This is a genomic window from Leuconostoc sp. BM2 (assembly GCF_002095565.1).
Lineage (GTDB): Bacteria > Bacillota > Bacilli > Lactobacillales > Lactobacillaceae > Leuconostoc > Leuconostoc falkenbergense.
In genome coordinates, this window is sequence record NZ_MOWQ01000008.1 from 1 (window position 1) to 53,181 (window position 53,181).

At 41.0% G+C, this 53,181-nt stretch carries 62 protein-coding genes, 18 tRNA genes, 1 rRNA gene and 1 pseudogene; 77 read left to right on the plus strand and 5 right to left on the minus strand.

Translation table 11 applies throughout. The features are described from left to right. From rrf to BMG01_RS03990, 20 genes are all read left to right on the plus strand, one after another. Nucleotides 1-102: ribosomal RNA gene (gene rrf, locus BMG01_RS03895) — 5S ribosomal RNA — on the plus strand; the annotation flags it as partial. 35 nt (nucleotides 103-137) lie between these two features. Next, nucleotides 138-228, plus strand: a tRNA-Ser gene (locus tag BMG01_RS03900). A 4-nt stretch (nucleotides 229-232) separates the two neighbouring features. Beyond that, nucleotides 233-305, plus strand: a tRNA-Val gene (locus BMG01_RS03905). 46 nt (nucleotides 306-351) lie between these two features. Beyond that, nucleotides 352-424: transfer RNA gene (locus BMG01_RS03910), tRNA-Thr, on the plus strand. An 8-nt stretch (nucleotides 425-432) separates the two neighbouring features. Next, nucleotides 433-504: transfer RNA gene (locus BMG01_RS03915), tRNA-Gly, on the plus strand. A 5-nt stretch (nucleotides 505-509) separates the two neighbouring features. Further along, a tRNA-Leu gene (locus BMG01_RS03920) sits at nucleotides 510-593 on the plus strand. 5 nt (nucleotides 594-598) lie between these two features. After that, nucleotides 599-672 (plus strand) — tRNA-Arg (locus tag BMG01_RS03925). Between the two features lie 67 nt (nucleotides 673-739). Then, nucleotides 740-813 (plus strand) — tRNA-Pro (locus tag BMG01_RS03930). Nucleotides 814-842: 29 nt separating this feature from the next. Continuing rightward, nucleotides 843-916, plus strand: a tRNA-Met gene (locus BMG01_RS03935). 13 nt (nucleotides 917-929) lie between these two features. Beyond that, nucleotides 930-1,003: transfer RNA gene (locus BMG01_RS03940), tRNA-Ile, on the plus strand. 22 nt (nucleotides 1,004-1,025) lie between these two features. Further along, a tRNA-Ser gene (locus tag BMG01_RS03945) sits at nucleotides 1,026-1,115 on the plus strand. Nucleotides 1,116-1,144: 29 nt separating this feature from the next. Next, nucleotides 1,145-1,218, plus strand: a tRNA-Met gene (locus tag BMG01_RS03950). Between the two features lie 2 nt (nucleotides 1,219-1,220). Next, nucleotides 1,221-1,294: transfer RNA gene (locus BMG01_RS03955), tRNA-Asp, on the plus strand. 20 nt (nucleotides 1,295-1,314) lie between these two features. After that, nucleotides 1,315-1,387: transfer RNA gene (locus tag BMG01_RS03960), tRNA-Phe, on the plus strand. Between the two features lie 30 nt (nucleotides 1,388-1,417). Next, nucleotides 1,418-1,488 (plus strand) — tRNA-Gly (locus BMG01_RS03965). A 26-nt stretch (nucleotides 1,489-1,514) separates the two neighbouring features. After that, nucleotides 1,515-1,588, plus strand: a tRNA-Ile gene (locus tag BMG01_RS03970). A 331-nt stretch (nucleotides 1,589-1,919) separates the two neighbouring features. Further along, on the plus strand, nucleotides 1,920-3,227 hold the full coding sequence (serS, locus tag BMG01_RS03975) for a serine--tRNA ligase (protein ID WP_004911320.1): 1,308 nt from the start codon (nucleotides 1,920-1,922) through the stop codon (nucleotides 3,225-3,227). A gap of 128 nt (nucleotides 3,228-3,355) precedes the next feature. Then, nucleotides 3,356-5,770, plus strand: a complete 2,415-nt coding sequence (gene secA / locus BMG01_RS03980; RefSeq protein WP_004911316.1) for a preprotein translocase subunit SecA — start codon at nucleotides 3,356-3,358, stop codon at nucleotides 5,768-5,770. Between the two features lie 50 nt (nucleotides 5,771-5,820). Further along, nucleotides 5,821-6,939 carry a peptide chain release factor 2 gene (gene prfB / locus BMG01_RS03985; protein ID WP_004911313.1) on the plus strand — a complete coding sequence of 373 codons (1,119 nt, stop codon included), beginning with the start codon at nucleotides 5,821-5,823 and terminating at the stop codon, nucleotides 6,937-6,939. A gap of 148 nt (nucleotides 6,940-7,087) precedes the next feature. Further along, a complete protein-coding gene (locus tag BMG01_RS03990) occupies nucleotides 7,088-9,568 on the plus strand; it encodes an ATP-dependent Clp protease ATP-binding subunit (protein WP_004911311.1) in 2,481 nt (826 codons plus the stop codon). 35 nt (nucleotides 9,569-9,603) lie between these two features. Here the strand turns inward: BMG01_RS03990 and BMG01_RS11400 are convergent, their stop codons facing one another. Further along, entirely contained in the window at nucleotides 9,604-9,966 is a 363-nt protein-coding gene (locus tag BMG01_RS11400; protein ID WP_233127267.1) for a prepilin peptidase, read from the minus strand. Nucleotides 9,967-9,999: 33 nt separating this feature from the next. Next, nucleotides 10,000-10,254, minus strand: a pseudogene (locus tag BMG01_RS11575) (prepilin peptidase); the annotation flags it as partial. Nucleotides 10,255-10,496: 242 nt separating this feature from the next. Here BMG01_RS11575 and rpsL point away from each other — a divergent pair. The 36 genes from rpsL to rplQ all read left to right on the plus strand — a co-directional run bounded on the left by rpsL (nucleotide 10,497) and on the right by rplQ (nucleotide 33,011). Beyond that, a complete protein-coding gene (gene rpsL / locus BMG01_RS04000) occupies nucleotides 10,497-10,910 on the plus strand; it encodes a 30S ribosomal protein S12 (RefSeq protein WP_004911305.1) in 414 nt (137 codons plus the stop codon). Nucleotides 10,911-10,925: 15 nt separating this feature from the next. Continuing rightward, a complete protein-coding gene (gene rpsG / locus BMG01_RS04005) occupies nucleotides 10,926-11,396 on the plus strand; it encodes a 30S ribosomal protein S7 (RefSeq protein ID WP_004899475.1) in 471 nt (156 codons plus the stop codon). Between the two features lie 152 nt (nucleotides 11,397-11,548). After that, nucleotides 11,549-13,660, plus strand: a complete 2,112-nt coding sequence (gene fusA / locus BMG01_RS04010; protein WP_004911302.1) for an elongation factor G — start codon at nucleotides 11,549-11,551, stop codon at nucleotides 13,658-13,660. Nucleotides 13,661-13,740: 80 nt separating this feature from the next. Further along, nucleotides 13,741-14,928, plus strand: a complete 1,188-nt coding sequence (locus BMG01_RS04015; RefSeq protein WP_036067785.1) for an MFS transporter — start codon at nucleotides 13,741-13,743, stop codon at nucleotides 14,926-14,928. Between the two features lie 96 nt (nucleotides 14,929-15,024). Continuing rightward, complete coding sequence (locus BMG01_RS04020; RefSeq protein ID WP_004911295.1) at nucleotides 15,025-16,128, plus strand: ABC transporter ATP-binding protein; 1,104 nt, start codon at nucleotides 15,025-15,027, stop codon at nucleotides 16,126-16,128. Next, nucleotides 16,115-16,936 (plus strand): ABC transporter permease, encoded by an 822-nt coding sequence (locus BMG01_RS04025; RefSeq protein WP_036066502.1) that lies wholly within the window; start codon nucleotides 16,115-16,117, stop codon nucleotides 16,934-16,936. The genes BMG01_RS04020 and BMG01_RS04025 overlap by 14 nt, the downstream gene beginning before the upstream one ends. A gap of 9 nt (nucleotides 16,937-16,945) precedes the next feature. Further along, a complete protein-coding gene (locus BMG01_RS04030; protein WP_004911291.1) occupies nucleotides 16,946-17,773 on the plus strand; it encodes an ABC transporter permease in 828 nt (275 codons plus the stop codon). A gap of 1 nt (nucleotide 17,774) precedes the next feature. Beyond that, on the plus strand, nucleotides 17,775-18,854 hold the full coding sequence (locus BMG01_RS04035; RefSeq protein ID WP_036067783.1) for an ABC transporter substrate-binding protein: 1,080 nt from the start codon (nucleotides 17,775-17,777) through the stop codon (nucleotides 18,852-18,854). A 253-nt stretch (nucleotides 18,855-19,107) separates the two neighbouring features. Next, the gene (rpsJ, locus tag BMG01_RS04040) at nucleotides 19,108-19,416 is read left to right on the plus strand and encodes a 30S ribosomal protein S10 (RefSeq protein WP_002816040.1); all 309 of its coding nucleotides are present in this window, start codon (nucleotides 19,108-19,110) and stop codon (nucleotides 19,414-19,416) included. 76 nt (nucleotides 19,417-19,492) lie between these two features. Further along, a complete protein-coding gene (gene rplC / locus BMG01_RS04045) occupies nucleotides 19,493-20,179 on the plus strand; it encodes a 50S ribosomal protein L3 (RefSeq protein WP_004911284.1) in 687 nt (228 codons plus the stop codon). Nucleotides 20,180-20,211: 32 nt separating this feature from the next. Then, a complete protein-coding gene (gene rplD, locus BMG01_RS04050) occupies nucleotides 20,212-20,835 on the plus strand; it encodes a 50S ribosomal protein L4 (protein ID WP_004911281.1) in 624 nt (207 codons plus the stop codon). Continuing rightward, nucleotides 20,835-21,122, plus strand: a complete 288-nt coding sequence (gene rplW, locus BMG01_RS04055) for a 50S ribosomal protein L23 (RefSeq protein WP_004911278.1) — start codon at nucleotides 20,835-20,837, stop codon at nucleotides 21,120-21,122. Before rplD ends, rplW begins: the two co-directional genes overlap by 1 nt. 22 nt (nucleotides 21,123-21,144) lie before the next feature. Then, nucleotides 21,145-21,978, plus strand: a complete 834-nt coding sequence (gene rplB, locus BMG01_RS04060) for a 50S ribosomal protein L2 (RefSeq protein ID WP_004911273.1) — start codon at nucleotides 21,145-21,147, stop codon at nucleotides 21,976-21,978. Between the two features lie 17 nt (nucleotides 21,979-21,995). After that, on the plus strand, nucleotides 21,996-22,274 hold the full coding sequence (gene rpsS, locus BMG01_RS04065; protein WP_002816034.1) for a 30S ribosomal protein S19: 279 nt from the start codon (nucleotides 21,996-21,998) through the stop codon (nucleotides 22,272-22,274). 14 nt (nucleotides 22,275-22,288) lie between these two features. Beyond that, a complete protein-coding gene (rplV, locus tag BMG01_RS04070) occupies nucleotides 22,289-22,645 on the plus strand; it encodes a 50S ribosomal protein L22 (protein WP_004911267.1) in 357 nt (118 codons plus the stop codon). Next, nucleotides 22,645-23,316 (plus strand): 30S ribosomal protein S3, encoded by a 672-nt coding sequence (gene rpsC, locus BMG01_RS04075; RefSeq protein ID WP_004911266.1) that lies wholly within the window; start codon nucleotides 22,645-22,647, stop codon nucleotides 23,314-23,316. The genes rplV and rpsC overlap by 1 nt, the downstream gene beginning before the upstream one ends. A gap of 14 nt (nucleotides 23,317-23,330) precedes the next feature. Further along, entirely contained in the window at nucleotides 23,331-23,744 is a 414-nt protein-coding gene (gene rplP / locus BMG01_RS04080) for a 50S ribosomal protein L16 (protein WP_002816029.1), read from the plus strand. Beyond that, nucleotides 23,744-23,950 carry a 50S ribosomal protein L29 gene (rpmC, locus tag BMG01_RS04085; RefSeq protein ID WP_002816028.1) on the plus strand — a complete coding sequence of 69 codons (207 nt, stop codon included), beginning with the start codon at nucleotides 23,744-23,746 and terminating at the stop codon, nucleotides 23,948-23,950. The genes rplP and rpmC overlap by 1 nt, the downstream gene beginning before the upstream one ends. A gap of 22 nt (nucleotides 23,951-23,972) precedes the next feature. Next, the gene (gene rpsQ, locus BMG01_RS04090; protein ID WP_004911259.1) at nucleotides 23,973-24,239 is read left to right on the plus strand and encodes a 30S ribosomal protein S17; all 267 of its coding nucleotides are present in this window, start codon (nucleotides 23,973-23,975) and stop codon (nucleotides 24,237-24,239) included. A 48-nt stretch (nucleotides 24,240-24,287) separates the two neighbouring features. Continuing rightward, nucleotides 24,288-24,656: a 50S ribosomal protein L14 gene (gene rplN, locus BMG01_RS04095; RefSeq protein ID WP_004911257.1), complete on the plus strand. Its 369-nt coding sequence runs from the start codon at nucleotides 24,288-24,290 to the stop codon at nucleotides 24,654-24,656. A gap of 23 nt (nucleotides 24,657-24,679) precedes the next feature. Further along, nucleotides 24,680-24,988, plus strand: coding sequence for a 50S ribosomal protein L24 (gene rplX / locus BMG01_RS04100; RefSeq protein ID WP_002816025.1), 309 nt, complete (start codon nucleotides 24,680-24,682; stop codon nucleotides 24,986-24,988). A gap of 23 nt (nucleotides 24,989-25,011) precedes the next feature. Further along, nucleotides 25,012-25,554: a 50S ribosomal protein L5 gene (gene rplE, locus BMG01_RS04105; RefSeq protein ID WP_004911253.1), complete on the plus strand. Its 543-nt coding sequence runs from the start codon at nucleotides 25,012-25,014 to the stop codon at nucleotides 25,552-25,554. Between the two features lie 133 nt (nucleotides 25,555-25,687). Further along, complete coding sequence (gene rpsH, locus BMG01_RS04110; protein WP_004911251.1) at nucleotides 25,688-26,086, plus strand: 30S ribosomal protein S8; 399 nt, start codon at nucleotides 25,688-25,690, stop codon at nucleotides 26,084-26,086. A 24-nt stretch (nucleotides 26,087-26,110) separates the two neighbouring features. Further along, nucleotides 26,111-26,647, plus strand: coding sequence for a 50S ribosomal protein L6 (gene rplF, locus BMG01_RS04115; protein ID WP_004911247.1), 537 nt, complete (start codon nucleotides 26,111-26,113; stop codon nucleotides 26,645-26,647). A gap of 80 nt (nucleotides 26,648-26,727) precedes the next feature. After that, entirely contained in the window at nucleotides 26,728-27,081 is a 354-nt protein-coding gene (rplR, locus tag BMG01_RS04120) for a 50S ribosomal protein L18 (protein ID WP_004911242.1), read from the plus strand. Nucleotides 27,082-27,099: 18 nt separating this feature from the next. Then, nucleotides 27,100-27,606, plus strand: a complete 507-nt coding sequence (gene rpsE, locus BMG01_RS04125) for a 30S ribosomal protein S5 (protein WP_036067781.1) — start codon at nucleotides 27,100-27,102, stop codon at nucleotides 27,604-27,606. A gap of 11 nt (nucleotides 27,607-27,617) precedes the next feature. Further along, nucleotides 27,618-27,800 carry a 50S ribosomal protein L30 gene (gene rpmD, locus BMG01_RS04130; protein ID WP_004911238.1) on the plus strand — a complete coding sequence of 61 codons (183 nt, stop codon included), beginning with the start codon at nucleotides 27,618-27,620 and terminating at the stop codon, nucleotides 27,798-27,800. A 29-nt stretch (nucleotides 27,801-27,829) separates the two neighbouring features. Next, nucleotides 27,830-28,264 carry a 50S ribosomal protein L15 gene (gene rplO, locus BMG01_RS04135; RefSeq protein ID WP_004911235.1) on the plus strand — a complete coding sequence of 145 codons (435 nt, stop codon included), beginning with the start codon at nucleotides 27,830-27,832 and terminating at the stop codon, nucleotides 28,262-28,264. Continuing rightward, nucleotides 28,264-29,598, plus strand: coding sequence for a preprotein translocase subunit SecY (gene secY, locus BMG01_RS04140; protein WP_004911232.1), 1,335 nt, complete (start codon nucleotides 28,264-28,266; stop codon nucleotides 29,596-29,598). The genes rplO and secY overlap by 1 nt, the downstream gene beginning before the upstream one ends. Beyond that, nucleotides 29,591-30,154, plus strand: a complete 564-nt coding sequence (locus BMG01_RS04145) for an adenylate kinase (RefSeq protein ID WP_004911229.1) — start codon at nucleotides 29,591-29,593, stop codon at nucleotides 30,152-30,154. The genes secY and BMG01_RS04145 overlap by 8 nt, the downstream gene beginning before the upstream one ends. A 103-nt stretch (nucleotides 30,155-30,257) precedes the next feature. Then, nucleotides 30,258-30,473: a translation initiation factor IF-1 gene (gene infA, locus BMG01_RS04150; protein WP_002816015.1), complete on the plus strand. Its 216-nt coding sequence runs from the start codon at nucleotides 30,258-30,260 to the stop codon at nucleotides 30,471-30,473. 45 nt (nucleotides 30,474-30,518) lie between these two features. Further along, the gene (gene rpmJ, locus BMG01_RS04155; protein WP_002816013.1) at nucleotides 30,519-30,638 is read left to right on the plus strand and encodes a 50S ribosomal protein L36; all 120 of its coding nucleotides are present in this window, start codon (nucleotides 30,519-30,521) and stop codon (nucleotides 30,636-30,638) included. 73 nt (nucleotides 30,639-30,711) lie between these two features. Next, on the plus strand, nucleotides 30,712-31,083 hold the full coding sequence (rpsM, locus tag BMG01_RS04160; RefSeq protein ID WP_002816010.1) for a 30S ribosomal protein S13: 372 nt from the start codon (nucleotides 30,712-30,714) through the stop codon (nucleotides 31,081-31,083). A gap of 128 nt (nucleotides 31,084-31,211) precedes the next feature. Next, on the plus strand, nucleotides 31,212-31,598 hold the full coding sequence (gene rpsK, locus BMG01_RS04165; protein WP_004911226.1) for a 30S ribosomal protein S11: 387 nt from the start codon (nucleotides 31,212-31,214) through the stop codon (nucleotides 31,596-31,598). A gap of 47 nt (nucleotides 31,599-31,645) precedes the next feature. Further along, nucleotides 31,646-32,590 carry a DNA-directed RNA polymerase subunit alpha gene (locus tag BMG01_RS04170; protein WP_004911224.1) on the plus strand — a complete coding sequence of 315 codons (945 nt, stop codon included), beginning with the start codon at nucleotides 31,646-31,648 and terminating at the stop codon, nucleotides 32,588-32,590. 37 nt (nucleotides 32,591-32,627) lie between these two features. Next, nucleotides 32,628-33,011 carry a 50S ribosomal protein L17 gene (rplQ, locus tag BMG01_RS04175; protein WP_004911223.1) on the plus strand — a complete coding sequence of 128 codons (384 nt, stop codon included), beginning with the start codon at nucleotides 32,628-32,630 and terminating at the stop codon, nucleotides 33,009-33,011. Between the two features lie 58 nt (nucleotides 33,012-33,069). Here rplQ and BMG01_RS04180 read toward each other — a convergent pair whose 3' ends face one another. Beyond that, nucleotides 33,070-34,068: a polyprenyl synthetase family protein gene (locus BMG01_RS04180; RefSeq protein WP_004912920.1), complete on the minus strand. Its 999-nt coding sequence runs from the start codon at nucleotides 34,066-34,068 to the stop codon at nucleotides 33,070-33,072. 60 nt (nucleotides 34,069-34,128) lie between these two features. Beyond that, nucleotides 34,129-35,805 (minus strand): FAD-dependent oxidoreductase, encoded by a 1,677-nt coding sequence (locus BMG01_RS04185; protein ID WP_004912917.1) that lies wholly within the window; start codon nucleotides 35,803-35,805, stop codon nucleotides 34,129-34,131. Nucleotides 35,806-35,979: 174 nt separating this feature from the next. Here BMG01_RS04185 and BMG01_RS04190 point away from each other — a divergent pair, with 174 nt between their 5' ends. The 14 genes from BMG01_RS04190 (at nucleotide 35,980) to BMG01_RS04250 (ending at nucleotide 44,726) form a co-directional block, all read left to right on the plus strand. Then, nucleotides 35,980-36,798 carry an energy-coupling factor transporter ATPase gene (locus BMG01_RS04190; protein ID WP_004912914.1) on the plus strand — a complete coding sequence of 273 codons (819 nt, stop codon included), beginning with the start codon at nucleotides 35,980-35,982 and terminating at the stop codon, nucleotides 36,796-36,798. After that, nucleotides 36,774-37,631: an energy-coupling factor transporter ATPase gene (locus BMG01_RS04195; protein WP_004912911.1), complete on the plus strand. Its 858-nt coding sequence runs from the start codon at nucleotides 36,774-36,776 to the stop codon at nucleotides 37,629-37,631. Before BMG01_RS04190 ends, BMG01_RS04195 begins: the two co-directional genes overlap by 25 nt. Beyond that, nucleotides 37,624-38,427: an energy-coupling factor transporter transmembrane protein EcfT gene (locus BMG01_RS04200; RefSeq protein ID WP_004912908.1), complete on the plus strand. Its 804-nt coding sequence runs from the start codon at nucleotides 37,624-37,626 to the stop codon at nucleotides 38,425-38,427. The genes BMG01_RS04195 and BMG01_RS04200 overlap by 8 nt, the downstream gene beginning before the upstream one ends. Before the next feature lies 1 nt (nucleotide 38,428). Then, nucleotides 38,429-39,544: an enhanced intracellular survival protein Eis gene (eis, locus tag BMG01_RS04205; protein ID WP_004912904.1), complete on the plus strand. Its 1,116-nt coding sequence runs from the start codon at nucleotides 38,429-38,431 to the stop codon at nucleotides 39,542-39,544. A 24-nt stretch (nucleotides 39,545-39,568) separates the two neighbouring features. Beyond that, nucleotides 39,569-40,339: a tRNA pseudouridine(38-40) synthase TruA gene (gene truA, locus BMG01_RS04210; protein ID WP_004912902.1), complete on the plus strand. Its 771-nt coding sequence runs from the start codon at nucleotides 39,569-39,571 to the stop codon at nucleotides 40,337-40,339. 15 nt (nucleotides 40,340-40,354) lie between these two features. Then, nucleotides 40,355-40,861, plus strand: coding sequence for a hypothetical protein (locus BMG01_RS04215; protein ID WP_004912898.1), 507 nt, complete (start codon nucleotides 40,355-40,357; stop codon nucleotides 40,859-40,861). Continuing rightward, nucleotides 40,858-41,268, plus strand: coding sequence for a pyridoxamine 5'-phosphate oxidase family protein (locus BMG01_RS04220; protein WP_004912894.1), 411 nt, complete (start codon nucleotides 40,858-40,860; stop codon nucleotides 41,266-41,268). Before BMG01_RS04215 ends, BMG01_RS04220 begins: the two co-directional genes overlap by 4 nt. Before the next feature lie 137 nt (nucleotides 41,269-41,405). Continuing rightward, a complete protein-coding gene (gene rplM, locus BMG01_RS04225; RefSeq protein WP_004912891.1) occupies nucleotides 41,406-41,849 on the plus strand; it encodes a 50S ribosomal protein L13 in 444 nt (147 codons plus the stop codon). 18 nt (nucleotides 41,850-41,867) lie between these two features. Then, nucleotides 41,868-42,263, plus strand: a complete 396-nt coding sequence (gene rpsI, locus BMG01_RS04230) for a 30S ribosomal protein S9 (protein WP_004912888.1) — start codon at nucleotides 41,868-41,870, stop codon at nucleotides 42,261-42,263. 364 nt (nucleotides 42,264-42,627) lie between these two features. Continuing rightward, entirely contained in the window at nucleotides 42,628-42,969 is a 342-nt protein-coding gene (locus BMG01_RS11410; RefSeq protein ID WP_233127266.1) for a hypothetical protein, read from the plus strand. Between the two features lie 9 nt (nucleotides 42,970-42,978). Further along, nucleotides 42,979-43,251: a hypothetical protein gene (locus BMG01_RS11415; protein WP_004912883.1), complete on the plus strand. Its 273-nt coding sequence runs from the start codon at nucleotides 42,979-42,981 to the stop codon at nucleotides 43,249-43,251. A 137-nt stretch (nucleotides 43,252-43,388) separates the two neighbouring features. Beyond that, nucleotides 43,389-44,477: a DUF871 domain-containing protein gene (locus tag BMG01_RS04240; RefSeq protein ID WP_004912881.1), complete on the plus strand. Its 1,089-nt coding sequence runs from the start codon at nucleotides 43,389-43,391 to the stop codon at nucleotides 44,475-44,477. A 55-nt stretch (nucleotides 44,478-44,532) separates the two neighbouring features. Continuing rightward, nucleotides 44,533-44,615 (plus strand) — tRNA-Tyr (locus tag BMG01_RS04245). A 39-nt stretch (nucleotides 44,616-44,654) separates the two neighbouring features. After that, a tRNA-Gln gene (locus BMG01_RS04250) sits at nucleotides 44,655-44,726 on the plus strand. 88 nt (nucleotides 44,727-44,814) lie between these two features. On the opposite strand, the gene BMG01_RS04255 is transcribed toward BMG01_RS04250, so the two are convergent. Next, nucleotides 44,815-44,900: transfer RNA gene (locus BMG01_RS04255), tRNA-Leu, on the minus strand. 112 nt (nucleotides 44,901-45,012) lie between these two features. Between BMG01_RS04255 and BMG01_RS04260 the strand changes: the two genes are divergently transcribed. The 7 genes from BMG01_RS04260 (at nucleotide 45,013) to BMG01_RS04290 (ending at nucleotide 52,952) form a co-directional block, all read left to right on the plus strand. Continuing rightward, a complete protein-coding gene (locus BMG01_RS04260; RefSeq protein ID WP_004912877.1) occupies nucleotides 45,013-45,348 on the plus strand; it encodes a bZIP transcription factor in 336 nt (111 codons plus the stop codon). Beyond that, nucleotides 45,345-46,154, plus strand: coding sequence for a triose-phosphate isomerase (tpiA, locus tag BMG01_RS04265; RefSeq protein ID WP_004912876.1), 810 nt, complete (start codon nucleotides 45,345-45,347; stop codon nucleotides 46,152-46,154). The genes BMG01_RS04260 and tpiA overlap by 4 nt, the downstream gene beginning before the upstream one ends. 107 nt (nucleotides 46,155-46,261) lie before the next feature. Then, nucleotides 46,262-47,587, plus strand: a complete 1,326-nt coding sequence (gene eno / locus BMG01_RS04270; RefSeq protein WP_036067776.1) for a phosphopyruvate hydratase — start codon at nucleotides 46,262-46,264, stop codon at nucleotides 47,585-47,587. Nucleotides 47,588-47,659: 72 nt separating this feature from the next. Beyond that, on the plus strand, nucleotides 47,660-48,274 hold the full coding sequence (locus BMG01_RS04275; protein WP_004912870.1) for a DNA-3-methyladenine glycosylase I: 615 nt from the start codon (nucleotides 47,660-47,662) through the stop codon (nucleotides 48,272-48,274). An 89-nt stretch (nucleotides 48,275-48,363) separates the two neighbouring features. Continuing rightward, on the plus strand, nucleotides 48,364-49,842 hold the full coding sequence (locus BMG01_RS04280) for an HD domain-containing protein (RefSeq protein ID WP_004912867.1): 1,479 nt from the start codon (nucleotides 48,364-48,366) through the stop codon (nucleotides 49,840-49,842). 9 nt (nucleotides 49,843-49,851) lie between these two features. Then, a complete protein-coding gene (locus BMG01_RS04285; RefSeq protein ID WP_004912864.1) occupies nucleotides 49,852-51,984 on the plus strand; it encodes an RNA degradosome polyphosphate kinase in 2,133 nt (710 codons plus the stop codon). After that, the gene (locus tag BMG01_RS04290) at nucleotides 51,981-52,952 is read left to right on the plus strand and encodes a Ppx/GppA family phosphatase (RefSeq protein WP_004912863.1); all 972 of its coding nucleotides are present in this window, start codon (nucleotides 51,981-51,983) and stop codon (nucleotides 52,950-52,952) included. Before BMG01_RS04285 ends, BMG01_RS04290 begins: the two co-directional genes overlap by 4 nt. Nucleotides 52,953-53,181: the final 229 nt, after the last annotated feature.

The following is a 53,181-nucleotide window of genomic DNA, read 5'->3' on the forward strand; positions in this document are numbered from 1 at the left end:
ATAGAGGACACACCTGTTCCCATACCGAACACAGAAGTTAAGCTCTATAGCGCCGAAAGTAGTTGGAGGATCGCTTCCTGCGAGGATAGGACGATGCGGTGCCGTACATAAGAAGAACGAGAGCAGTAGGAAGAAACGGAGAGGTGTCCGAGTCTGGCCGAAGGAGCACGGTTGGAAACCGTGTAAGCGTGGCGACGCGTTTCGAGGGTTCGAATCCCTTCCTCTCCATCATGGACGCTTAGCTCAGCTGGGAGAGCACCTGCCTTACAAGCAGGGGGTCACAGGTTCGATCCCTGTAGCGTCCATTGACTTCAGGGTCAAGAAAGAAACCGGCACGTCGGGATAAGCGATGCCGACTTAGCTCAGTTGGTAGAGCACCGCTCTTGTAAAGCGGGGGTCGAAGGTTCGAGTCCTTTAGTCGGCATGAATTATGCGGAAGTAGTTCAGTGGTAGAACATCACCTTGCCATGGTGGGGGTCGCGGGTTCGAATCCCGTCTTCCGCTTCTATGCCGGCGTGGCGGAATAGGCAGACGCACAGGACTTAAAATCCTGCGATAGAAATATCGTACCGGTTCGATCCCGGTCGCCGGCATATATGCACCTATAGCGCAATTGGATAGAGCGTCTGACTACGAATCAGGAGGTTGCAGGTTCGACTCCTGCTAGGTGCATAGAGGTTGAAGGAATTCAAACTCTTTTTTTAAGTATAAGAAGGGCGCAAGCTCAGGAAGACTTTTTCGGGATGTAGCTCAGCTTGGTAGAGCACCTGGTTTGGGACCAGGGGGTCGCAGGTTCGAATCCTGTCATCCCGATTGGTTAAGGGAACTTAGCCAAAGAGGATCGCGGTGTAGCTCAGCTGGCTAGAGCGTTCGGTTCATACCCGAGAGGTCGAGGGTTCGATTCCCCCCGCCGCGATAGGCTCGAAAGAGGACCATTAGCTCAGTTGGTTAGAGCAGACGGCTCATAACCGTCCGGTCGTTGGTTCGAGTCCAACATGGTCCATGCAGGACGAAGTAAAGATAATGGAGAATTACCCAAGTCTGGCTGAAGGGAACGGTCTTGAAAACCGTCAGGTCGGGAAACCGGCGCGTGGGTTCGAATCCCACATTCTCCTTAGGCATGAAGATGTCGCAATAAAATTATCGCGGGATGGAGCAGTCTGGTAGCTCGTCGGGCCCATAACCCGAAGGTCGTAGGTTCAAATCCTGCTCCCGCAATTGGTCGCATGGTCTAGCTGGTTAGGACGCCTGCCTGTCACGCAGGAGATCGCGGGTTCGAGCCCCGCTGTGACCGTTCATTGGGAACAATGAGATGGCTCTGTAGCTCAGTTGGTAGAGCAATGCATTGAAGCTGCATGTGTCGGCGGTTCGATTCCGTCCAGCGCCATAGGGAGGAGACTTCCGACAGGAACTACTTGCGAATGTAGTTCAATGGTAGAATTCCAGCCTTCCAAGCTGGCTATGCGGGTTCGATTCCCGTCATTCGCTTGATGTTAGAAGCGGCATCAAAATATGGGCCATTAGCTCAGTTGGTTAGAGCGCTGTGTTGATAACGCAGAGGTCCCAGGTTCGAGTCCTGGATGGCCCATGATTCAGGGGGAAGCAAGTGTTATGGTAACATAATGTTTGTTTCCTCTTTTTGTTTCCCCTTGTGTTTTAATTTGTAATAGGATAGAATGTTCTTAGTGATTATTATAAGTAGCGCATCAAAGAAAGTTATTGGTTGATGAGAAATAACAGCGTGAAACTCCATTAATCTTAGTTTGGCAGGTAATGCTGCCCGGTACCCTCGTTAAAGGTAATGAAGTGCTATAATTTAGGTTATAGAAATTGGGTGGTACCACGGAATCGCGTTTTTCGTCCCTTGTTTAACAACAAGACGAGAACGCTTTTTATTTTAAAAAATGAGGGAATATATTATGTTAGATATGCGTTATTTAAGAAAAAATAGTGAAGAAGCAAGTCAAAGACTTCTGGATAGAGGCGTTGAACCTGGCACGCTTGATCGATTGTTGGTATTAGATCAGGAACGACGTGATACCATTCAACGTGTTGAAAATTTGAAGGCGCAACGAAATGAAGTTTCTGACAAAATTGCCTATGCAAAACGTCAAAAAGAAGATGCTAGTGACGCGATTGCTCAAATGCAACAAGTTGGTAGTGATATAAAGGCGTTAGACGCCAAACAAGCAGAATTAGATGAGCAAGTCAATGAAATTGCGGCGCACTTGCCTAACTTGGCGGCTAGCGAAGTGCCTGTTGGACCAGACGAGTCTGCCAACGTTGAACAACGCAAATGGGCGCCTGAACATTATGATAATCGTCCTGAAGCACTTGTGAAAACAGATTGGGTGAAAGCTCACTACGATATTGGTGAAGCACTTGGAATTTTGGATTTTGAGCGTGGCGCAAAGGTTTCTGGCGCACGTTTCTTGTACTATGTTGGTGATGGTGCACGTTTAGAACGCGCTGTTTATAATTTTATGTTGGACGAGCATCGTAAAGAAGGCTACACTGAAATGATTACGCCGATTGTAGTCAATGATTCAGCAATGTTTGGAACCGGACAGTATCCAAAGTTTCAGGATGATGCGTATCGGGTAGCTGGACTCGATCAAACTTATATTCCAACAGCAGAAGTACCTTTGACAAATTATTACTCTGGAGAAACGATACCGGCAGAGGATTTGCCAATTAAATTAACGGCGTTGTCACCCTCATTCCGAAAGGAAGCGGGTTCTGCTGGAAAAGATACGCGTGGGTTAATTCGCTTACATCAATTTAATAAGGTTGAGATGGTTAAGTTTACTAAGCCTGAACAATCGTATGATGAGTTGGAAGCAATGACAGCAAACGCCGAAAACATTTTGCAAAAGTTAGCGCTACCTTATCACGTTATTTTACTTTCAACTGGGGATATGGGATTTTCTGCAGCAAAAACCTACGATGTTGAGGTTTGGATGCCACAACAAAATGTATACCGCGAAATTTCTTCAGTTTCAAATACAGAAGATTTTCAAGCGCGCCGTATGCATATCACTTACCGTGATGAAAATAACAAGTTACAGCTGGTCCATACTTTAAATGGTTCGGGACTTGCTGTGGGTAGAACTGTTGCTGCTATTTTAGAAAACTATCAAAATCCAGACGGCTCTGTCACGATTCCTGAAGTTTTGCGTCCCTACATGGGCGGACAAGAAAAGCTCGAAGCTAAAACTCATCATTAAAATTAAAAGAGTCTATTTTTTGGGCTCTTTTTTTGATATAATGGAACGTAGACTATTGTGCGCTAGACCACACAAATTTAGGTTTTAGAGGAGAAACGTGTCATTTTACTGAAGACACGCTAAATAACATGAATAATCCAATACGTAAATTAGTTGATAATTCAAAAAAACAACTCAAAAAATTAAACAACATTGCTGATCAGGTTGAAAGTTATGCTGATCAAATGTCAAAAATGTCTGATGAGGCCTTACAAGCTAAGACAGATGAATTTAAGGAAACCATCAACAAAGCAACAGATGGAATTAAAAATAAGGAAAAGCAGAATAAAGCGTTAGCAAAAGTACTGGATGAGATTTTACCTGAAGCATTTGCCGTTGCCAGAGAAGGCGCCAAACGTGTGTTGGGATTATATCCTTTCCGAGTACAAATTATGGGATCGGCTGTATTACATGATGGTAATTTGGCTGAAATGCGCACAGGTGAAGGAAAAACACTGACAGCGACGATGGCTGTGTATCTGAATGCTTTATCAGGACGCGGCGTTCACGTTGTCACTGTTAACGATTATTTATCAGCACGTGATGCGGAACAGATGGGACAACTCTACAATTGGCTTGGCCTATCCGTTGGTGTCAACGTTGGTGATGCGCCTGCTGAAGAAAAGCGTGCCGCCTATGACGCCGATATTACCTATTCGACGAACTTTAACATTGGATTTGATTATTTGCGTGATAACATGGTTCGTCGAGCGGAAGAGCGTGTGATGCAGCGTGGCTTGAACTTTGCATTGATTGATGAAGCTGATTCAATTTTGATTGATACGGCACGAACACCATTGATTATTTCTGGCCCAGGATCGGGCATTTCACAAATGTATGCTCGAGCAGATCGCTTTGTGAAAACTTTGCAACGTGATGAAGACTACAAGGTAGATGAAGAAGCTAAAGCAACCATGTTGACTAATGAAGGTATTCATAAGGGTGAAATTTTCTTCAACTTGGATAATTTGTATGATGCAAATGATACTGCTTTGACTCATCACATTGATCAGGCTTTACGGGCTAATTTCAACTATATCAACGACAAAGACTACGTTGTGCAGGATGGCGAAGTGAAGTTGATTGACCAATCAACAGGTCGTATCTCTGAGGGAACACGTTTGTCAGATGGTTTACATCAAGCAATCGAAGCCAAAGAAGGCGTTGAAATTCAAGAAGAGAACAAATCAATGGCACAAATTACGTATCAGAATTTGTTCCGTATGTATAAAAAATTGTCAGGTATGACAGGAACGGCTAAGACTGAAGAAGAAGAGTTACGTGAAATTTACAACATGGAAGTGATTACGATTCCGACTAATCGCCCAATCCAACGTGTGGATTACCCAGATCTACTTTATCCATCAGTTCGTGCCAAGTATAATGCTGTTGTAAAGCTTATTGTTGAACTCCATGAAAAGGGTCAACCTATCTTAATTGGTACAGGTTCAGTTGAAGCATCAGAATTGTTATCTAAAATTTTGATGGCGCAAAATGTGCCACATAATGTTTTGAACGCTAAAAACAATGCCAAAGAAGCCGAAATCATTGCTAATGCTGGTCAACGTGGCGCTGTGACTGTGGCGACTAACATGGCTGGTCGTGGTACTGACATCAAATTAGGGCCTGGTGTTGAAGAACTAGGTGGCCTAGCAGTTATTGCAACTGAACGTCATGAATCACGTCGAATTGATAACCAGTTACGTGGTCGTGCTGGTCGTCAAGGGGACCGCGGTTTCTCACAATTCTTCTTATCACTGGAAGATGACTTGATGATTCGCTTTGGAGCTGATCGTGTTCGTTTGTTGATGCAGCGACTTAATTTGGATGAAGAAGACACAGTGATTAAAAATCGTATGATTACGCGTTCCGTTGAATCAGCGCAAAAGCGTGTCGAAGGAAACAACTATGACACACGTAAAAACGTATTACAATATGATGATGTTGTGCGTGAGCAGCGTGAATTAGTCTATCATGAACGAGACATTGTGATTGATGAGAACGAATCGCTCGAATGGGTGTTGATGCCTATGGTCGACCGAACGATTAATCGAGTTGTTGATGCGCAAACAAAATCTAAAGATAATAAGACTTGGGATTTAGCTCAAATCGTTGCTTTTGTTGGCAATGCTTTAGGACACGAAGATGCAGTGACTGTTGAACAGTTGAAAGGTTTGTCTCGTGACGATATCAAAGCAAAACTATTGCGATTAGCTAAGGATAACTATAAAGAAAAACAAGCCCAACTTTATGATCCCGCGCAAATGCTAGAATTTGAAAAAGTGGTTATGTTGAGAGCGGTCGATCAACATTGGACTGATCATATCGATTCATTAGATCGCCTACGCCAAGGTGTTGGTTTGCGAGGTTATGGTCAATTAAATCCTTTGATTGAGTACCAAAATGAAGCCTATGCTAATTTCAATAAAATGATCGCTGACGTCGAATATGATGCCACGCGCACCTTCATGAAAGCTGAAATTCGTCAGAATTTACGTGCTTAATAGACAAATAAAAGCGAACTTTGTTCGTTTTTATTTTGAAAGGAAATAATATGGAAATTATTGATGCCAAACATGCGATTGCTGATATGCAAGAAAATATCACGCGTTTTCGGAATAGTCTTGATTTGGAGGCATTAACTGAAGAAATTGCAGACTACGAAAACCGTATGACTGAGCCAGGCTTTTGGGATGACAATGATAAAGCGCAAAAAGTCATTGAAGAAAATAATGTTTTGAAAAATCGGCGTGATTCTTTCTTGAATTTGACTAGTCAAGTTGAGGATTTGGAAGTTTTGACAGAAATGTTAGCTGAAGATCCCGAAGATACAGATTTGGAAAATGAACTTTCTGAAGGTATTGCGAAAGCACAGCAAGACATTGATGCTTACAACTTGGAACAATTATTGACAGAGCCTTATGATGCTAATAACGCCGTTTTGGAAATTCATCCGGGATCTGGTGGAACAGAATCAACTGACTGGGGTGCTAATTTGTACCGTATGTATACTCGTTGGGCGCAACAACATAATTTTCAAGTGGAAACGCTTGATTACCATGCGGGTGACGAAGCTGGTATTGATAGCGCTACGATAAAAGTGACAGGACACAATGCATATGGCTTTTTACGCAGTGAAAAAGGTGTACATCGATTTGTTAGAATTTCACCTTTTGATAGTGCTGGACGGCGGCATACGAGCTTCGTATCGGTTGATGTGATGCCAGAATTGGATGATTCAATTGAAGTGGAAGTGCGTGATGATGATGTCAAAATGGATGTGTTCCGTTCGGGTGGTGCTGGTGGTCAAAACGTCAACAAGGTCTCCACTGGTGTGCGTTTGACACACGAACCAACAGGTATTGTTGTCTCATCAACAGTTGAACGGACACAATATGGTAACCGCGATTATGCCATGCGATTATTAAAAAGTAAACTTTATCAGTTAGAGCTTGAGAAAAAAGAAGCCGAGCGAGCAGCGCTTACTGGTGAAAAAATGGAAAATGGCTGGGGATCACAAATACGTTCTTACGTTTTGCACCCCTATCAAATGGTTAAAGATCATCGGACTAACTACGAAACTAATCAGCCACAAGCGGTTCTTGACGGTGACTTGGATTCTTTTATCAACGCCTATTTGCAGTGGCAATTATCACTAAAAAATCCAAATTAATGAAGTCGAAACGGTCGTTTCGGCTTTTTGAATTTTGAATTGCGATTAAATGACGCTGATACAAACAAATGATTTCCTAATAACATCTAATTGGGTTATAATATAAGTCAATATTATACAAACACAGCCGAATTTTAAGGAGGCATACATGGATAATAACTATACACCAAGTGCTCAAAACGTTCTGGCTTTGGCACAAGAACAGGCAAAATATTTTAAACATCAAGCAGTTGGCACGGAACACTTATTGTTAGCTTTGGCCATCGAACAAGAGGGTATTGCCAGCAAAATTTTGACGCAGTTTAACGTCACGGATGATGATATCCGTGAAGAAATTGAACACTTTACTGGCTATGGTATGTCAAGCCGCTATGAAAAGGGCGTTTATTTACCATATTCACCAAAAGCAGCTGATATTTTACGACAAGCTGGTGAAGAATCTCGTGCTTTGGCACAACCCAAAGTAGGAACTGAACATATTTTATTAGCGCTGCTGCAAGATGAAAGTATCTTGTCTTCACGAATTTTGTTGGCATTAGATGCTAATTTGCAAGATTTGCGTCGGGCAATCTTGCGGAAGCTGGGTGTCACAGACATTCGTAAACAAATGAAACAACGTGAGAAGCAGCAAGCAGCAGCCGGAACACCGACTTTAGATGGCTTGGCGCGTGACTTGACGCAGATGGCACGTGATGAAAAAATGGACCCAGTTATTGGACGATCTAAAGAAGTTCGCCGTGTTGTGCAAATTTTATCTCGTCGTACTAAAAATAATCCTGTGCTGATTGGTGAACCGGGTGTTGGAAAGACAGCAATTGCAGAAGGATTGGCTCAGAAAATTGTCGCGGGTGAAGTACCAGAAAATTTGTCACATAAGCGTTTAATGGCGCTTGATATGGGGTCATTAGTTGCTGGTACTAAATATCGTGGCGAGTTCGAAGATCGTTTGAAAAAAATAATCGAAGAAATCTATCAAGATGGCGAAGTTATCCTATTCATTGATGAGTTGCATACTTTAATTGGTGCTGGTGGTGCTGAAGGCGCTATTGATGCGTCAAATATTTTGAAACCAGCTTTAGCTCGTGGTGAATTACAGACATTGGGCGCAACCACCTTTGATGAGTATCAAAAGTACATCGAATCTGACGCGGCATTAGAACGACGTTTTGCTTCAGTGACTGTTGACGAACCAACGCAAGAAGATGCAATTGCTATATTGAATGGCATCCGACCTAAATTTGAAGAACATCACCAAGTACAAATTGATGATGAAGCGATAAATGCGGCTGTGAAGCTATCATCGCGGTACATCAGTGACCGTTTTTTGCCTGATAAAGCAATTGATTTAATTGATGAAGCGGGCGCAAAAGTTCGCATTGAAGCAACAGAAAATAGTGGTACGAATGACAAAGTAGTAACTCGTCTTAAGCAAATTGAGATAGACAAAGATGCTGCTATTGAAGCTTTAAATTTTGAAGAAGCAGCGCAACTGCGTACCGAAGAAATGAAGCTCAAGAAAAAATTAGCTAAGAAAGAGGCGAGAATACAAGCAGCAGTGGCTAATGGCGAACGCTCGCAATATGATTTACATGTGACAACACAAGACATCGCTGAAGTTATTTCTCAACAAACAGGGGTGCCGTTGACACAGTTAGAAAAAAACGATCAGCAGCGTTTAGTCAATTTAGAAAAAGTTCTAGGACGGCGAGTTGTTGGCCAACAGGCTGCAGTTTCCGCAGTTGCACGTGCTATTCGACGTGCACGTTCTGGATTGAAAGATCCTACGCGCCCCATTGGGACCTTTATGTTTTTGGGACCAACTGGTGTTGGAAAAACGGAGTTGGCTAAAGCGCTGGCAGAAGCTATTTTTGGTAGTGAAGATAATCTCATTCGTATCGATATGTCCGAATATCAAGAACGCTGGTCAGCTAGTCGATTAATCGGTTCTGCACCTGGGTATGTTGGTTATGATGAAGGTGGACAATTGACTGAAAAAGTACGCAATCACCCTTATTCAGTTGTTTTGCTAGACGAGGCTGAAAAAGCCCATCAGGACATCTTTAATTTGATGTTGCAAGTCTTTGATGACGGCTATCTGACTGACTCTAAAGGTCGTAAAGTTGATTTTCGCAACACAATCATTATTATGACTTCTAATTTAGGTGCCACACGTCTTCGCGATGAAAAATCAGTTGGTTTTGGTGCTGTTGATTTGAAAAATGATCATGAAGCTGTTGCAGCTAAAATTAGAGAAACACTGAAAGAGACTTTCAGGCCAGAATTCATCAACCGTTTAGATGAGGCAATTGTCTTTGAGAGTTTGACCAAACAAGAGTTACATGAAATTGTAAAATTGATGAGTCGTTCAGTACTACAACGTGTTGCTGAACAAGGTATTACAATTAAGATGACGCCCGCCGCCATTGACGTTGTTGCCAGTGCTGGTTTTGATCCTGAATATGGTGCCCGCCCAATTCGACGTGCACTTCAGACAAGTGTTGAAGATGCACTTAGTGAAGAGTTATTACGTGGTAATATTACCACTGAAGATGCCGTTACAATTGGCGCAAAGAATGGCAGCATTAAAATTACAACGAAACCACTTAAAACAACGTCGCCAGCAACTTAATAGCTTAAACACTTGAAGATAATTCAAGTGTTTTTTTATATCAAGACACCAATTAGTAGCCAACCAACGGTTAGAAAAGGCACAAATGGTAAACGTTTTTGTGATGATAATGCTAAAAAAAGTGTGGCTAAACAACAGCCTAACAACAAGCCTAGTACAAAAACATAGGTTGTTGTTGAAAAAATGAGTGTCAATAAAACTGGAATATCACCGGATCCTAAAGCGCGTCGTATATAAACCAAATAATAAGCTATCAAGCCAATTAATAAAGCTAGAAAAATGTGCGATTGATCATGGTGTTGGTGGATTGCGTACAATAACAGCGGAATAATCAAGTAGCTATGGATGGTCTGCGACTCGCAGTCTTCAAGTGATAAAAACAGTAGTACTACTGCCATTAGCCATTGAAGGGTCGAGGAATACCAAAGCATGGTGCCAAACAGTGTGCACGTCAATTCTAATGCAGGATAGCGCCAACCAAAACGTTTGTGACAATAGCGAGATTTTGCAAACGTGAAAACTGCCGAAAAAAACGGCACGAGATCGTACCACTTTAATAAATGATGACACATCAGGCAAAACGATCTGGGATGTAGTAATGAAATATTATGTTGGATGCGATCATTGGCACACATAACTGACGAAACAATGATGCTATTAAAAATCAATATCAATATATTTTCCATGTGGAATAGTACGAAAAAACAAATACTTATTCACAAAATGTAAATACCCACTTGACTTTATCGCTCAATCTGGTATTATATTGAACGTGCTTTTAAGTAATCTGTTCTGTGACATTGTCACACTGTGCTGAACGGCGCTGTAAAGGTAACTGTCAGCAGATTTCCGGTGAGCATTTTTGTTTGAAAACAGAAATGAAACACCTGGAACTGTGAAACTAATGAAAAATTTAAGGAGCTGTAGCATGCCTACAATTAACCAATTGGTTCGTAAGCCACGTAAGTCAAAGGTTTCTAAGTCAAAATCACCTGCTTTGAACTTTGGCTACAATTCAATGAAGAAAAAAGCAACTAACAATGCTGCCCCACAAAAGCGTGGTGTCGCAACACGTGTTGGTACAATGACACCAAAGAAGCCTAACTCAGCTTTGCGTAAGTACGCCCGTGTGCGTCTTTCAAACTTGTATGAAGTAACAGCATATATTCCAGGTATTGGTCATAACTTGCAAGAACACTCGGTTGTTTTGATTCGTGGTGGTCGTGTTAAGGATTTGCCTGGTGTACGTTACCACATTATCCGTGGTGCTTTGGATACTGCGGGTGTTGATGGTCGTATGACATCACGTTCAAAGTATGGTACAAAGGCACCAAAGAAGTAAGAAGGAGACTGACTAATGCCACGTAAAGGTTATACTAAGCGTCAGGAAGTTTTGCCTGACCCAATTTACAATTCAAAACTCGTTTCACGTTTGATCAACAAGTTGATGCTTGATGGTAAGCGTGGTACAGCTTCAACAATCTTGTATGATGCTTTTGATCGTATCAAGGAAGCAACTGGCAATGAACCATTGGAAGTTTTCGAACAAGCCATGGAAAACATTATGCCAGTATTGGAAGTTAAAGCTCGCCGTGTTGGTGGTTCTAACTACCAGGTGCCAATCGAAGTTCGTCCAGATCGTCGTACGACTTTGGGACTTCGTTGGTTGGTTAACTACTCACGTTTGCGTAATGAACACACAATGGATGAGCGTTTAGCCAAAGAAATTATGGATGCTGCCAATGACACTGGTGCATCTGTTAAGAAGCGCGAAGATACGCACAAGATGGCTGAAGCCAACCGTGCGTTTGCACACTATCGTTGGTAATCTGTTGATGACAAGAATTTAATTATTCTTGCGCGTCAAATAGTGTACAATTGTCATAGATGGTGTTTGTCAAAACAAGCACCATCAAAAAGCGAACACAATGATGTGTCGCTTTTTGTTGCATATATAACTAAACCAGGAGATAACTCACAATGGCAAAACGTGAATACCCACTAGAGCGTACACGTAACATCGGAATCATGGCCCACATTGATGCGGGTAAGACAACGACTACTGAACGTATCTTGTACTATACAGGTAAAATTCACAAAATTGGTGAAACACATGATGGTGCTTCACAAATGGATTTCATGGAACAAGAAAAGGAACGTGGTATCACGATCCAATCAGCTGCTACAACAGCTGTTTGGCACGGTTTCTTTGATCAATTTGAAAAAACACCTTATCGTGTTAACATCATTGATACACCTGGACACGTGGACTTCACAATCGAAGTTGAACGTGCTTTGCGTGTTCTTGATGGTGCCGTAGCCGTACTTGATGGTGCAGCTGGGGTTGAACCACAAACAGAAACAGTTTGGCGTCAGGCAACAACTTATGATGTGCCACGTATCGTCTTTGTTAACAAGATGGACAAAATGGGTGCTGATTTCCAAATGTCAGTTGACTCAATGCACGAACGTTTGCAAGTTAATGCTGAAGCAATTCAATGGCCAATCGGTGCTGAGGATGACTTCGAAGCTGTTATTGACTTGATTACACAAGAAGCTTATTACCCTGTTGATGAACTTGGTGAAAAGTGGGAACCACGTGATATTCCAGCTGATTTGAAAGATTTGGCAGAAGAAAAGCGCAACACATTGATTGAAGCTGTTGCTGATGTCGATGATGATTTGATGGAAAAGTATCTTGAAGGTGAAGATATTTCTGTTGAAGAATTAAAGGCAGCGATTCGTCGTGCTACATTAGCACTTCAATTCTACCCAATTCTTGCGGGTTCAGCTTATAAAGATAAGGGTGTTCAAATGATGTTGGATGCCGTTGTTGATTATTTGCCAGGACCTTTGGATGTTAAGCCATATATTGCTAAAGATCCAAAGACAGACGAAGAAGTTGATTTGATTGCTGATGATTCAAAGCCTTTCGCTGCTTTGGCATTCAAAATCATGACAGATCCATTCGTTGGTCGTTTGACATTTATGCGTGTTTATACTGGTACTTTGCAATCAGGTTCATATGTACAAAATACTTCCTCTGATACACGTGAACGTGTTGGTCGTTTGCTACAAATGCACGCTACTTCACGCACTGAAATTGAAGAAGTATTCTCTGGTGATATTGCTGCGGCTATTGGTTTGAAGAACACGACAACTGGTGATTCTTTGACAGCTGTTGACCATCAACTGATTCTGGAATCAATGGAGTTCCCAGAACCAGTTATCGAATTGGCTATTGAACCAAAGACAAAGGCTGATCAAGACAAATTGTCAAATGCCATTCAAAAATTGGCTGAAGAAGATCCTTCATTCCGTGCTACAACTAACCCTGAAACTGGTCAAACATTGATTGCTGGTATGGGTGAATTGCAATTGGATATCATGGTTGATCGTATGCGCCGTGAATTCAATGTTGAAGCCACTGTTGGTGCACCACAAGTTGCTTATCGTGAAGCCTTTACTAAGACAGTGCAAGCACGTGGTTACTTCAAACGTCAATCTGGTGGTAAAGGTCAGTATGGTGATGTTTGGATTGAATTCTCACCAAACGAAGAAGGGGCTGGATTCGAATTCGAAGATGCCATCGTTGGTGGTGTTGTGCCTCGTGAATATATTCCATCAGTTGAAGCTGGTTTGAAGGACGCATTGAATGCTGGTCCTTTGGCTGGATTCCCATTAGTTGATTTGAAAGCTAAGTTGTATGATGGTTCATATCACGATGTCGATTCAAGTGAAGCTGCCTTTAAGATTGCTGCTTCATTGGCTTTGCGTGAAGCTGCTAAGACAGCCGGCGCGGTTATTTTGGAACCAATTATGGCTGTTGATATTGTTGCACCTGAAGATAACCTTGGTGATGTTATGGGACACGTCTCAGCACGCCGTGGTATGATTGAAGGTCAAGAGTCACGTGGTCCTGTTTTGGCAGTTAAGGCTAAGGTGCCTTTGTCAGAAATGTTTGGTTATGCAACTACTTTGCGTTCAGCAACGCAAGGCCGTGGTACATTCCAAATGGTTTTCGATCACTACGAAGCTGTTCCTAAGAACATTCAAGAAGAAATTATCAAGACTCACGGTCAAGAAAATTAATCTTTAACTGACTGATGGTTCAGTATAAACGGCGTCGCTCAACGGAGTGACGCTGTTTTGTTATTATTAGGTAAATTGACATGAAAAATCACAGTAAGTTTTTAATTCCAGGTATTATTGTTGTCGGGATGATTTTGAGATTACCATTCACGGCTATACCACCAATTTTGAGTAGTATTTCCAAATCAGAAGGTGTACCTGTTGGCCAATTGGGCATGCTAACAACTATTCCATTGATAGCATTTGCGCTATTTTCTTCCACGGCTCCAAAAGTAGCACAGAAGATTGGTTTAGAAAGAGCATTTGCGTTGATGTTAATGCTGCTGATTATTGGTTCGGGGATTCGAGTCATCAATGCAACTTTTCTCTATATTGGAACAATGCTAATTGGTATTGGTGTTGCCCACATGAATGTGTTGCTGCCCAGCGTTATTCGAACGTATTTTCCGATGAAAGTCGGTCCGATGACGTCTGTTTTTACATTTAGCATGATGTTAGCAACGGCCGTTGGGGCAAGTTTAGCAGCGCCAATAACAGCATTAACTAGTTGGCAAATTTTCGTAGGACTGCTAACAATCTTGCTAATTGGCGCTTTACTGGATTGGTTGCCTAATGAGCGATTTGCGGCAAAAAGGCAAGCTACTCAAATAACGAGTCCTCACCAGAAAACGGTCCGATTCAATGTTTGGAAAAACCGTAATGCTTGGTTATTATTGTTTTTTGGTGGTATGCAATCTGCAATGTTCTATGTTTTGATGGCATGGGGGCCGACAATGGCAATTCAAACCGGATTAACGCCGGCCACCGCTGGTTTATTTTCTGGTCTTAACTCGTTAATTGGTTTACCATTTGCGTTAACAGTACCTTCAATTGTTGTTAGGTTGAACAAACATCAAAAACAATGGCTGGTTGCTAGTTTTTCAATTTTAGGTACAATTGGCTACCTTCTGCTACTAAATCCACAAGGCACATTTGCCTACTGGTTACTGGTCAATTTATTTATTGGTGTCGGCACATCGGTGTTGTTTCCGTATTTGATGACCACATTCACGCTTAAAACCAGCACGCCGGGGCAAACAGCGCAATTGTCGGGTATGTCGCAAAGTGGTGGTTATTTGATTGCGGCAATTGGTCCAGCTATGTTTGGTTACGCATATGGTTGGTGGCATTCTTGGACACCGCAAATTATCGTTATTATTATTTTGTTCATCTTAATGACACTAGCTATTGTTGTTGTTGAAAATCATGAAAAAATCGTTGAGGCATAGTAGTCACTGAGGCTAAATGGCAGAATATGATTTTCTTTTTATGTCTTAAAAATTAGTGTAAAATTGAAATTATCGAAAAGAGTTGAGGTTGAGAATTTGGCAGAGCAAACACCAATTATTGAATTTAAGTCTGTAAGCTTAGCTTATGGTGACACAGAGATTTTGAAGGGCATCGACTTGTCTTTAGAACAAGGTAAATTTTATACCTTGTTGGGGCCATCGGGATCTGGTAAAACAACGATATTAAACTTGATTTCTGGTCAATTGGCGGCAACTTCAGGTGATATTTTATTTGAAAACAAGCGTATCAATGATGTACCAGTGGAAAAACGAACTGTTAACACTGTTTTCCAAGACTATGCTTTGTTTCCTAATATGAATGTTTTTGAAAACGTGGCTTTTGGGCCTTCTATAAAGAAAATGTCAAAGACCGATATTGAACGACAAGTTCATGACATGCTGAAGTTGGTTAAACTTGATCAATATGCTGATCGTGATATTAGTGAGCTGTCAGGTGGGCAACGGCAGCGTGTGGCGATTGCGCGCGCTTTGGCTAATGATCCAAAAGTTTTGTTACTTGATGAACCATTGTCTGCATTGGATTACAAGTTGCGCAAAGACATGCAGTATGAGTTACGTGAAATTCAGCAAAGACTTGGTATTACATTTGTTTTTGTGACGCATGATCAAGAAGAAGCGTTGGCCATGTCTGATTGGATTTTTGTGATGAATGATGGTGTCATACAACAAAATGGGACACCTGAAGATATCTACGATGAACCGATTAACCATTTTGTTGCGGACTTTATTGGTGAAAGTAACATTGTTGATGGCATTATGAAGACGGATTACGTTGTTCATTTTGTTGGCAAAGATTTTGAAAATGTGGATGCTGGTATGCGACCTAATGAACGAGTTGAGGTTGTCTTACGGCCTGAAGATTTGGATTTAACTACCATTGAAAATGGTAAGTTAATTGTGACCATTGATGACCAATCATTCCGTGGTGATTATTATGAAATTACAGCAATTGATGATGATGGTAATGAGTGGCAAGTTCAAGCAACGAACTCGGCTCAAGTTGGAGAACGAGTTGGCTTGACATTTGATCCAGAAGATATTCATATTATGCGTTTTAACGAGTCGGAAGATGATTTTGACGCGCGTTTGGAAAGTTATGAGGATGATGATGAAGAGTAAACAACAACGTCAGTTATTTTATCTCGTACCTTATGGCGCGTGGCTACTGCTATTTGTTATTGCCCCACTTTTTTTATTGCTATTTCAATCATTAACTAGTGCGAATGGTGGTTTAACTTTACATAACTATGCTGTTTATTTTGGTAGTGGCACATACCTTCGCATGACGTTCAATTCAGTTTGGTTTGCTTTTTTGATTACACTAATTACATTGGTAATTAGTTATCCGATGGCTTACCTACTCAATCAGCTCAAGCGAAAACAATTTTGGTTGCTATTAGTAATCCTGCCAACGTGGATTAATTTGCTGTTAAAGACCTATGCGTTTATTGGTCTCTTGTCAAAAACCGGTACGGTTAATAATTTCATGAGCTTCTTTGGCATTGCCCCACAGCAACTGTTGTTTTCTGATTGGAGCTTTTTGTTAGTTGCTGCCTACATTGAAATTCCGTTTATGATTCTGCCAATTTTTAATTCGTTGGCAGAAATTGACCCAAAACTGGAGCAAGCTAGTCGTGATTTGGGTGCCAATAAATGGCAAACATTACGACGAGTCATTTTGCCATTATCAATGCCGGGGGTTAAGGCGGGCATTCAAGCTGTTTTCATTCCAAGTTTGTCATTGTTTATGATTACACGTTTGATAGGCGGTAATCGTGTGATTACGTTAGGTACAGCAATCGAGGAACATTTTTTAGTAACCCAAAACTGGCAACTTGGATCGACGATTGGTGTGATTTTAATTGTAGCGATGGTTGTGACGATGATTTTGACGCGTGATCGTGTCAAAAAAAATACGAGAAAGTGAGTAATATAAATGAAAAAAGCTTTTAAATGGTCAAATTTATATTTGTGGTTTGTTTTCATTTTGCTGTACTTACCAATTTTTTTCTTGATTATTTATTCATTTAATGCAGGTGATGTGATGCAAGGATGGGACGGATTTTCCTTGAAGCATTACGTTGAGTTGTTCGCAGATACGCGCATTATCGAGATAGTGGTTAATACTTTTTTAATCGCACTATTGTCTTCGCTTTTGGCTAGTATTTTGGGAACGGCTGGTGCGTTGTATATTTATGATCAGCGCAATCGGTTGATTAAAAATATTTTCTTATCATTAAACAATATTTTGTTGGTATCACCTGATGTTATTATTGGCGCTTCGTTTTTGATATTGTTTACAGTTGTCGGTTTTTCATTAGGATTTGCGTCAGTACTCCTGTCGCATATTGCTTTTAGTATTCCGATTGTTGTGTTGATGGTTTTGCCGAGACTCCAAGAAATGAATCAATCCTTAGTTGCTGCTGCTAAAGATTTAGGCGCTAATAACTGGCAAATGTTATCGCGCGTGATTTTACCCGTTATATCACCAGGTATTTTGGCTGGATTTTTTATGGCATTTACGTATTCTTTGGATGATTTTGCGGTGACATTTTTCGTAACTGGTAATGGGTTTTCGACGTTATCTGTTGAAATATATTCTCGGGCCCGTCAGGGGGTTAGCTTGGAAATTAATGCCTTGTCGGCAATGATGTTTATTGTATCGCTCGTACTTGTCTTACTATATTACGTTATTTCAACGCGCTCATCTAAAAATAAAAAACGTGGTACGCGACTGGTAACACCGGCTACGGAGGGTTTATAGCATGAAAAAGTTATTGAGTAGTGTCGTTGCCATTTTAATTGTTGTTGCTGTTTTGTTCGGTGCACAGCGTTATTTGGCTGCCAAAACTGGTAGTGGTGAGGGCGGTTCTAAAGTTTTGAATCTGTATAACTGGGGAGATTATATTGATCCAGCTCTACTTAAAAAGTTTACTAAAGAGACAGGTTACAAAGTCAGTTACGAAACTTTTGATTCCAATGAAGCCATGTTTACGAAGGTTAAACAGGGTGGGACATCCTATGATTTAGCTGTGCCGTCGGAATATATGATTGAGAAAATGAAGGCTGCAAATTTATTGTTGCCACTGGATCATCGGACATTGACAGAATTAAAAAATTACGACAGTCGATTCCTGAACCAATCTTTTGATAGACACAACAAATACTCTGTCCCATACTTTTGGGGAACTTTAGGTATTATCTACAATGATAAATACGTAAAGGCCAGTGATGTCCAACATTGGGATGATTTATGGTCGTCAAAGTTTAAAAATCAAGTCATGTTAATTGACTCGGCACGTGATGTATTAGGTTTTACATTGATTACACAAGGGAAGTCTGTAAATGATAAGTCAACAGCTGATTTGGCGGCAGCTCAAGGCAAACTAACAACTTTGATGCCAAATGTTAAAGCCATTATTGCTGACGAAATCAAAATGTATATGGCACAAGACGAAGCGTCAATTGCCGTAACATATTCTGGAGAGGCGTCCGAAGCAATGGTAAACAATAAACACTTGCATTATGTTGTGCCGAGCGAGGGTTCAAATCTTTGGTTTGATAATATTGTTATGCCCAAAACTGCTAAACATAAAGCGGCTGCCTATGCTTTCTTAAATTTCATTAGTGAGCCAAAAAACGCGGCCCAAAATGCCGAATATATTGGTTATGCAACGCCAAACAAAAAGGCATTAGCACTATTACCTAAGAGTATTCGTGAGGACAAACAGTTTTATCCAGACGCCAAAACTGTGAGTCACTTGCAAGTATATTCAGACTTAGGACAAAAATGGACAGAAAAATATAATGATGCCTTTTTGGAATTTAAAATGACACAAAGATGAGTAAAAAGAATTGTTGAAAATATCGCACAAAACCCTTGCAATGCAGGGGTTTTTCTGTTATTATATTTAAGTACGCTTTTGGAACAGTAGTCATATAAACCTGACGAAAGCCTGGTGTATCAATGTTTAGCGATGATGATTAAGGTTGCGACACGCGCGGCCGCGTTGCCATGGGCGCGCAAAACACAAGCAGTGTTGTCGGTTTTTAATCGGAGTTAGCTGATTTACAAAATCAACGAGGAGGCACGAAATAATGGCACAAAAGAAGATCCGTATCCGTTTGAAGGCATACGAACACCGCATCTTAGACCAATCAGCAGAAAAAATTGTTGAGACAGCTAAGCGTACGGGCGCAGAAATTGCTGGTCCTATCCCATTGCCAACTGAACGTACATTGTATACAATTCTACGTTCACCACATAAGCACAAGGATAGCCGTGAGCAATTTGAAATGCGCACGCACAAGCGTTTGATCGACATTGTGAACCCTACTGACAAGACAGTCGACGCATTGCGTAAGCTTGAATTGCCATCAGGTGTTGCGATCGAAATCAAGTTGTAATCTTAAACGGATATAACTTCGCGTCTCAACTTAGAGACAAAAAATAAGTCAAGCAAAATAATTAAGGAGATTAGTCATGACTAAAGGTATCTTAGGCCGCAAAGTCGGTATGACTCAGGTTTTCACAGAATCTGGCGAATTGATCGCAGTTACCGTAGTTGAAGCAACACCAAACGTCGTTTTGCAAGTAAAAAATGCAGAAACAGACGGTTATAGTGCTATTCAACTCGGTTACCAAGACAAACGTGCAGTTTTGTCAAACAAACCTGAACAAGGTCACGCTTCAAAAGCAAACACGACCCCTAAGCGCTACGTTCGTGAAGTCCGCGACGCGGAAGGCGAATTTAACGCAGGGGATGAAATCAAAGTGGATACATTCCAAGCAGGGGAATACGTCGACGTAACGGGCATCACAAAAGGGCATGGCTTCCAAGGCTCAATTAAGCGTCTTGGTCAGTCTCGTGGACCTATGGCCCACGGCTCACGTTATCACCGCCGTCCTGGTTCAATGGGTGCGATTATTAACCGCGTCTTCAAGGGTAAGCTCTTGCCAGGTCGTATGGGTAACAACAAGCGCACAATGCAAAATGTTGCTATTGTACACGTTGATGTTGAAAATAACCTCTTGCTATTGAAGGGAAATGTTCCCGGCGCCAACAAGTCACTTTTGACAATCAAATCAACTGTTAAAGTTAATGCAAAGCATCCTGAAATCAAAATAGCTGGTGTATCTGCACCTGTCGCTGATTCAGAAGAAGCTTAATCTAAACTATATAGAAAGGAGAACAATCAATCATGACTAAAGTTGCTGTATTAAAGCAAGATGGTAGTCAAGCTGCTGAAATTGAATTGAATGATGCAGTTTTCGCCATCGAACCTAACAACGCCGTTATTACAGATGCAGTATTGATGCAACGTGCATCATTACGTCAGGGTACACATGCTGTCAAGAACCGCTCTGCTGTTTCTGGTGGTGGTCGTAAGCCTTGGAAGCAAAAGGGTACTGGTCGTGCACGTGCTGGTTCAATTCGTGAACCTCAGTTCCGTGGCGGTGGTATTGTTTTTGGTCCTACACCTCGTTCATACGCTTACCGTATCAACCGTAAAGCCTATCAATTGGCTTTGAAGTCAGTATTATCACAAAAAGTTGCTGATAATAAGTTGGTTGTTGTTGATGCTTTGTCATTTGAAGCACCAAAGACGCAAGACTTTAAAAAGGTTTTGGCTAACTTGTCAGCTGACACAAAGACATTAGTAGTTGTTGATGAAGACAATGAAAACGCGATCTTGTCAGCACGTAACTTGGCTAATGTTCAAGTTATGACAACAAAGGGTATCAACGTACTTGACGTTGTTAATGCAGATAAGCTGGTGATTGTTCAATCATCAATCGAAGAAATCCAAGGAGGTCTTGCCTAATGGATGCACGCGATATTATCCGTCGCCCTATCATCACCGAAGCTTCAATGGCGCAAACAGAACGTAAGCGTTATGTCTTCGAAGTAGATACTCGCGCAAAAAAGCCTGAAATCAAGAAAGCTATCGAAGAAATTTTTGATGTTAAAGTTTCAGGTCTCAACACAGCAAACGTTCGTGGTAAGCTTAAGCGCCAAGGCCGTTATGTTGGTTATACACGTAAGTTAAAAAAGGCAACTGTAACGTTGTCAAAAGATTCAAAAGATATTCAAATCTTTAACGAAGGTTAATTCTAAATAGGAGGATAAGACATTGGCTATCAAGAAATATAAGCCAACCTCTAACGGACGTCGTAATATGACGACTTCAGATTTTGCTGAAATCACTAAGACAACGCCCGAGAAGAGTTTGTTGGCTAAAAAGTCAAAGACTGGTGCACGTAATGCATCAGGTCGCATGACAGTTCGCCACCACGCTGGTGGACATAAGCAGGCCTACCGTATCGTAGACTTTAAGCGTATTAAAGATGACAAGACAGCTACTGTTAAGGCTATCGAGTACGATCCAAACCGCACAGCTAACGTTGCTTTGTTGGTATATGAAGATGGTATTAAGTCATACATCTTGGCGCCAAAGGGATTGAAGGTTGGCGATAAAGTTCAATCTGGTCCTGATGCCGACATTAAGCCCGGCAATGCCTTGCCATTGAGTGCTATTCCTGAAGGTACTTTGATTCACAATATCGAATTGAAGCCTGGTAAGGGTGGCCAATTGGCTCGTTCAGCGGGTACATCAGCACAAATTTTGGGACGTGATGGTAAGTACATCATTGTTCGATTGACTTCAGGAGAAGTACGTTTGGTCTTAGCTACTAACCGCGCCACAATTGGTGAAGTTGGTAACGCCGAACATTCATTGATTAACTGGGGTAAAGCTGGTCGTAACCGTTGGCGTGGAAAGCGTCCACACGTTCGTGGATCAGTTATGAACCCTAACGATCACCCACACGGTGGTGGTGAAGGTAAAGCACCAGTTGGTCGTCCAAGTCCTATGTCACCATGGGGTAAGAAGACTGCCGGTAAGAAGACTCGCGATAAGAAGAAAGCTTCAACAAAGTTCATCGTTCGCGGTCGCAAGAGTAAGTAAGGGAAAGGAGACAACTAATGGCTCGTAGTTTAAAAAAGGGACCATTTGCGGACCCACACTTGCTTAAGAAGATTGAAGCGCAAGTTGATTCTGAAAAGAAATCAGTGATCAAAACTTGGTCACGTCGTTCAACAATCTTCCCAAGCTTCATCGGCTTTACAATTGCCGTTTATGATGGTCGCAAGCACGTTCCAGTATATGTGCAAGAAGATATGGTCGGTCACAAGTTAGGTGAATTCGTACCAACTCGTACGTTCAAGGGACACAAGAACGACGATAAAAAGACTGGTAAATAAGGAGGAAGTGAAAAATGGCTGAACAAGTTACATCAGCTCGCGCGACTGCTAAGATCGTTCGCGTTGCCCCACGTAAGGCACGCTTAGTTCTTGACACTATTCGCCGTAAGAGCGTTAACGAAGCATACGCAATTTTGAAGTTCCTACCTAATACTTCTACTGAAGATATTTACAAGGTTTTGAACTCAGCAGTTGCTAATGCTGAAAATAACTTCTCACTAGACAGAGAAGATCTTATTGTGAAGGAAGCCTTCGCGAACGAAGGACCAACGCTAAAGCGTTTCCGTCCACGTGCCAAAGGTTCTGCTTCACCTATCAACAAGCGTACAAGCCACATTACAATTGTGGTTGCTGAGAAGGAGGCAAAGTAATGGGTCAAAAGATTAACCCTACTGGGTTCCGTGTTGGCGTTATTCGCGACTGGGACGCAAAGTGGTTTGCTGACAAGGCTGATTATGCTAACCAACTTCACGAAGACTTGCGTATTCGTAAGTATATCGAAAAGAATTTAGCTGATGCCTCAGTTGATCGCATTGAAATTGAACGTAGCACTAAGTCACGTGTTGACGTTTCAATCCACACTGCCAAGCCTGGAATGGTAATTGGTAAGGGTGGTTCAGAAGTTGAAAAGCTTCGTACTCAATTGGCAAAATTGACAGATAAAGATGAAAAGGGTCGTTCAAAGCGCGTTTTCATTAACATCGTTGAAATCAAGAAGCCTGATTTGAGTGCACATTTGGTTGGACAACAAATTGCTGGTGATTTGGAACGCCGTGTTGCTTTCCGTCGCGCAATGCGTGGTGCCATCCAACGTGCTACTCGTGCCGGTGCAAAGGGTATCAAAGTTATGGTTTCAGGTCGTTTGAACGGTGCAGATATTGCCCGTATTGAACAATATACTGAAGGCACTGTTCCTTTGCATACTTTACGTGCAGACATTGACTACTCATGGGATGAAGCAATGACTGCTTATGGTAACTTGGGTATTAAGACTTGGATTTACCGTGGTGATGTTTTGCCACAAAAGAAAAACAGTAAGTAAGGAGGGAAGCAAACATGTTAGTACCAAAGCGTGTTAAATTCCGTCGTGTACACCGTGGTCACATGCGTGGCGAAGCTAAAGGTGGCAAGACGGTGACATTTGGTGACTTTGGCTTGCAAGCAACAACATCAAGCTGGATCACTAACCGTCAAATTGAAGCTGCTCGTATTGCAATGACACGTTATATGAAGCGTGGTGGTAAGGTTTGGATTAAAATCTTCCCTCACAAGTCATATACATCAAAAGGTGTTGGTGTTCGAATGGGTAATGGTAAGGGTGCTCCCGAAGGATGGGTTGAACCTGTTAAGCGTGGCAAGGTAATGTTTGAAGTGGCAGGTGTTCCTGAAGCAACTGCACGTGAAGCATTGCGTTTGGCACAACATAAGTTGCCTGTACGTACGAAGATTATTGCTCGGGAGGCTGAATAATGGCTAAAGCAAGTGAATTGAAAGAATTGTCACTTGCGGATTTGCAAAAGCGCGAAGCCGAATTCAAGGAAGAATTGTTCAACCTTCGTTTCCAATTGGCTACTGGTCAGTTGGAAAACACGGCGCGTATCGCACAAGTTCGTAAGGACATTGCACGAGTTAAGACAGTTATTCGTGCACAAGAATTGGCAAACGCCAACAAATAAGACGAAAGGAAGAAGCTGAAAAATGAGTGAAGAACGTAATACTCGTAAAGTTTATCAAGGACGCGTTGTTTCAGATAAGATGGACAAGACAATTACTGTCGCTGTTGATACTTATTTAACACACGCCGTCTACGGTAAGCGTGTCAAGTACACAAAGAAGTTCAAGGCCCATGATGAAAACAATAGTGCCAAGCAGGGCGATATTGTTCAAATCATGGAAACACGTCCTTTGTCTGCAACTAAGCACTTCCGTTTGGTTAAGATCGTTGAAGAGGCTGTTATTCTTTAATGTTCGACCCAAAACGTCGTAATTAATTGCTAACAAGGAGGAAGAACCATGATTCAACAAGAGAGTCGTTTAAAAGTGGCTGATAACTCTGGCGCACGTGAAATCTTGACGATTAAAGTGCTCGGTGGTTCAGGCCGTAAGTTTGCAGGTGTTGGCGACATGATCGTTGCAACAGTTAAGCAAGCTATCCCTGGTGGTAACGTAAAGAAGGGTGACGTCGTTAAGGCTGTTATCGTTCGTACTGTATCTGACGTTCGTCGTGCAGATGGCTCATACATTAATTTTGATGAAAATGCCGCTGTTATCGTGAAGGACGACAAATCACCAGTTGGTACGCGTATTTTTGGTCCAGTTGCACGTGAATTACGTGACAACGACTACATGCGTATTGTTTCATTGGCACCAGAAGTGCTCTAATACTGACAAGGAGGAGCCAAATCATGTTTGTAAAAACAGGTGATAAGGTTCGCGTCATTGCCGGCAAAGACAAGGGAAAAGAAGGCACAATCACTAAGACTGTTGCTGGAAAAGATCGCGTCGTTGTCGAAGGCGTGAACATCGTTAAGAAGCATCAAAAGCCTTCTAACGAATATCCACAAGGTGGTGTTATCGATATCGAAGCACCTATCCATGTTTCTAACGTGCAATTGCTTGACCCTTCAACTAACGAACCAACGCGCGTTGGATTCAAAGTGGAAGATGGCAAGAAAGTTCGCGTATCTAAAAAGTCTGGTAACGTACTAGGCTAATATCGAAAGGTGAAATCATTTTCATGGCTAACGCTTTAAAAGAAAAATATGTTAATGAAGTTCAACCTGCTTTGATCGAAAAGTTTAACTTCAAATCATCAATGCAAGCCCCAAAGATTGACAAGATCGTCTTGAACATGGGTGTTGGTGATGCAGTTTCAAACTCAAAGAACTTGGATGAAGCGGTTGAAGAATTGAAGTTGATTGCTGGTCAACAACCAGTTATCACAAAGGCAAAGAAGTCAATCGCTGGTTTCCGTTTGCGTGAAGGTATGTCAATCGGAACTAAGGTAACACTACGTGGTGAACGTATGTATGACTTCTTAGACAAGTTGATCAACATTTCATTGCCTCGTGTTCGTGATTTCCGTGGTGTATCATCAAAGGCTTTTGATGGCCGTGGTAACTACACTTTGGGCATTCGTGAACAATTGATTTTCCCAGAAATCGATTTTGACAAGGTTAACCGTGTTCGCGGATTGGACATTGTTATTGTTACAACTGCTCAAAACGACGAAGAAGGTCGTGAGTTGTTAACACAATTGGGAATGCCATTTACTAAGTAATTAGTGAATAAAAATGTTGTTACTCTAAATGAGTGACGCGTTTTTAACTGTTATCGACTAAAATAGTCTATAATAGTTAAGAGCGTGTCATTTTGCATGATTACGTTCAAAATTTAAAGGAGGATATCGATAGATGTCTATGACTGATCCAATTGCTGATTTATTGACACGCATTCGTAACGCCAATTTGGCGCATCACGAAGTTGTGGAAATTCCAGCATCAAAAATTAAAAAGAGTATCGCTGAAATCTTGAAATCAGAAGGTTTCATCCGCGATGTGGAGTATATTGATGATAACAAGCAAGGTGTTATCCGTGTATTTCTCAAGTACGGAGAAGACCGTAATCGTGTGATTACTGGTATTAAGCGTATCTCAAAGCCTGGTTTGCGTAAGTATGCCAAGGCTGAAGACTTGCCAAAAGTTTTGAATGGTTTGGGAATTGCTATTATCTCAACTTCTGCCGGTGTGATTACTGACAAAGAAGCTCGTTCAAAGCAAGTTGGTGGCGAAGTGCTCGCCTACGTTTGGTAATATATCTAAGAAAGGAGACTTACCATGAGCCGTATTGGAAATAAAACAATCACATTGCCTGCTGATGTGACTGTATCTCAAGAAGGTGCAGTTGTCACAGTTAAAGGGCCTAAGGGTGAATTGTCACGTGAAATCGTTTCAGCAATCACGATGAATGTTGAAGGAACTGAAGTTTCTTTCACACGTGAAAGTGACGACAACAAGACTAAAGCTTTGCATGGTACTACACGTGCCAACGTTGCAAACATGGTCGAAGGTGTATCTGAAGGTTTCACAAAAACATTGAAGCTTGTTGGTGTTGGTTACCGTGCCGCAAAGTCAGGTTCAAAGTTGACTTTGAGTGTTGGTTATTCTCACCCAGTTGTCTTTGAAGATCGTGAAGCGTTAACTGTTGAAGTACCAGATGCTTTGACAATTAAAATTTCAGGTATTTCAAAACAAAAAGTCGGCGATTTAGCAGCTGAAATTCGTGCCGTTCGTTCACCAGAACCTTATAAAGGTAAAGGTATTCGTTACGAAGGTGAAGTTGTTCGTCGTAAGGAAGGTAAGACTGGTAAGTAAGTATTTACTGCTAGTAGTACAAGTTCTGTTAAAAAAATATTTTAAAATGGCATAAGCCATAAGAAAAGGAAAGCACAGCTATGATTTCAAAACCAGATAAGAATAAGCTTCGCGTAAAGCGCCACAAGCGTGTACGTGGAAAAATCTCTGGTACTGCTGCTCGCCCACGTTTGAACGTTTTCCGTTCTAATGCAAACATCTACGCTCAATTAATTGATGACGTAGCGGGTGTAACGCTAGCAAGTGCCTCAAGTCATGATGCCGAAGTAACGGGATCAAAGACTGAACAAGCAGTTAAAGTTGGTGAATTGATCGCCGCACGTGGTAAAGCCGCAAAGGTTGAAGAAGTTGTCTTTGATCGTGGTGGTTACGTTTATCATGGACGTGTTCAAGCACTAGCAGAATCAGCCCGTGAAAACGGTTTGAAGTTCTAAGGAAGGAGGAATATTAAAATGGTTGAATTCGTTAATCCTAAGTCACTTGGTGAATTAGAAGAGAACGTGGTTGCTATTAACCGTGTCACAAAGGTTGTTAAGGGTGGTCGTCGCTTGCGTTTTGCAGCGTTGGTTGTCGTTGGTGACAAGCAAGGACACGTTGGTTTTGGTACTGGTAAAGCACAAGAAGTTCCTGAAGCTATCCGCAAGGCTATTGAAGATGCTAAGCGTATGTTGATCACTGTGCCAACAGTTGCTACAACTATTCCTCATGAAGTCCTTGGCGAATGGGGCGGTGGTAAGATTTTGGTCAAGCCAGCCGAAGAAGGATCTGGTGTTGCTGCCGGTGGTGCCGCACGTTCTGTTATGGAACTTGCAGGTATTGCTGATGTGACTGCTAAGTCACTTGGTTCATCAACACCAGTTAACGTTATTCGTGCAACTTTCGATGCGCTAACAAGCTTGAAAGATGCCGAAGAAGTTGCTAAGTTGCGTGGTGTTTCTTTGGAACACTTAGCTGAATAAGGAGCGATAAAATGGCAGATTTGAAAATCACTTTGATTAAGAGTGCGGTTCATCGCTTACCTAAGCAACGCGCGATTGTTAAGTCTCTTGGACTTGGCCGCGTATCTAGTTCAGTGGTGAAGCCTGATAACGAAGCTACACGTGGTGCAATTTTCCATATTGCTCACTTAGTTAACGTTGAAGAAGTTAAGTAATTACACATTAAAATAGGAGGTACCGAAAGATGAATTTGAACGAATTACAACCAGCTGCTGGTTCACGTCACGTGCGTAACCGTGTTGGTCGTGGTACATCATCTGGAAACGGTAAGACATCCGGACGTGGTCAAAAGGGTCAAAAGGCTCGTGGAAAAGTGCGTTTGGGTTTTGAAGGTGGTCAAATGCCTTTGTACCGTCGTATTCCAAAACGTGGATTTACTAACATTTCACGTAAGGAATTTGCAGTTGTTAACTTAGATAAGTTAAACAGCTTTGATGATGGCACAGAAATTACACCAGCGCTTTTGATTGAAAACGGTATTGTTAAAAATCAAAAGTCAGGTATTAAGATTTTGGCTGTAGGTCAACTTGAAAAGAAGTTGACTGTGAAGGCACATAAGTTTTCAGCAGCAGCTGTTGCTGCTATTGAACAAGCCGGTGGGTCAACTGAGGTACTTTAATGCTTAGCACGTTATTTAATGCAGTACGTGAAAAAGACATACGCAAAAAGCTGGGATGGACATTTTTGATTTTGTTTGTATACAGAATTGGAACACACATCACTGTGCCAGGGGTTAACCCTGCTGCTATGTCTGATATGGCCAACTCAGGATTGATGAACATTTTGAACATCTTTTCTGGTGGCGGCTTGATGAATTACTCATTGTTTGCTATGGGTGTTTCACCATACGTGACGGCACAAATTGTTGTGCAACTTTTGCAATTAGATATCGTGCCTCGCTTTGTCGAATGGAGTAAGCAAGGTGAAGTTGGTCGGCGAAAGTTGAACAACGCCACACGTTGGTTGACACTTGTGCTTGCTTTTGTTCAATCCGTAGGTATTACAGCAGGATTTAATTCACTGTCTTCTTATGGATTAGTTAGTCAAACAAATAACGTGATGTCTTTTATTGTGATCGGTTCGGTCATGACAATTGGAACGTTTTTTGCGATGTGGCTGGGTGAGATGATCACTGAAAAAGGTCTTGGAAACGGTGTTTCTATGATTATTTTTGCAGGTATTATCGCACAAGCACCAGAAGGTTTGTATGAAATTTTCAAAGAAAATATTTTACAAGCTGGTAATGGTGAGCTGTTAAATGGTTGGGTGTTCATGATTGTGTTGTTAGTAGCAATGATTTTGGTTGTTGCGTTTACAACTTGGTCATATGAAGGAACCCGCCGTTTGCAAATGCAGTACACACGTTCGGCTACTTCGTATGGTAGTGAAGCGTATTTACCTTTGAAAGTCAATGTTTCAGGTGTTATTCCTGTCATCTTTGCCTCATCATTTATTAGCACGCCGCAAACAGTGTTGTTGGCCTTTCAGGATAAATATGCTTCTGCTCAATGGTATCAAGTTATGCAACAAATATTTAGCATGACAACATTACCAGGGGCGATACTTTACACTGTATTAATTGTTATTTTCACTTATTTTTACGCATTTGTTCAAGTTAACCCTGAAAAGTTAGCTGAAAACTTACAGAAACAAGGGGCTTACATTGTTGGTGTGCGTCCTGGTGATCAAACGAAAGCTTTTGTCTCAAAACTCCTATTAAATCTGAGCTTTGTCGGCTCAATTTTCTTAGGTGTTGTTGCATTAGTACCATTGATCGCATCGGATGTGTGGGGATTGAACGAAAAAATCGGTTTAGGTGGCACAAGCCTGTTGATTTCAATAGGTGTTGCCTTGGACTTAATTCGTCAAATCGATGGTTTAATGCAGAAAAAAAATTATGTTGGCTTTATTACAAAAGATCAATTAGCAGCTCGGGAGGCAATCAATGGCTAAGAATTTGATTTTATTGGGATTACCTGGTGCCGGAAAAGGTACACAGGCAGACTTCATCGTGAAGGACTATCCTGTGGTTCACATTAGTACTGGAGATATTTTCCGTGCTAATTTGGCCAACAACACAGAATTAGGTCAAAAAGCTCGTGAGTTCATGGATGCTGGTGACTTAGTTCCCGATGAAATTACTAACGCTATGGTTGCTGACCGTTTAAATCAAAGTGATGTTGAAGCCGGCTTTATGCTTGACGGATATCCTCGTAATGAAGCACAGGCTGAATTTTTGGATAGCTATCTGTCTAATAACAATAAGTCTGTTTCTGCAACATTATACTTTGAAGTTTCCGACTCATTATTGCGTCAACGTCTTTTGGGACGCGGACGCGCAGATGATACGCCCGAGGTAATTGATAACCGCTTAGCCGTTAATAAAGCGGCTAACTTGCCTTTGGTAGATTATTACCAACGTGCTGGTGTTTTGCACACCATCGATGGCGGTCGCCAACTTGCTGACGTGTATCGTGATGTTAAGGAAGTTTTAGATAATTTGGATTAATTATCTAAAATGTCATTGAGAAATACCATTATTTCTGGTATAATTTGATAGGTTAAGCACTTATCAACAATGTAGAACATGATAAGCACAGGAGGTTGAGTGCGTGGCCAATGATGTCATTGAAATTGAAGGTAAAGTGAAAGAAACTTTACCAAATGCGATGTTCCAAGTAGAACTCGAAAATGGTGCTGTGATTTTGGCACATGTTTCTGGAAAAATTCGTAAGAATTTTATCAGAATATTGCCGGGTGATCGCGTCACTGTTGAAATGTCACCATACGACTTAACTAAGGGTCGTATTACTTATCGTTTCCGATAAGGAAAGATTTGGAATAATCAGTTAACCGAATAGGAGGAATAGATTATGAAAGTACGCCCATCAGTTAAAAAGATGTGTGATGCTTGCCGCGTTATCAAGCGCAATGGTCGCACAATGATCATCTGCTCTGCTAACCCAAAGCATAAGCAACGCGCTGGTAAGTAATTACCACGCATTAATTATTGATTGAATAAGGACATAATTGTCGTTTTCAAAATACTAAAGGAGGTAAATTGTTATGGCTCGTATTGCAGGTATTGATTTGCCACGTGACAAGCGAATTGTCATTGGCTTAACATACATCTACGGAATCGGTAATACTACTGCACAAAAGGTTTTGGCTGAAGCTGGTGTGTCTGAAGACGTTCGCGTTCGCGATTTGACATCAGACCAAGAAGACGCTATCCGTGCAACAGTTGACAAGTTGAACTTGCAACTTGAAGGTGACTTGCGTCGTAAGGTATCACTTGATATCAAATCGTTGCAAGAAATCGCTTCGTACCGTGGCATTCGTCATCGTAAGGGCTTGCCAGTTCGTGGACAAAACACGAAAAACAACGCTCGTACACGTAAAGGCCCAGCTAAAGCAATTGCTGGTAAGAAAAAGTAATTCACTTTTTCTGGTTGTATCCTCATCGATACGGCACATGATTATCGCAACCATAGTTGCGTAATGTTGGTTAATATATTTGTTAACCCGAGAAATTATATATAAAGTATTGAAAAGGAGGCAAACAAATGGCAGGTCGTACAACGCGTAAGCGTCGTGTAAAGAAGAATATTGAATCTGGTGTGGCTCACATCCATTCAACATTCAACAACACCATCGTCATGATTACAGATGTTCAAGGTAACGCAGTTGCTTGGTCATCTGCTGGTGCACTTGGCTTCAAAGGAAGTCGTAAGTCGACACCGTTCGCTGCACAAATGGCAGCAGAAGCTGCAGCAAAAGGTGCCATGGAAATGAACATGCGCACAGTTGCAGTAACTGTTAAAGGCCCAGGTTCTGGTCGTGAATCAGCAATCCGTGCTTTGGCAGCAGCGGGCTTGGAAGTAACATCTATTAAAGATGTGACACCAGTTCCCCACAACGGATCACGCCCACCAAAGCGTCGTCGTGTTTAATTGAATTTCATTGCTCTTGCTGTGAAAGAAGGGGTAAGAATTTACAGATGATTGAATTTGAAAAGCCAAATATTCATAACATCGAAGAGGATGCCCGCTATGGCAAGTTTGTCATAGAGCCTCTTGAACGAGGATATGGAACGACATTAGGTAACTCTTTGCGTCGTATCTTATTATCCTCGCTTCCAGGCGCAGCCGTTAACACGGTACAGATTGACGGCGTAGTTCACGAGTTTTCAACTGTGGACGGCGTAGTTGAAGATGTCACACAAATTATCTTAAATCTTAAGAAAGTTGTGTTGGCGATTGATTCTGATGATGAGCGATCTCTTGAAATTGATGTTCAAGGGCCAGCAGATGTGACAGCTGCAGATTTGCAGGGTGGCGCAGATGTTGAAGTGCTTAATCCAGATTTGCATATCGCTACTGTGGCAGCAGGTAAGTCATTGCATATGACAGTCACGGCAGTTAAAGGTCGTGGATATACATCAGCCGATGAGAACAAAAAATTGCGCGATGAAATGCCTATCGGTGTTTTGGCGGTTGATTCAATTTATACACCAATTGAACGTGTTAACTATCAAGTAGAAAATACGCGTGTTGGTGCACGTGACGATTATGATAAGCTCACATTTGATATTTGGACAAATGGTTCCATCAAACCTAGTGATGCGCTCAGCTTAGGTGCTAAAATCTTAGCAGAGCATTTGAACTTGTTTATGGACATCTCACCAGTAGCTGCAGAAGCCAGCGTTATGGTTGAGGCAGAGCCAGTTGCAGTTAGTGCATCTGATTCCGCACCAATTGAAGATTTGGATTTGTCTGTTCGTTCTTATAATTGTCTCAAACGGGCCGGTATCAACACCATCGTGGAGTTGACAGATCGCACTGAAGCCGACATGATGAAAGTGCGTAATCTCGGTCGGAAATCACTTGACGAAATCCAAGAAAAGCTCACAGAAATGAACTTGGGATTCCGCAAGGAAGATTAACACATGTCTTTAAACTACTAAAAAGGAGGATTCACCAATGCCATATCGTAAACTGGGTCGTACGTCTTCACAACGTAAGGCAATGTTACGTGACTTGACTACTGATCTTTTGATTAATGGTCGTATTACGACAACAGAAGCTCGCGCCAAAGAAGTACGTAAGACAACTGATAAGATGATTACATTAGGTAAGCGTGGTGACTTGAATGCTCGTCGTCAAGCCGCTGCCTTTGTCCGCAACGAAGTTGCAGATGTTATCGAAGATGGTGACAATGTTAAAGTTCAATCAGCTTTGCAAAAGCTTTTTGATGATGTTGCCCCTCGCTTTGCCGAACGTAATGGTGGTTATACACGGATTCTCAAGACTGTCCAACGTCGTGGCGACGCCGCTCAATTGGTCATCTTGGAGCTCGTTGATTAATCAATTGTAACAAAAAACACTCGAAGTATTTTGATACTTCGAGTGTTTTTTGTACTCATCAATATTGACGATTTAACAAGATATTACTTAATTGTTCGATCTGGGTCTTAATATTTTGTTGCGGTAACTGATCTATCAATAGATTTAGTTCATCGTTATACTTAACTAACAGTGAATTAAGACGGGTCATTGCTGAACTTTCATCTACAATGGTATGCACACGATTAAGTTGATCATCAGAAATCTCATCTCGAAGTTCAAGAAGGCTGATTAGTTCGTCATGGATTGTGACTTCTTCTAGAGCGAATAAAATGGGTGCCGTATAAATACCATTCCTAATATCTTGCCCAATTGGTTTGCCTAGTGCTAAATTCTTTGATAATGCCTCAAAGTCAAGGTAATCATCTAATAGTTGAAAGACAATACCAAGCGTTTCACCAATCTGAGGAACGATTTGTTTGAGTTTGGGATCTTCTATACGATCACTACTGATACCGAACATGACGCTTAACTTAAATAGTGCTGCAGTTTTACCACTGATTTGTGAAATATAGCTTGGGAATGTAACATCAGTATGATAACGATTCTGTTTTTGTGTGAGTTCCCCTAGCAAAATATCTTGAAGTGCGCTTAAGGCAAGTTTGTCTGCGCCAGTATCATCGGCTTCACTCAAAAGTGAAAACATGCCCGTCAACAAATAATCACCTGCATAAACAGCGGTGTCTTTACCAAATTGTGATTGGATACTTTCAAAACCACGTCGAAGTTTCGATTCGTCAATAATATCATCATGAATTAACGTTGCGAGATGTAACAATTCAACACTCGCACCAAGAGCGATAGCTTTCTTGTTGTAAGGTTGTGCAGTTAATTCAGAAAATAAGAGCGTCAAAGCCGGTCGTACAAGTTTGCCGGCGTTTAATTGTGAACGAATGGCATTGTCAATTTCTGAAAAACCAATTTGCCAGCTGTTTGACATTTTGGTTAATACTGCTTGTAATGGTTCGTTAAGTTCTGGGAAAGAATCCCATATAGTTGGAAGGGATGGCGTTGCCATGGAAATCTCTTTTCATTAATATGTACAAAGTGCGAGAACGTGGATTCTCGCACTTTATTATTATAACTTATTTTCAAGTTCATTATATGTTGATTTGGCTTTTCCGTACCAAAGACCACCAAAAATCTTTTGTAAGAATGGTACAACGTAGAAATCAAGACCAAATCCACGACCAGAACCGTTCATAACTGCTAAACTACTCAAAATAATAAACCAGTGTGTCATGTCAAATCCGTTTGTAGACCAAGCAACAATTGTTAGAACAATTGATAGAAGTCCCAATGGCCAAGTTAGCAAACCAAGGAAAAGACCAGCACCAGTAATAATTTCTACGAAGCTAGCAAATCCGTGTTGCCAGAATAGGTCATTGAGGCTACCAATATTGCCCAATGCTGCCAGAATCCAGAAAACACCAAGGAACAAGCGGAGTGGTGTTGACCAGAGTACGTTTCCTAGTCTTGATATGCTGCCCTTGAAAGGATTACGACCATTTTCTGTTCGGAAGAATTCATCCATCAAATAGTGGAAAATAGAATAAGCGGAGCGAATCTGCGAGTAGAAGAATAAATTGATGCCATGTTTGGCAATACTTGCAAAAAATCCTGAGAAATTCAATCCCATGAGACTTGCAACGGTATAGTGTGAACCGATTGAAACAGCGAAGCCATGATATTTAACAGCTTCAGCAAAACTTTTTGATTTACCAAAACCTAAGTCTGCAAGAATGTTAGCAGCAGCAGCGCGTGCAGCACTTTCAGCACCCTCAACTGTTTGTGGTACAGGACCAGTTTTGTCATCTACGTATGATAATGTGTCACCGGCAACGTAGATGTCTTTTTCGGGTGTATCATCATCTTTAGTTGCATGCATGTAATCATCTGCTTCAATACGACCACCGCGGCCATACTTGAAGCCCCAATCAGAGATGAATGATTTTGCCTTAACACCAGCAGTCCAAATCAGTGATTTTGTTGGCAAAGTTGAGCTATCAGCAAATACGACACCATCTTCAGTCACACCAGTGACACGGGCACCTAAGCGAATGTCAACACCATTATTTTCCATGTACTTAAAGGCTTTGTCCGCTAATTTACGATCCTTAAGCATGTTCAAAATTGATGGTGAAGCTTCAAGTAAGACTAACTTAATTTCACTTTCGGATAATTTATAAGTTTGTGCTAATACTTTGCGTTGTTCAATAAACTCACCCATTAATTCGGCGCCAGTGAAACCAGAACCGACAACGGCGATAGTTAGCATTTGTTCGCGCTTAGCGGGATCAAGTTCGGCAGCGCCTTGACCAATTGTGTGTTCAATGTGCGAACGAATTGCCAAAGATTCTTCCATTGACCATAATTCAAAACCATGTTCCTTGACACCGGGAGTACCGAAATCATTGGATTGACCACCAACAGCTAATACTAACTTTTCATAAGGAATATCACCCTCAGTCGTTGAAACAGTTTTTGCATTTTTATCGATACCGTTTACTTCAGCTGTGAGCAACTTAACATTCTTATTTTGATAGAAAAGATGTTCTAAGTCTTCTTGTACGTGCTTGGGTTTAACACGTTGTGATGCCACCTCATGCAATTCAGTCATATAAGTAAAATATGAATGTTTATCAATGAGGATAATGTTGTAATCCTTGTGCCCTTTCAACTTCTTAGATAGTGTTTTAGCTGCAAATACACCACCAAATCCGGCACCAACGATGACAATATTTTTTTCTGTCATGAAATACTCCCTTTGTGAAATTTCTAATTTATTAGTATTTTACTCTTTTTAGTATAGACTAGTTTAGCTTAATTTACTAGGTTTATGAGATAATTTCTTTGTGAATTACATTGTTTAAATACAGGCCAGGGCGTAAACTATTTTTGGTAGGAAAATGTGGTAAAATATAGAATAATGACTCAAGCAATTACAATTAACAATTTAACTTATCAATATGATGATCACGAACTTTTTGATGGTTTCAATTTATCAATTGAAGCCGGCGAATGGGTGGCGCTGGTCGGTCATAATGGTTCAGGCAAATCAACCTTGGCAAAATTAATTGTTGGCTTAATAGTTGCCAACGGTGGTGATATTGATGTCTTTGGTAAACGCCTCACGGTGGATAGTATCAACGATATTCGTGCCCAAATTGGAATGGTATTTCAAAATCCAGATAATCAATTCGTTGGGGCAACAGTTGCTGATGACGTCGCATTTGGTTTGGAGAATATTGAGTTGCCAAGTAATGAAATGCCACAGAGAATTGATGAAGCTCTTCATACTGTTGGCATGGAAAATTTCAAAGAACGTGAACCACATACTTTATCAGGTGGGCAAAAGCAACGTGTGGCTTTGGCAAGTGTTTTAGCGTTAGGGCCAAAGATTATTATTCTTGATGAAGCGACTGCTATGTTGGACCCAGAAGGACGCGCTTCCATCATGAAGACACTTCAAAATTTAAAGGCACAATTTGGTTCAGAATTGACATTGATTACAATTACGCATGATATGGACGAGGCTGCGTTGGCGGATCGCATCGTCGTTATTAATGATGGACGATTGATTATAGATGGTAACCCAGATGATGTATTTTCAAAATCACAAACGATGCATGATAATGGATTAGAGTTGCCATTTGCGGGTGAACTAACAGCGCGGTTGACCGTTAAACCAAAAAAATATTTGGATGAGAGAGAATTAATACATTGGCTATCACCTTCGAACAAGTAAATTTTAGTTATGGTGCCGGCACAACTCTGGCCAATCCTATTTTGCACGATATCAATATTACGATTGCTGACCACCAAGTGACTGCTATCATTGGGCAAACTGGTTCTGGTAAGTCCACATTGATTCAACATTTAAACGGTTTGTTAAAACCGACAACGGGTCAAGTCACTGTCGATGATTTAATTGTGACAAACGCCACTAAAGAAAAGCAATTAACTAAATTGCGAGCAAAAGTTGGCATGGTGTTTCAATTTCCCGAAAATCAATTATTTGCAAACACCGTTTTGGAAGATGTGATGTATGGACCATTGAACTTTGGGTATCAAACTGATGAAGCTAAACAGTCCGCACAATCAGCTTTAAAAATGGTAAATGTGGCCGAAAATTTGTGGCAAAATTCGCCCTTTGAATTATCGGGTGGTCAAATGCGCCGTGTTGCAATGGCTGGTGCTTTGGCTAGTAATCCAGATATTGTTGTCATGGACGAACCAGCCGCTGGCTTGGATCCCAAAGGACAAGCTGAACTACTTGAATTGGTGGCCAATCTAAGACAGTCAGGGAAATTAGTTGTTTTCATTTCGCATCAAATGGATCATGTTGTATCAGTTGCTGATCAAGTGATTGTTATGCAGGACGGTCATGTTGCGGTGCAAGGAACCCCGGCTGATGTATTTAATCGCGACATTGACTGGTTTAAAAGTGTGAATTTGGACTTGCCACGTGCCGGCCAATTTGCCGAGCAATTACGAGCTAACGGTGTCTCACTCAGTCGGCGACCATTAACTTTAACTGAATTGGCAACCATGTTAAATGAGGAACACAAGCATGAATAATATTATGATTGGTCGTTTTGTGCCGGGATCTTCTTGGGTACACCGATTAGATCCACGAACAAAAATGATTGTAACTTTTGTGTTCATTTTTGTGATGTTATTTGCATCATCATGGGCTACCTATGCGTTATCAGCAGCTTTTGTAATTTTAGCAATACGATTAACGCAACAGCCTTTCAAGCTCTATTGGGATGGATTAAAACCCATTTTTTGGCTGATTTTGTTTACTGTCGTTTTGCAATTGTTTTTGACGCCGGGAACGCCTGTTGTGTTCCATGTTGGACCCCTTCAAGTGACATGGCCGGGTATTTTAAATGCTATTTACGTTATGATTCGGTTTACATTGATTATTTTGATGTCAACTATTATGACCTTAAGTACACCACCAACTAGCATTGCTAACGCATTAGAATCATTGTTGGCACCACTTAATAAAATCCATGTGCCAGTGGCGGAGTTAGCGTTGATGTTGTCAATTGCATTACGCTTTGTACCACTTTTAATGGATGAAACACAAAAAATTATGAATGCACAAAAATCTCGAGGCATGAGTTTTTCAACTGGTGGGCCAATCAAACGTGCTCGTGCTATTGTACCACTCCTGATTCCTTTATTTGTAGGTGCCTTACAACGGGCCCTTGACCTTGCCAATGCAATGGAAATTCGTGGTTTTAAGGACGCAGCATCACGAACAAAGTATCGTGTTTTGTTGTATGGCAGACAGGATGTTGTAGCATTTATCGGTACGCTGATTTTCGTTTTAATTTTCATTGGTATCAAGATAAGCGGGGTTTGATATGATTACAACAGTTGCCATCACACCATCGAACTTTGAACAAATTCTTGCTCTGGACGCGGATGCTTTTGGCTATCCATTGGGGACTAAGACAACGTATCGTCGTGAGCTTGTTAAGAACGCGACGGTTTATGGTGATATTAATGATGACACTATCACTAGTCAAGTGTTCGCGTTGCCGTTGCATGTTAAGCTCAATGCAGCAACTGTTAAAATGGTTGGCATTGGGAATGTTGCGTCATATCCTGAAGTGCGTGGCAATGGGGCAATTCGTCGCATTATGACACAAATTCAGTTAGATGCTTATGAAAATGGCGCTATATTGTCCTATTTAGCGCCGTTTTCGTATCGATTTTATCGTCAATTTGGCTATGAATGGCTATTTGACCAAAAACAGTATACTTGGGACGCTTATACGGTCCCAGCAGGGGCCAAAACAACACCGGTTAAGCGAGTATCATTTGATGAAGCGTTACCCACAATGAAAGCAATCATCGGGCAGCACCCAGATTTTCAATTTGGTGCTTTAGCGCGAGATGATTGGTGGTGGCGGTTTCGCTACACAGTACGCCTCTCTGATTTGAAAATTGCTACAACTGAAAATGGCTACGTGATGTATCGTTTTGAAGGTGATAAGCTAATCATACAGGAATTAGTGACGCTTACTCATGATGCTGAACTGGCATTGTGGCGTTTTATTAGTAGTCGAGCAGGCACATTCAAGCAATTTCAACTAACGGACGGGCAAACTCGTGATTGGCGTGATTTATCTGCAGAACCAATGGCAGTAAAGATACAACAACAGGCAGGTATGATGGTACGCATTGTCAATATAGCTGCGTTATTAAAGATACTTGCCTTACCAGTTGAAATGGTCATTGATGTTACTGATGATTTTGAACAAAACGCCGGTCGTTGGCAAATCAATGGTGAGAAATCAACCGCAACCGCCCAATTGAGTGGTACGGTTCAAGCATGGACAAAAGTTCTGTTGCATGCGCGTCGTGCTGAAATGCTGTTACAAACTGGTGAATTGCATGGCGATATAAAATCAGCCCGCAGATTAGATCAGGTCATTGATTTCAGTCAACGACCTGTTTTAGCAGATTATTTTTGAAACAGATAGAGGTAAAAATACAGTATGCCACGTTATAAAGCAATTGTTGCCTACGATGGCACAGATTTTTTTGGATTTCAACTTCAAACAAAAAACGGCGTTGAGTCAGCTCGTACCGTGCAAGGTGAACTTAACAAAGTGGTTAACCAAATGGCTAAAAAACCGCAACCACCCATTAAAGTGGTTGGCGCATCACGAACAGACACGGGCGTACACGCATTTGGACAAGTCGTGCATTTTGATTTTCCATATGATATTGCATCGGATAACTTTCGCAAGGGGTTGAATACCTTGTTGCCTCGCGATATTCTGGTTAAATCTGTGACACGCGTGTCTGATGATTTTCATGCACGATTTAATACGCATGCCAAGCGTTATATTTATCGGATTTCAACGTTAGATTACACAGATCCGTTCAAACGGCATTATACTGGACATTTTCATTGGCATTTAGATGTCGATCGCATGAAATTGGCGTTACCTGATTTCCTGGGTGAACATGATTTTGCCAGTTTTGCCGCTTCTGGTAACGAGACGGCTACCACCGTGCGCCGAATTACACGCGTTGAATTAACTGAAAAAGCTGAAGAGCATGAACTGGTTTTGGTTTTTGAGGGTAATGCTTTCTTATATAATCAGATTCGAATTATGGTTGGCGTTTTGCTAGAAATTGGCACTGGACGACGACCGGTTCATGATATTCAAAGGTTAATTGCGGTTAAAGATCGGGAACAAGCACGTTTTACAGCACCGGCCAGCGGTTTATATTTGGATGAAATTTCTTATAATGACTAAAGAGGTAAATGAAAAATGGGTGATGTGATTGATTTTAAAACCGTCAGTGACAGTGGGCTAACGGATTCATCGTTATCAGCTTCACTAGCAGGTTTTCGTGCGAGCAAGGCGAAGTATTTTTCGCGAAAATATCACTCACAATATGTCTCATTTTCTCCTGACGAAAAGCCACGAGAAATCTCGCATTTCAATCAAATATTACTAGAGGAACGGCAATTGGTATTTGATTCACCCATTATTGCAGTGGCACTGTATGAGGATGCGAATGTTTTCTGGCCCGAATTTTATTATCAAAATGGTATGGTGCTAAATTTACTGTATGAAAAGCGCGGTCAAGATGGTAAAAAGCCTAAGCGAGCAGTGGGAATTGTTCTGGTCGAAGGGGCGGCGATACCAGATGCTTTAGTTGGTAAATTTAAATTTGCGCATCAACGTTCTAAATTAGCTGGGGATGTTCGAGGTACTTATTTTGTTGTGAAACAAAATTGGGATGAACTATTATTTGGAGGAAACAATTTATGACACTTTTTGAGGAGTATATTCAAGCATCACGAGGATTAGCATTTGTTGCCACTAGCAAACAAAATCAACCAAGTATACGTATTATGGGGTTTGCGGCTGACCCTGATCAACCAAATATGTGGTATTTTAATTCCAAACCAAATACTGAGAAGATGATTGATTTGGCGGCCAATGAGAACGTTTCAGTCATAACGCCACTAAATCAAAATGGTGCCCGAATTGAATCTAATCACGCTACAATGCGCCGTTCGGATAAAAAATGGGCTGACATTAAAACCCTTTTTGCAAATAATAAGCCCTATCTTCACGCACATCCAGATGTTGAAAATGAAGTGATTTTAGTATTAGAAATTCACTCAGCTCGTCTTGCTTCATACGCTGGTACGGAAATAGTTAATTTTGATTAAAACCATTGACATTGCACGGTTTTTTAGGTAAGATTGTAGACGGTATTGTTTACCTCACGATAAGCCCCGGAAACTTATTGTAATTGCTTGGCAAGGAACGGCCAAGCCTGTAAACAACTAATCAAAGGAGCGCAAACATGCGTACAACATTTTTAGCAAAACCAGGTGAAATCGAAAAGAAGTGGTATATTATTGATGCCAAAGACGTCGTTTTGGGACGTTTGTCAACAGTAGTAGCTTCAATTTTGCGTGGTAAGAACAAGCCAACGTTTACACCAAACGTTGACATGGGTGACAATGTCATCATCATCAATGCAAGCGAAGTTAAGTTGACTGGTAAGAAAGCTACTGATAAGATTTATTACCACCACTCAAACCACCCAGGTGGCTTGAAGGCTCGCACAGCCGGTAACTACCGTGAATTCAACCCTGAGAAGTTGCTTGAATTATCAATCAAGGGTATGTTGCCAAAGAACACTTTGGGTCGTAAGCAAGGCTTGAACTTGCACGTGTATGCAGGATCAGAACATGATCATGCAGCACAACAGCCTGAAGCACTTGACATCAACAAGTTGGTTTAAGAAAGGAGAATCTGAATTATGGCTACAGCAGTACAATATGCCGGCACAGGTCGTCGTAAGAATTCAGTTGCTCGTGTACGTTTGGTTCCAGGTAATGGCCAAATTACAATGAACGGCAAGGCAATCGAAGAATACATTCCTTTCGCTAACTTGCGTGAAGTTGTTTTGCAACCATTCAACGCTACTGAAACATTGGGTAACTACGATGTATTAGTTAACGTTGTTGGTGGTGGTTATTCTGGTCAAGCTGGTGCAACTCGTCACGGTATCGCCCGTGCTTTGTTGACAGTAGATCCTGATTTCCGTGCAGCATTGAAGGCAGCAGGTTTGTTGACTCGTGACTCACGTATGAAGGAACGTAAGAAGCCAGGTTTGAAGAAAGCCCGTAAGGCATCACAGTTCTCAAAGCGTTAATATTTTATTGGTTATATAGACTCTTAATATATAAGCGTTTTTGATTTATAGCGTGATTAAAAGTGTTGAGCAAAATTCGTTCAACACTTTTTTTACTGCGTTTTTAATCAATGCAATAAGTGGCAATGTTTCTTTTTTTATAAAATAATTCAGTGGATTACCGAAGGGTTATGGGCGACCAATAATGTGGAAAATTTCGATTATTAAGCGGTTAAATTGAAAAGTAAGGAAATGAATTCAACTTTAAGTTTGTGAATAGTAATCGAACAAATTGTGAATTCGATTTAATTGGCAAATTGAGGTGATATAATAATTTTCGGAAAGTTGCTATTTGTTACTTATATTTGAAAGGAATTTACATATTGTGCATTCAATTTTAGGTGTCATCGCAATGGGGGCAATCATTTATAGAAATGTTCCTGCATTAATTGCTCTGAAAAAAGGAACGTTTCAGCCTAGTTCACCAACCTGCTTTATCTGGGCCACTATTTCATTTATTGAGGCTATCATTATTTTAAGTAGCCACGGAGGTTGGGCTGCAACTTCAACAGTTGTGACCACAATATTTTGCTCTTTCTTTGGCTTAAAAGGCATCAAGTTTATCAAGCAACAGCCTGTCTCAGTTAAGTTTCTTGGCACTATGGCTTTCTTCATAGTAGTACCAACGACACTATCTATTTTAAACGTAATCCCTTTAAGTTGGTAACTTATTGATTTGGCCATTATTGAAGCTTTAGCAATTATTCCAACTATTAAGAAAATTAAAAAAGCACCATTTTCAGAAAACCTTGAACTATATGTATGGGGAGACGCAGCCATGATTTTAAGCATTATAGCTGCTTCAAATATCAATTTTAATACAGTCTTTATACCTTTACTATGGATCGTTATTCTGACAGGCACGATCATTTATATGTTGGTTTTGCGTAAAGGTACTGTCAATCAAAATAAGCCAGTAACTCAAAATGCTGATTCAACAGTTATTTAAGGTCACAGATAATCGCCCTGGTGATTTCAAAGCGTCTAATCCTTGTATTAGACGCTTTTTGTTTTCTCCTAATAAAAAACATCAACAAAATGTAAGCGGTTACGTTATAATGTTATTAATGGAAAAGGAGCGAATAAATGCCAGAATTAGGACTATCAATTTATCCATCACAAGCAAGTTTTGAAGATAATGCAGCCTATTTAAAGCAAGCTGCGCAGTATGGTTTCACAAGAATTTTTACATCGTTATTAGAAATAAAAGGTGATGCAGATGCAGTTATTGCTGACTTTAAAAAAATAATTGCTGTTGGTAATGACTTGGGGATGAAAACAATCCTTGACATAAATCCAGCCCTTTTTGACCAATTAGGCGTTGATTACAATAATTTGAAATTCTTTGCTGACTTGGGCGCTTGGGGCATACGGCTTGATTTAGGTTTCACAGGGCAAGAAGAAGCGGCAATGACGCAAAATCCCTATGGTCTCAAAATCGAGGTCAATATGTCTCGAGGAACACACTATATTGATCAAATCGTTGATTATGTGCCAAATCGTGATAACCTGATTGGGTCACATAATTTTTACCCACAGCGATTTACGGGATTGGGACGTGACTATTTTGCTAACACGTCAACACAATATCGTAATCATCACTTACGGACAGCCGCATTCGTAAATGCACCCAGTGGCACTTTTGGCCCTTGGCCAGTATCTGATGGTCTCGTTTCACTTGAAGATCATCGTAATTTACCAATTGCAACACAGATTCAAGAATTGCGGTTGGGCGGTTTAATTGATGACGTTATCATAGGCAATGCATTTGCGTCGGAAGCCGATTTAAAGGCGGCTGGTGATGCTTTTAAACTCGGACGTCCACGACTACGCGTTGTGACGGCAAATGACTTGAGTCAAGCAGAACAAGCGGTGCTCTTTAATCAAGAACAAATGTATCGTGGTGACAAATCTGACTATGTTTTGCGGTCTTCCATGACACGTGTTATCTATAAAGACGAAGATTTTCCAGCTAAACACACCAACGCGATTAAACGTGGTGACTTATTAATTGACAATAATGAATTTGGTCAATATAAAGGCGAACTGCAAATTGCGTTGCGTGATTTACCCAACGATGGTCGCATCAATGTGGTTGGCCACATTCATGAAGATGACTTGAATTTATTACCACTAATTCAACCATGGGGCAATTTTGATTTGATACGTGGCTAAAAGGGGTTGTCAAGAACAACGATATTTGATATGATAGTAGAGTTGTTTGAGATATGGGAGTGTAGCGAAGTCTGGCTAAACGCGACGGACTGTAACTCCGTTCCTTCGGGTTCGTAGGTTCGAATCCTACCGCTCCCATTGCCGATTTAATAGTTAACGGCAAAATAAATTAACTATTGCCCCTTCGCCAAGCGGTAAGGCATCGGTTTTTGGTACCGACATGCGCTGGTTCGAATCCAGCAGGGGCAATCTAAAAAGCCTCATACCATAGGGGCTTTTTTTCTTTGATTAATTATAGTGCCCACAAAAAAACGCTCACTAATGTGAACGTTCGTAGTGCAGCTGGCGGGAGTCGAACCCGCACGCCCTAAAACGGGCACAGGATCCTTAATCCTGCGCGTCTGCCAATTCCGCCACAGCTGCATATTATAATTGGCAACTCTATAATTATACCCATTTAATGCTGACACGTCAATAGAATTCTACTGACGCGACACCTCGAAGTTTGATAAAATGGAGGTAATGGAGAAATGATATGAAATTTTTTAATCGTAAAAAAGCCGAAGAAGATAATCCTGAAGTTAAAGCGCAAACTGAAATTTTACAAAACGAAAACGATGATTTACTAGATCAAATAGAGGCGTTGAAACTTGATGTCACTGAACTGAAAGCTGAAAATATACGTCTGTCAGAGTTATTAACGACCAGTAAATACTATCGGACATTAGTTAAAACAGGTGGCGGACTATCAGCTCTATTTTTGAGTTATATTCTACTGTCAGTCGTTGGTGAATCCTCACGGGATATTATTTGGTTACTGTTAATTGAAGCGGCATTTATTTTCATGATGCTCAAAGGAGACGAAAAATGAGTCAACATAAAGCGGCACGTGTGCCATTCGTGGTTGCTAACTGGAAAATTAACAAATTGCATGCAGATGTGATGGCGTTTTTGAATGAGGTTAATGACAAAGTACCTGACCAAAAAGTCGTCGAAACTGGTATTGCGGCACAAGATTTATTTTTGGCAGACATGGTTCGTGCCACAGAAAAGTCACCAATTCATGTAGTAGCGGAAAATGTTCATTGGGAAGATTGTGGTGCCTATACAGGAGAAACTTCCCCTAAAGCACTTAAGGACATTGGTGCCAAATATGTGCTGATTGGTCATTTTGAACGCCGAAAGTTTTTTAATGAAACTGATTCAACTGTCAACCTAAAAGTAACTGCTGCCTTACGTAACGGGTTACGCCCCATTATTGATGTTGATGAAGATATGAGTACTTATGCGCAATTCATGGATGCTGAACCATCTGTGGCACAAGTCGCAGCTGCCTTGGCAGGCGTTTCAGTTGATCAAATTCGCAATGTCACATTGGCTTACGAACCAACTTGGGCGATTGGCTCGGGAGAAGCAGCAAGTGCAGACCAAGCACAAAAAGCTGCTCACTTAATCAGACAAACGTTAGCCAAACTTTATTCACCAGTCATTGCGGAACAAGTTAGAATTTTATATGGTGGTTCTGTTACGCCTGCAAATGCCCGAGAGATTATGCTCCAAGACGATATTGATGGGGTACTCGTCGGCACCGCAGCGTTAGATCCGCAGAAGTTTTTGGAATTGGTAGCGATTGCCCATAACCCGACTATTCCTGATTTTGATACAGAAGAGGTTTAATCAACAATTATTTGGTTGTGATCCCATTATCAATTTTTGGCAAATTATCGCTGCTGTGTGATATAATAAACATGGTATAAAACCGAAAACCAAAGGAGAATAGACACATGTCTTTAATCACTGATATTATCGCACGCGAAGTCCTTGACTCACGTGGAAACCCTACACTTGAAGCTGAAGTTATCACAGAATTAGGTGGCTTTGGTCGTGGTATGGTGCCTTCTGGTGCTTCAACAGGTGAACACGAAGCTGTTGAATTGCGTGATGGCGACAAGTCACGTTTCTCAGGTAAGGGTACAACAAAGGCTGTTGCCAATGTTAACGATGTTATCGCAAAGGCATTGGTTGGTAAGTTTGATGTTACTGATCAACGCGCTATCGACCAAGCTATGATCGAATTGGACGGTACAGAAAACAAGGGTAAGTTGGGTGCCAACGCTATTTTGGCCGTTTCAATTGCTGCTGCCCGTGCTGCTGCTGATGAATTAGGTGTGCCTTTGTTCTCATACATTGGTGGTATGAACTCATACGTTTTGCCAACACCAATGATGAACGTTATCAACGGTGGTGCTCACTCAGCTAACAAAGTTGACTTCCAAGAATTCATGATTATGCCTGTTGGTGCTCCAACAGTTAAAGAAGCAATTCGTTACGGTTCAGAAACTTTCCACGCTTTGAAGAAATTGTTGGAAGCTGATGGTAAGGCAACTTCAGTTGGTGATGAAGGTGGATTTGCCCCTGACTTTGCTGATAATGAAGAACCTTTGAAGTACTTGATCCGTGCGATTGAAGCTGCTGGTTACAAGCCAGGAAAAGATATTGCGATTGCTGTCGATGTTGCCTCATCAGAATTGTACGATGCAGAATCAAAGACATACAAGCTACGTTGGTCAACAGGTGAAGAATTCACAACACCTGAATTTATCAAGTATCTTGAAGATTTGGCAGATCGTTACCCAATCATCTCAATCGAAGATCCTATTGATGAAAATGAATGGGAAGACTGGGCTACAATTACTGCTGAATTGGGCAAGAAAGTTCAATTGGTTGGTGATGACTTCTTCGTTACTAACACACAATACTTGGCTAAGGGTATCAAGATGGGTGCTGCTAACTCAATTTTGATCAAGGTTAACCAAATTGGTACTTTGACAGAAACTTTGGAAGCTATTGAAATGGCTAAAGAAGCTGGCTACACAGCTATTGTTTCACACCGTTCAGGTGAAACAGAAGATACAACAATTTCTGACTTGGTTGTGGCTACTAACGCTGGTCAAATCAAGACTGGTTCATTGTCACGTACTGACCGTATTGCAAAGTACAACCAATTGATCCGTATTGAAGAATTGTTGGACACAACTGCAAAGTATAAGGGTATCCACTCATTCTACAACTTGTCAGCTGATGCTCGCGAAGCAATTGAAAACAAGTAATTTAACTTTACTAAATCATCTCGTTAAGAGATGATTTTTTAGTATCTAAAAAATCAAAAGGGTAAAATAATCATGGTACCAACAGATAATCTTTTAAAACCCGCTCCGACTGACAATATGATTAAACGATGTGAGTGGGTTAGCCACTATTCAGCCACTGACATGATGACAAAATATCATGATACTGAGTGGGGAAAACCATTACGTGGTAATGATGTTAAGTTATTTGAATTGCTCACTTTGGAAATATTTCAAGCTGGATTAAGTTGGGAAATATCATTGAAAAAGCGCTCGGGATTGAACGAAGCTTTTTTTCATTTTGACGTTGACCGTGTCGCAAGTATGACGGAAGCTGATGTTTTGCGTTTAAAGCAAGATGAAAATATCATTCGTAATGGTTTAAAGATTGCGGCTACAATTAACAATGCTCGGATTATTAAGCATTTACAGGGTACTTTTGGTAGCCTATCTGAATATATGTGGCACTTCACTGATAATCAAACAATTAATCATCATATTACGCGACCATCAGAAATTGTTGCGCAGAATGCATTATCTCAGCAGGTCGCTAAAGATATGAAAAAGCAAGGATTTAAATTTGCTGGTCCGGTGACAATATATTCTTATTTGCAAGCGATGGGTGTTATTAACGACCATGAGTCGACATGTGATTTTAATCCAGAATGAGTGTCTGAATATTATTATGGTATTTTAATGATAATTGTAAACAATATCTTTACAAAAATATGTTAAACTAGCCAGAGAGGACACTTTTAATGGCAAAATTACAAGGTATTATTTTACTCAACTCAGGTGTTGCAGAATTACAAATTGTTGATGGCAGTGGTCATAAAATTGAAACTGTCAAACGTGAATATAGTGAAAATGATTTAGAGCTGAGGCATTTTTCAACCGAGGTCATGCAGCGTGCCTTATCTCAATTACAGCGTTTTCAGCAATTGTTGCGAGATTATGATGTGACGACTGTTCGTCTATTTGGTAGTGAAAATTTGTCAAAAATGCCTAACGCTGTGTACTTTGTTGATCAGGTAGAAAATGTGACAGGATTAACATTGCGTTGGTTAAATGCGAATCAAGAAAATTACTATCGCCAATTGGCACTACGCATGCATGAACAAAAGGTTTTAAGTGGTGGAAATGCTTTTGTTTTAGGTGTTAGCTCTACGAGAATTGATTTGTCTTACTTTGAAAATGAACAGTTTAAATTTTCACAACATTCTGCTATTGGACCGGTTAGATTGACCCAATCAATTCGCAAAATGACAGCAGAAATCACACAGATTTCAGATCTTGTACCTGAATTTATTAATAGTAAACTTGCTGATTTTTGGCATATGTTGCCACCTTTTCAACAAGCCGACAGTGTTGTTTTGTTAGGTGCTGATGTTTTAAACAACGTGTTTTTGGCGAATCAATCTTCAGTAACTATTACGAAAAAAGATGTTGAGAATCTGGTTGCAAATTTTACTCGTATGAATAATCAAGCAATTTCGGAAGAATACACCATTGACGATAAAGATATTTGGATGATTTACATGGAAGCTGTATTAGTGCTCAATGTGATGTCTGCTGTATCTGCCAAAAAGTTGCATATTAGTAATTTAACCGTATTGGATGGGTTAGTTGTTAAAGACACAACGGCGCAACAAGACATTATTACGGCAGCGCGCGGGATTGCTGATCGTTATATGGTTGAGGATAAGCATCGTGAAATTGTTCTACAATATGCATGGCGATTATTTGATCGTTTGAAAAAAATTCATCGTTTGGACGCGCGTGATCGTCTTTTGCTAGGGGTCGCTGCTTTGACACATGATGTCGGTAGTTTTATTAATTCACAGCGACATTATCAGTATTCGGAAGAAATATTAGAGGGAATTGACTTTCATGGTTTGTCGACTTCGGAACAACGCATGATTGCAGCCATAGCACGCTATCATAGCGCTGAAACGCCGGACAATGCATTACGTGCTACCAATGAGTTTTCCCCAAGGCAGCGTATCCGAATTGCTAAGATGGCTGCGCTACTAAGATTAGCAGATGCGTTGGATGATAGTCGTTTGCAAAAAATTACTAAATTAACGGTGTCTGTGCAAGCAGAAAAAGTTGTTGTGACAGGGCACACACCGTTAGATTTGCAATTAGAAATTTATGTTTTTACTGACAAGGCAAGGTTCTTTGAGGCAGTGTTTGGTATGCCTATTGTGTTGAAACGACAAGGGAAGAGAGGCTAGGCAACGATTATGAGTGAATTAAAATTACCAAAATACTATGTCAATCGAGAAGTAAGTTGGTTAGCGTTCAATGACCGTGTTTTAGAGGAAGCAAGAGATACTCAAAATCCATTATTAGAACGAGCCAAGTTTTTAGCTATCACGCAAAAAAATATGGATGAGTGGTTCATGGTGCGTGTAGCGAGTTTGCAGCAGCAAGTTTTTGTTGGACATGACAAGCCTGATGCAGCAGGACTACTGCCAAAAGAACAGCTAGATATTATTTCTGAAGCAGCTGGAGAACAAATTAAAAATCAGTACCAAGTATTAAATCGCAGTATTTTACCAGCACTCAAAAAAAATGGTTATGAGTTAAAGCATGCCGAAGATTTAAGTGCCGAACAGCTAAGTTTTTTAAAGCGCTTTTTTGATGAGGAATTGTTGCCGGTCTTAACGCCAATGGCAATTGACAGCACGCGTCCGTTTCCATTTTTGGCAAATGATACGTTGAACATTGGTGTTCGCTTAAAAAAAGACGATGAAAAATCAGAAAAGCATATAGCTGTCTTGCAGGTCCCAACAACATCAGGACGTGTGATTGCATTACCAGAGTCTAATCAAGTCATTTTGATTGAAGAAGTCGTCCAGCAGTTTCTTGATGCATTATTTCAAGGCTATACGATTAAAGAGTCAACGGTCTTCCATATTTTGCGCGATATGGAATTAGACGTCGCTGATGATGAAGATACGCCAAACATTCTGCAAGAAGTGCAAAGTAAATTGCAAGAACGTGAGCGTGGTCGCGTTATTCGCGTCATTGTTAGTGCCAACACAAGCAAAACGTTGATGAATAAGCTAATTAAAGCGTTAGAAGTACCAGATGAACGTGTATATGATGTAAATGGCGCAATCGATTTAACGTTTTTAGATGCTTGGCTGAAGTTGATTGATGCGCCAACGCTAGAATTTTCACATTTTAAGGGCTATGAAAATCCTGATTTGGTACCTGAAAAAATGTTTGCCAGTATTAAACAACGTGATTATCTATTGCACCATCCTTATGACACTTTCAAACCAGTGGTGCAGTTTATTCAAACGGCTGCTCGCGATGAAAATGTTTTGGCAATTAAAATGACACTCTATCGTGTTTCAGGTAATTCACCAATCATCAAAGCATTGGCAGACGCAGCGCAACAAGGAAAACAAGTGACTGTGCTAGTTGAAATTAAAGCCCGCTTTGATGAAGAAAATAATGTTCACTGGGCGAGGGAATTAGAGCAAAAAGGTGTTCATGTTGTCTATGGATTGCGTGGTTTAAAAGTTCACGCCAAAGTTGCATTGGTGGTTCGTCGGGAAGATGATACCATTCGACGGTATGTCCATTTAGGAACCGGTAATTATAATGACGTGACAGCTAATTTTTATACAGACCTTGGCTTGTTTACCAGTGATGGTGAGTTAGGAGCAGATGTTGCTTCTATTTTTAATATTTTGACTGGCTATTCAGATCCCGTGTATTTCCACCAATTGCATATGTCACCAGAGGGCATTCGCGAGTTTATTTACGACAGAATTCACGCTGAAATGGCCAATGCAAAAGCTGGCAAACCAGCAGGCATTAAAATGAAATTTAACTCACTCTCAGATGAACACATGATTCGACATTTATATGAAGCCAGTGAGGCTGGTGTACCAGTTGAATTAATTGTGCGTGGTATTGTGATGTTACGTGTTGGTATTCCAAAAATTAGTGATAAGATTGAAGTACATTCGATTGTTGGTCGTTTTTTGGAGCATAGTCGCATTTATAGTTTTGAAAATGATGGGAACCCAGAAGTTTACCTATCATCAGCGGATTTGATGACCAGAAATTTGGATCGCCGTGTTGAGTTGCTATTTCCTATTAAGAATCTTACCCTACGACAACGTGTATTATCAATTTTCCAAACCATGTGGGAAGACAATGTTAAAACACGTGTTTTGCAAGACGATGGTGTGTTTGAAAAAATTGATCGACGGGGTTTGTCGGCTAGCAATGCTCAAGAGTTCTTCATTGCGGCCTCATTGGCAGAACAAATTGAATTACAACAACGTGAAGAGGCGTTACATCGGCGCCGAGATTTCGAACCAATCAACAATCCATTTACAGGGGAGGAAGTATGACAATACTAGCGGTAATAGACTTAGGATCTAACTCAGTCCGTATGACGATTAGTAAATACCATCAAGATGGTCACTATGAGGTGTTGGAACGTTATCAAGAAATGGTACGTTTGTCTGAAGGCATGGGTGAAGATAAAATTTTGCAACCAGAAGCCATTGAGCGGACATTAGATGCGCTTAAACATTTTAAAAAAGCGTTATCAGTTTATCCTGAAACAGATATTAATGTGAGGGCCGTAGCGACGGCTGCAGTACGTCAGGCTGCTAACCAAGATGAATTTTTAGTGGCGTTTAAAAATACAATGGTGTGGCCGTTGGAAGTCTTAACTGGTGAGCAGGAAGCGCATTTTGATTATGTTGGTATTGTCAACACACTTAACATCAATGATGCGTTGATACTAGACACTGGCGGTGCTTCGGCTGAATTAGTGCTAGTCAGAAACAAGGAAGCGTTACATGAAGTGAGTTTGCCCATTGGCGCTGTCACAATTAGTGAAGGTTACCTAGAAAAAGATATTGTAAGCGCGGCTTCATTGTTTGAAGCTACCGTTGCCTTACGCAGAATGTTTGGTGATGTCTCGTGGCTAAATGAGGCAGCAAATTTACCTTTGGTTGCGCTAGGAGGCAGCAATAGAACATTAGCAAAGATTTCGCGTCGACAGAAGAAAATTGTTGATTTACCAGTTCATGGCTACCATTTGAGCACACAAGATGCTACTGCGATTTATCAAATGATCTTAAGTAAAGATTTGAATGAACGTAAAAAAATGGCTGGTTTAGCTAAAGAACGTGGGGATATTATTATTGGTGGATTACTACCTTTGATGGAATTGCTGATTTTATTGAGTGGACAGCAGGTTATTTTCTCTCAATCTGGTCTACGTGAAGGCATTTTATTTGAAACAATCAAACGTGAAACAGGACATGATGTCATAGCACCTGAGCCAGCAGCCATGACAATTGACTAATAAAACTTACTAACATTAAAGGTGAAGATTAATCTCGGCGGAGATAGTCTTCACCTATTTTTGATTTATTCTAAAATAGGTTGTGAAGCATAGGTCGCGGAGTTTTTTGGCACTGGATGTCGTGAATAAAAGTGGCCGTTTCACTGGCGTTACCACACAATTTGTTCTTAGTAAGTTAGACGCTAGACGTCGAGTATAGAAAATTAGATGGTGATGGCTGCCAGTGACT

What these genes read in the sequence shown, in the direction of transcription:
- BMG01_RS04220 (WP_004912894.1), top strand. Translation starts at nt 40,858, where the DNA reads ATGACACTTTTTGAGGAGTATATTCAAGCATCACGAGGATTAGCATTT.
- BMG01_RS04285 (WP_004912864.1), top strand. Translation starts at nt 49,852, where the DNA reads ATGAGTGAATTAAAATTACCAAAATACTATGTCAATCGAGAAGTAAGT.
- rpsQ (WP_004911259.1), top strand. Translation starts at nt 23,973, where the DNA reads ATGAGTGAAGAACGTAATACTCGTAAAGTTTATCAAGGACGCGTTGTT.
- BMG01_RS04015 (WP_036067785.1), top strand. Translation starts at nt 13,741, where the DNA reads ATGAAAAATCACAGTAAGTTTTTAATTCCAGGTATTATTGTTGTCGGG.
- eis (WP_004912904.1), top strand. Translation starts at nt 38,429, where the DNA reads ATGATTACAACAGTTGCCATCACACCATCGAACTTTGAACAAATTCTT.
- BMG01_RS04030 (WP_004911291.1), top strand. Translation starts at nt 16,946, where the DNA reads ATGAAAAAAGCTTTTAAATGGTCAAATTTATATTTGTGGTTTGTTTTC.
- rplM (WP_004912891.1), top strand. Translation starts at nt 41,406, where the DNA reads ATGCGTACAACATTTTTAGCAAAACCAGGTGAAATCGAAAAGAAGTGG.
- BMG01_RS04260 (WP_004912877.1), top strand. Translation starts at nt 45,013, where the DNA reads ATGAAATTTTTTAATCGTAAAAAAGCCGAAGAAGATAATCCTGAAGTT.
- rplO (WP_004911235.1), top strand. Translation starts at nt 27,830, where the DNA reads ATGAATTTGAACGAATTACAACCAGCTGCTGGTTCACGTCACGTGCGT.
- rpsG (WP_004899475.1), top strand. Translation starts at nt 10,926, where the DNA reads ATGCCACGTAAAGGTTATACTAAGCGTCAGGAAGTTTTGCCTGACCCA.
- rplP (WP_002816029.1), top strand. Translation starts at nt 23,331, where the DNA reads ATGTTAGTACCAAAGCGTGTTAAATTCCGTCGTGTACACCGTGGTCAC.
- rplN (WP_004911257.1), top strand. Translation starts at nt 24,288, where the DNA reads ATGATTCAACAAGAGAGTCGTTTAAAAGTGGCTGATAACTCTGGCGCA.
- BMG01_RS04035 (WP_036067783.1), top strand. Translation starts at nt 17,775, where the DNA reads ATGAAAAAGTTATTGAGTAGTGTCGTTGCCATTTTAATTGTTGTTGCT.
- tpiA (WP_004912876.1), top strand. Translation starts at nt 45,345, where the DNA reads ATGAGTCAACATAAAGCGGCACGTGTGCCATTCGTGGTTGCTAACTGG.
- BMG01_RS04200 (WP_004912908.1), top strand. Translation starts at nt 37,624, where the DNA reads ATGAATAATATTATGATTGGTCGTTTTGTGCCGGGATCTTCTTGGGTA.
- prfB (WP_004911313.1), top strand. Translation starts at nt 5,821, where the DNA reads ATGGAAATTATTGATGCCAAACATGCGATTGCTGATATGCAAGAAAAT.
- BMG01_RS04180 (WP_004912920.1), bottom strand. Translation starts at nt 34,068, where the DNA reads ATGGCAACGCCATCCCTTCCAACTATATGGGATTCTTTCCCAGAACTT.
- rplV (WP_004911267.1), top strand. Translation starts at nt 22,289, where the DNA reads ATGGCTGAACAAGTTACATCAGCTCGCGCGACTGCTAAGATCGTTCGC.
- BMG01_RS04185 (WP_004912917.1), bottom strand. Translation starts at nt 35,805, where the DNA reads ATGACAGAAAAAAATATTGTCATCGTTGGTGCCGGATTTGGTGGTGTA.
- rplF (WP_004911247.1), top strand. Translation starts at nt 26,111, where the DNA reads ATGAGCCGTATTGGAAATAAAACAATCACATTGCCTGCTGATGTGACT.
- eno (WP_036067776.1), top strand. Translation starts at nt 46,262, where the DNA reads ATGTCTTTAATCACTGATATTATCGCACGCGAAGTCCTTGACTCACGT.
- rpmJ (WP_002816013.1), top strand. Translation starts at nt 30,519, where the DNA reads ATGAAAGTACGCCCATCAGTTAAAAAGATGTGTGATGCTTGCCGCGTT.
- BMG01_RS04145 (WP_004911229.1), top strand. Translation starts at nt 29,591, where the DNA reads ATGGCTAAGAATTTGATTTTATTGGGATTACCTGGTGCCGGAAAAGGT.
- rpsH (WP_004911251.1), top strand. Translation starts at nt 25,688, where the DNA reads ATGTCTATGACTGATCCAATTGCTGATTTATTGACACGCATTCGTAAC.
- rplR (WP_004911242.1), top strand. Translation starts at nt 26,728, where the DNA reads ATGATTTCAAAACCAGATAAGAATAAGCTTCGCGTAAAGCGCCACAAG.
- rpsJ (WP_002816040.1), top strand. Translation starts at nt 19,108, where the DNA reads ATGGCACAAAAGAAGATCCGTATCCGTTTGAAGGCATACGAACACCGC.
- rpsE (WP_036067781.1), top strand. Translation starts at nt 27,100, where the DNA reads ATGGTTGAATTCGTTAATCCTAAGTCACTTGGTGAATTAGAAGAGAAC.
- BMG01_RS03990 (WP_004911311.1), top strand. Translation starts at nt 7,088, where the DNA reads ATGGATAATAACTATACACCAAGTGCTCAAAACGTTCTGGCTTTGGCA.
- rpsM (WP_002816010.1), top strand. Translation starts at nt 30,712, where the DNA reads ATGGCTCGTATTGCAGGTATTGATTTGCCACGTGACAAGCGAATTGTC.
- serS (WP_004911320.1), top strand. Translation starts at nt 1,920, where the DNA reads ATGTTAGATATGCGTTATTTAAGAAAAAATAGTGAAGAAGCAAGTCAA.
- BMG01_RS04290 (WP_004912863.1), top strand. Translation starts at nt 51,981, where the DNA reads ATGACAATACTAGCGGTAATAGACTTAGGATCTAACTCAGTCCGTATG.
- rpsL (WP_004911305.1), top strand. Translation starts at nt 10,497, where the DNA reads ATGCCTACAATTAACCAATTGGTTCGTAAGCCACGTAAGTCAAAGGTT.
- BMG01_RS04275 (WP_004912870.1), top strand. Translation starts at nt 47,660, where the DNA reads ATGGTACCAACAGATAATCTTTTAAAACCCGCTCCGACTGACAATATG.
- rplD (WP_004911281.1), top strand. Translation starts at nt 20,212, where the DNA reads ATGACTAAAGTTGCTGTATTAAAGCAAGATGGTAGTCAAGCTGCTGAA.
- BMG01_RS04190 (WP_004912914.1), top strand. Translation starts at nt 35,980, where the DNA reads ATGACTCAAGCAATTACAATTAACAATTTAACTTATCAATATGATGAT.
- truA (WP_004912902.1), top strand. Translation starts at nt 39,569, where the DNA reads ATGCCACGTTATAAAGCAATTGTTGCCTACGATGGCACAGATTTTTTT.
- secY (WP_004911232.1), top strand. Translation starts at nt 28,264, where the DNA reads ATGCTTAGCACGTTATTTAATGCAGTACGTGAAAAAGACATACGCAAA.
- rplW (WP_004911278.1), top strand. Translation starts at nt 20,835, where the DNA reads ATGGATGCACGCGATATTATCCGTCGCCCTATCATCACCGAAGCTTCA.
- rpmC (WP_002816028.1), top strand. Translation starts at nt 23,744, where the DNA reads ATGGCTAAAGCAAGTGAATTGAAAGAATTGTCACTTGCGGATTTGCAA.
- rpsI (WP_004912888.1), top strand. Translation starts at nt 41,868, where the DNA reads ATGGCTACAGCAGTACAATATGCCGGCACAGGTCGTCGTAAGAATTCA.
- BMG01_RS04240 (WP_004912881.1), top strand. Translation starts at nt 43,389, where the DNA reads ATGCCAGAATTAGGACTATCAATTTATCCATCACAAGCAAGTTTTGAA.
- secA (WP_004911316.1), top strand. Translation starts at nt 3,356, where the DNA reads ATGAATAATCCAATACGTAAATTAGTTGATAATTCAAAAAAACAACTC.
- rplE (WP_004911253.1), top strand. Translation starts at nt 25,012, where the DNA reads ATGGCTAACGCTTTAAAAGAAAAATATGTTAATGAAGTTCAACCTGCT.
- BMG01_RS04215 (WP_004912898.1), top strand. Translation starts at nt 40,355, where the DNA reads ATGGGTGATGTGATTGATTTTAAAACCGTCAGTGACAGTGGGCTAACG.
- rpsS (WP_002816034.1), top strand. Translation starts at nt 21,996, where the DNA reads ATGGCTCGTAGTTTAAAAAAGGGACCATTTGCGGACCCACACTTGCTT.
- BMG01_RS04280 (WP_004912867.1), top strand. Translation starts at nt 48,364, where the DNA reads ATGGCAAAATTACAAGGTATTATTTTACTCAACTCAGGTGTTGCAGAA.
- rpsC (WP_004911266.1), top strand. Translation starts at nt 22,645, where the DNA reads ATGGGTCAAAAGATTAACCCTACTGGGTTCCGTGTTGGCGTTATTCGC.
- rpmD (WP_004911238.1), top strand. Translation starts at nt 27,618, where the DNA reads ATGGCAGATTTGAAAATCACTTTGATTAAGAGTGCGGTTCATCGCTTA.
- BMG01_RS11400 (WP_233127267.1), bottom strand. Translation starts at nt 9,966, where the DNA reads ATGGCAGTAGTACTACTGTTTTTATCACTTGAAGACTGCGAGTCGCAG.
- rplC (WP_004911284.1), top strand. Translation starts at nt 19,493, where the DNA reads ATGACTAAAGGTATCTTAGGCCGCAAAGTCGGTATGACTCAGGTTTTC.
- fusA (WP_004911302.1), top strand. Translation starts at nt 11,549, where the DNA reads ATGGCAAAACGTGAATACCCACTAGAGCGTACACGTAACATCGGAATC.
- BMG01_RS04170 (WP_004911224.1), top strand. Translation starts at nt 31,646, where the DNA reads ATGATTGAATTTGAAAAGCCAAATATTCATAACATCGAAGAGGATGCC.
- rplQ (WP_004911223.1), top strand. Translation starts at nt 32,628, where the DNA reads ATGCCATATCGTAAACTGGGTCGTACGTCTTCACAACGTAAGGCAATG.
- rplX (WP_002816025.1), top strand. Translation starts at nt 24,680, where the DNA reads ATGTTTGTAAAAACAGGTGATAAGGTTCGCGTCATTGCCGGCAAAGAC.
- BMG01_RS04025 (WP_036066502.1), top strand. Translation starts at nt 16,115, where the DNA reads ATGATGAAGAGTAAACAACAACGTCAGTTATTTTATCTCGTACCTTAT.
- rpsK (WP_004911226.1), top strand. Translation starts at nt 31,212, where the DNA reads ATGGCAGGTCGTACAACGCGTAAGCGTCGTGTAAAGAAGAATATTGAA.